52 protein-coding genes (2 of these 52 running past the window's edge) are annotated in these 56,024 nt (G+C 74.3%); 21 read left to right on the top strand and 31 right to left on the bottom strand.

The genetic code is table 11. The features are described 5' to 3' along the window. A protein-coding gene (locus tag STTU_RS20225; RefSeq protein WP_007826264.1) for a beta-N-acetylhexosaminidase crosses the window boundary here: on the bottom strand, window positions 1-431 show its 5' portion. It extends 1,237 nt beyond the left edge of the window; only the first 431 of its 1,668 coding nucleotides appear in the window; its start codon is at window positions 429-431; its stop codon lies beyond the left edge, outside the window. Window positions 432-963: 532 nt separating this feature from the next. Between STTU_RS20225 and sdhC the strand changes: the two genes are divergently transcribed. From sdhC to STTU_RS20200, 5 genes are all read left to right on the top strand, one after another. Beyond that, on the top strand, window positions 964-1,344 hold the full coding sequence (gene sdhC / locus STTU_RS20220) for a succinate dehydrogenase, cytochrome b556 subunit (protein ID WP_009066034.1): 381 nt from the start codon (window positions 964-966) through the stop codon (window positions 1,342-1,344). A 4-nt stretch (window positions 1,345-1,348) separates the two neighbouring features. Next, the gene (locus STTU_RS20215) at window positions 1,349-1,837 is read left to right on the top strand and encodes a succinate dehydrogenase hydrophobic membrane anchor subunit (RefSeq protein WP_007826255.1); all 489 of its coding nucleotides are present in this window, start codon (window positions 1,349-1,351) and stop codon (window positions 1,835-1,837) included. 25 nt (window positions 1,838-1,862) lie between these two features. Then, a complete protein-coding gene (gene sdhA / locus STTU_RS20210) occupies window positions 1,863-3,617 on the top strand; it encodes a succinate dehydrogenase flavoprotein subunit (protein WP_029397360.1) in 1,755 nt (584 codons plus the stop codon). Beyond that, window positions 3,617-4,378: a succinate dehydrogenase iron-sulfur subunit gene (locus STTU_RS20205; RefSeq protein ID WP_007826249.1), complete on the top strand. Its 762-nt coding sequence runs from the start codon at window positions 3,617-3,619 to the stop codon at window positions 4,376-4,378. The genes sdhA and STTU_RS20205 overlap by 1 nt, the downstream gene beginning before the upstream one ends. A gap of 185 nt (window positions 4,379-4,563) precedes the next feature. Next, entirely contained in the window at window positions 4,564-5,202 is a 639-nt protein-coding gene (locus tag STTU_RS20200) for a hypothetical protein (protein ID WP_007826245.1), read from the top strand. Window positions 5,203-5,237: 35 nt separating this feature from the next. Here the strand turns inward: STTU_RS20200 and STTU_RS20195 are convergent, their stop codons facing one another. The 5 genes from STTU_RS20195 to STTU_RS20175 form a co-directional block, all read right to left on the bottom strand. Then, window positions 5,238-5,903 (bottom strand): response regulator, encoded by a 666-nt coding sequence (locus STTU_RS20195; protein ID WP_010276555.1) that lies wholly within the window; start codon window positions 5,901-5,903, stop codon window positions 5,238-5,240. Beyond that, window positions 5,900-7,006: a sensor histidine kinase gene (locus tag STTU_RS20190; RefSeq protein ID WP_007826242.1), complete on the bottom strand. Its 1,107-nt coding sequence runs from the start codon at window positions 7,004-7,006 to the stop codon at window positions 5,900-5,902. The genes STTU_RS20195 and STTU_RS20190 overlap by 4 nt, the downstream gene beginning before the upstream one ends. A 101-nt stretch (window positions 7,007-7,107) precedes the next feature. After that, on the bottom strand, window positions 7,108-7,638 hold the full coding sequence (locus STTU_RS20185) for a hypothetical protein (protein ID WP_007826240.1): 531 nt from the start codon (window positions 7,636-7,638) through the stop codon (window positions 7,108-7,110). Between the two features lie 144 nt (window positions 7,639-7,782). Further along, the gene (locus STTU_RS20180) at window positions 7,783-8,097 is read right to left on the bottom strand and encodes a DUF4190 domain-containing protein (RefSeq protein ID WP_007826238.1); all 315 of its coding nucleotides are present in this window, start codon (window positions 8,095-8,097) and stop codon (window positions 7,783-7,785) included. Window positions 8,098-8,323: 226 nt separating this feature from the next. Next, window positions 8,324-8,548, bottom strand: coding sequence for a DUF4287 domain-containing protein (locus STTU_RS20175; RefSeq protein WP_043255795.1), 225 nt, complete (start codon window positions 8,546-8,548; stop codon window positions 8,324-8,326). A 333-nt stretch (window positions 8,549-8,881) separates the two neighbouring features. Here STTU_RS20175 and STTU_RS20170 point away from each other — a divergent pair, with 333 nt between their 5' ends. Further along, window positions 8,882-10,102: a S8 family peptidase gene (locus STTU_RS20170; RefSeq protein WP_010276540.1), complete on the top strand. Its 1,221-nt coding sequence runs from the start codon at window positions 8,882-8,884 to the stop codon at window positions 10,100-10,102. A gap of 55 nt (window positions 10,103-10,157) precedes the next feature. Here STTU_RS20170 and STTU_RS20165 read toward each other — a convergent pair whose 3' ends face one another. Both STTU_RS20165 and STTU_RS20160 read right to left on the bottom strand, forming a co-directional pair. Next, a complete protein-coding gene (locus tag STTU_RS20165; protein WP_007826233.1) occupies window positions 10,158-11,510 on the bottom strand; it encodes a metallophosphoesterase in 1,353 nt (450 codons plus the stop codon). A gap of 51 nt (window positions 11,511-11,561) precedes the next feature. After that, window positions 11,562-11,813: an SCO4848 family membrane protein gene (locus tag STTU_RS20160; RefSeq protein ID WP_007826232.1), complete on the bottom strand. Its 252-nt coding sequence runs from the start codon at window positions 11,811-11,813 to the stop codon at window positions 11,562-11,564. A gap of 259 nt (window positions 11,814-12,072) precedes the next feature. Here STTU_RS20160 and STTU_RS20155 point away from each other — a divergent pair, with 259 nt between their 5' ends. Then, complete coding sequence (locus STTU_RS20155; RefSeq protein ID WP_007826231.1) at window positions 12,073-13,563, top strand: D-alanyl-D-alanine carboxypeptidase family protein; 1,491 nt, start codon at window positions 12,073-12,075, stop codon at window positions 13,561-13,563. 95 nt (window positions 13,564-13,658) lie between these two features. Here the strand turns inward: STTU_RS20155 and STTU_RS20150 are convergent, their stop codons facing one another. Continuing rightward, complete coding sequence (locus STTU_RS20150; RefSeq protein WP_007826229.1) at window positions 13,659-14,657, bottom strand: YihY/virulence factor BrkB family protein; 999 nt, start codon at window positions 14,655-14,657, stop codon at window positions 13,659-13,661. A 262-nt stretch (window positions 14,658-14,919) separates the two neighbouring features. Between STTU_RS20150 and STTU_RS20145 the strand changes: the two genes are divergently transcribed. Further along, window positions 14,920-15,708 (top strand): SDR family NAD(P)-dependent oxidoreductase, encoded by a 789-nt coding sequence (locus STTU_RS20145; RefSeq protein WP_007826227.1) that lies wholly within the window; start codon window positions 14,920-14,922, stop codon window positions 15,706-15,708. A 59-nt stretch (window positions 15,709-15,767) separates the two neighbouring features. Here STTU_RS20145 and STTU_RS20140 read toward each other — a convergent pair whose 3' ends face one another. Together STTU_RS20140 and trpS are read right to left on the bottom strand one after the other, a co-directional pair. Next, window positions 15,768-16,352 (bottom strand): 2'-5' RNA ligase family protein, encoded by a 585-nt coding sequence (locus tag STTU_RS20140; RefSeq protein WP_007826226.1) that lies wholly within the window; start codon window positions 16,350-16,352, stop codon window positions 15,768-15,770. Between the two features lie 319 nt (window positions 16,353-16,671). Then, window positions 16,672-17,685, bottom strand: a complete 1,014-nt coding sequence (gene trpS, locus STTU_RS20135) for a tryptophan--tRNA ligase (RefSeq protein ID WP_043255793.1) — start codon at window positions 17,683-17,685, stop codon at window positions 16,672-16,674. Window positions 17,686-17,779: 94 nt separating this feature from the next. Here trpS and STTU_RS20130 point away from each other — a divergent pair, with 94 nt between their 5' ends. The 3 genes from STTU_RS20130 to STTU_RS20120 all read left to right on the top strand — a co-directional run bounded on the left by STTU_RS20130 (window position 17,780) and on the right by STTU_RS20120 (window position 20,293). Beyond that, window positions 17,780-18,175, top strand: a complete 396-nt coding sequence (locus STTU_RS20130) for a hypothetical protein (protein WP_007826222.1) — start codon at window positions 17,780-17,782, stop codon at window positions 18,173-18,175. 85 nt (window positions 18,176-18,260) lie between these two features. After that, entirely contained in the window at window positions 18,261-19,469 is a 1,209-nt protein-coding gene (rocD, locus tag STTU_RS20125; RefSeq protein ID WP_007826220.1) for an ornithine--oxo-acid transaminase, read from the top strand. Window positions 19,470-19,531: 62 nt separating this feature from the next. Beyond that, window positions 19,532-20,293 (top strand): DUF899 family protein, encoded by a 762-nt coding sequence (locus STTU_RS20120; protein ID WP_007826219.1) that lies wholly within the window; start codon window positions 19,532-19,534, stop codon window positions 20,291-20,293. A gap of 4 nt (window positions 20,294-20,297) precedes the next feature. Here the strand turns inward: STTU_RS20120 and STTU_RS20115 are convergent, their stop codons facing one another. The 3 genes from STTU_RS20115 to STTU_RS20105 form a co-directional block, all read right to left on the bottom strand. Then, on the bottom strand, window positions 20,298-21,488 hold the full coding sequence (locus STTU_RS20115) for a glutathionylspermidine synthase family protein (protein ID WP_007826218.1): 1,191 nt from the start codon (window positions 21,486-21,488) through the stop codon (window positions 20,298-20,300). Between the two features lie 50 nt (window positions 21,489-21,538). Then, window positions 21,539-21,937, bottom strand: a complete 399-nt coding sequence (locus STTU_RS20110; RefSeq protein WP_007826217.1) for a hypothetical protein — start codon at window positions 21,935-21,937, stop codon at window positions 21,539-21,541. A 132-nt stretch (window positions 21,938-22,069) separates the two neighbouring features. Next, window positions 22,070-23,476, bottom strand: coding sequence for a PLP-dependent aminotransferase family protein (locus STTU_RS20105; protein ID WP_007826216.1), 1,407 nt, complete (start codon window positions 23,474-23,476; stop codon window positions 22,070-22,072). Window positions 23,477-23,522: 46 nt separating this feature from the next. On the opposite strand from STTU_RS20105, the gene STTU_RS20100 reads away from it, so the two are divergent. Next, window positions 23,523-24,032 carry a carboxymuconolactone decarboxylase family protein gene (locus STTU_RS20100; protein WP_007826214.1) on the top strand — a complete coding sequence of 170 codons (510 nt, stop codon included), beginning with the start codon at window positions 23,523-23,525 and terminating at the stop codon, window positions 24,030-24,032. 193 nt (window positions 24,033-24,225) lie between these two features. Further along, a complete protein-coding gene (locus tag STTU_RS20095; RefSeq protein WP_234019275.1) occupies window positions 24,226-24,852 on the top strand; it encodes a hypothetical protein in 627 nt (208 codons plus the stop codon). Here STTU_RS20095 and STTU_RS20090 read toward each other — a convergent pair. The 8 genes from STTU_RS20090 to STTU_RS20055 form a co-directional block, all read right to left on the bottom strand. Next, window positions 24,791-25,186, bottom strand: coding sequence for a VOC family protein (locus STTU_RS20090; protein ID WP_007826206.1), 396 nt, complete (start codon window positions 25,184-25,186; stop codon window positions 24,791-24,793). The two genes, STTU_RS20095 and STTU_RS20090, sit on opposite strands and share 62 nt — an antisense overlap. A gap of 27 nt (window positions 25,187-25,213) precedes the next feature. Further along, window positions 25,214-26,131, bottom strand: coding sequence for a hypothetical protein (locus STTU_RS20085; RefSeq protein ID WP_007826205.1), 918 nt, complete (start codon window positions 26,129-26,131; stop codon window positions 25,214-25,216). 3 nt (window positions 26,132-26,134) lie between these two features. Continuing rightward, window positions 26,135-26,518 carry a hypothetical protein gene (locus STTU_RS20080; protein ID WP_043255791.1) on the bottom strand — a complete coding sequence of 128 codons (384 nt, stop codon included), beginning with the start codon at window positions 26,516-26,518 and terminating at the stop codon, window positions 26,135-26,137. Continuing rightward, complete coding sequence (locus tag STTU_RS20075) at window positions 26,515-28,293, bottom strand: hypothetical protein (RefSeq protein WP_043255789.1); 1,779 nt, start codon at window positions 28,291-28,293, stop codon at window positions 26,515-26,517. The genes STTU_RS20080 and STTU_RS20075 overlap by 4 nt, the downstream gene beginning before the upstream one ends. 211 nt (window positions 28,294-28,504) lie before the next feature. Then, window positions 28,505-29,494, bottom strand: coding sequence for a malate dehydrogenase (locus STTU_RS20070; RefSeq protein WP_043257564.1), 990 nt, complete (start codon window positions 29,492-29,494; stop codon window positions 28,505-28,507). 318 nt (window positions 29,495-29,812) lie between these two features. After that, on the bottom strand, window positions 29,813-30,886 hold the full coding sequence (locus STTU_RS20065; protein WP_007826202.1) for a helix-turn-helix domain-containing protein: 1,074 nt from the start codon (window positions 30,884-30,886) through the stop codon (window positions 29,813-29,815). A 354-nt stretch (window positions 30,887-31,240) separates the two neighbouring features. Next, entirely contained in the window at window positions 31,241-31,867 is a 627-nt protein-coding gene (locus STTU_RS20060; protein ID WP_007826201.1) for a DUF3017 domain-containing protein, read from the bottom strand. 187 nt (window positions 31,868-32,054) lie between these two features. Then, on the bottom strand, window positions 32,055-32,909 hold the full coding sequence (locus tag STTU_RS20055) for a bifunctional methylenetetrahydrofolate dehydrogenase/methenyltetrahydrofolate cyclohydrolase (protein ID WP_007826200.1): 855 nt from the start codon (window positions 32,907-32,909) through the stop codon (window positions 32,055-32,057). Between the two features lie 794 nt (window positions 32,910-33,703). Here STTU_RS20055 and STTU_RS20050 point away from each other — a divergent pair. Together STTU_RS20050 and STTU_RS20045 are read left to right on the top strand one after the other, a co-directional pair. After that, a complete protein-coding gene (locus tag STTU_RS20050; protein WP_007826197.1) occupies window positions 33,704-34,093 on the top strand; it encodes a hypothetical protein in 390 nt (129 codons plus the stop codon). Window positions 34,094-34,276: 183 nt separating this feature from the next. Next, a complete protein-coding gene (locus STTU_RS20045) occupies window positions 34,277-34,864 on the top strand; it encodes a hypothetical protein (RefSeq protein WP_043255787.1) in 588 nt (195 codons plus the stop codon). 361 nt (window positions 34,865-35,225) lie between these two features. Here the strand turns inward: STTU_RS20045 and purH are convergent, their stop codons facing one another. After that, entirely contained in the window at window positions 35,226-36,818 is a 1,593-nt protein-coding gene (gene purH / locus STTU_RS20040; protein WP_052862391.1) for a bifunctional phosphoribosylaminoimidazolecarboxamide formyltransferase/IMP cyclohydrolase, read from the bottom strand. Continuing rightward, window positions 36,815-37,471: a phosphoribosylglycinamide formyltransferase gene (gene purN / locus STTU_RS20035; RefSeq protein ID WP_009066100.1), complete on the bottom strand. Its 657-nt coding sequence runs from the start codon at window positions 37,469-37,471 to the stop codon at window positions 36,815-36,817. The genes purH and purN overlap by 4 nt, the downstream gene beginning before the upstream one ends. 416 nt (window positions 37,472-37,887) lie before the next feature. Here purN and STTU_RS20030 point away from each other — a divergent pair, with 416 nt between their 5' ends. Next, a complete protein-coding gene (locus STTU_RS20030; protein WP_007826185.1) occupies window positions 37,888-39,144 on the top strand; it encodes a hypothetical protein in 1,257 nt (418 codons plus the stop codon). A gap of 117 nt (window positions 39,145-39,261) precedes the next feature. On the opposite strand, the gene STTU_RS20025 is transcribed toward STTU_RS20030, so the two are convergent. Beyond that, complete coding sequence (locus STTU_RS20025) at window positions 39,262-41,025, bottom strand: DUF6350 family protein (RefSeq protein WP_234019408.1); 1,764 nt, start codon at window positions 41,023-41,025, stop codon at window positions 39,262-39,264. Between the two features lie 209 nt (window positions 41,026-41,234). Between STTU_RS20025 and STTU_RS20020 the strand changes: the two genes are divergently transcribed. Next, a complete protein-coding gene (locus STTU_RS20020) occupies window positions 41,235-42,476 on the top strand; it encodes a helix-turn-helix domain-containing protein (RefSeq protein WP_234019274.1) in 1,242 nt (413 codons plus the stop codon). A 15-nt stretch (window positions 42,477-42,491) separates the two neighbouring features. On the opposite strand, the gene STTU_RS20015 is transcribed toward STTU_RS20020, so the two are convergent. Further along, the gene (locus STTU_RS20015) at window positions 42,492-43,106 is read right to left on the bottom strand and encodes an ABATE domain-containing protein (RefSeq protein WP_043255784.1); all 615 of its coding nucleotides are present in this window, start codon (window positions 43,104-43,106) and stop codon (window positions 42,492-42,494) included. Window positions 43,107-43,246: 140 nt separating this feature from the next. On the opposite strand from STTU_RS20015, the gene STTU_RS20010 reads away from it, so the two are divergent. Continuing rightward, the gene (locus tag STTU_RS20010; RefSeq protein WP_007826181.1) at window positions 43,247-44,005 is read left to right on the top strand and encodes a metallophosphoesterase; all 759 of its coding nucleotides are present in this window, start codon (window positions 43,247-43,249) and stop codon (window positions 44,003-44,005) included. After that, a complete protein-coding gene (locus STTU_RS20005; protein ID WP_043255783.1) occupies window positions 44,002-44,847 on the top strand; it encodes a LysE family translocator in 846 nt (281 codons plus the stop codon). The genes STTU_RS20010 and STTU_RS20005 overlap by 4 nt, the downstream gene beginning before the upstream one ends. A gap of 546 nt (window positions 44,848-45,393) precedes the next feature. Here STTU_RS20005 and sucD read toward each other — a convergent pair. The 5 genes from sucD to STTU_RS19980 all read right to left on the bottom strand — a co-directional run bounded on the left by sucD (window position 45,394) and on the right by STTU_RS19980 (window position 52,859). Further along, window positions 45,394-46,278 carry a succinate--CoA ligase subunit alpha gene (gene sucD, locus STTU_RS20000; protein WP_007826174.1) on the bottom strand — a complete coding sequence of 295 codons (885 nt, stop codon included), beginning with the start codon at window positions 46,276-46,278 and terminating at the stop codon, window positions 45,394-45,396. Window positions 46,279-46,297: 19 nt separating this feature from the next. After that, on the bottom strand, window positions 46,298-47,473 hold the full coding sequence (sucC, locus tag STTU_RS19995; protein ID WP_007826173.1) for an ADP-forming succinate--CoA ligase subunit beta: 1,176 nt from the start codon (window positions 47,471-47,473) through the stop codon (window positions 46,298-46,300). A gap of 298 nt (window positions 47,474-47,771) precedes the next feature. Beyond that, the gene (locus STTU_RS19990; RefSeq protein WP_007826172.1) at window positions 47,772-48,983 is read right to left on the bottom strand and encodes a VWA domain-containing protein; all 1,212 of its coding nucleotides are present in this window, start codon (window positions 48,981-48,983) and stop codon (window positions 47,772-47,774) included. A gap of 67 nt (window positions 48,984-49,050) precedes the next feature. Further along, the gene (locus STTU_RS19985; protein ID WP_043255781.1) at window positions 49,051-51,678 is read right to left on the bottom strand and encodes a DUF5682 family protein; all 2,628 of its coding nucleotides are present in this window, start codon (window positions 51,676-51,678) and stop codon (window positions 49,051-49,053) included. After that, the gene (locus STTU_RS19980) at window positions 51,675-52,859 is read right to left on the bottom strand and encodes an ATP-binding protein (RefSeq protein WP_007826170.1); all 1,185 of its coding nucleotides are present in this window, start codon (window positions 52,857-52,859) and stop codon (window positions 51,675-51,677) included. Before STTU_RS19980 ends, STTU_RS19985 begins: the two co-directional genes overlap by 4 nt. A gap of 115 nt (window positions 52,860-52,974) precedes the next feature. On the opposite strand from STTU_RS19980, the gene STTU_RS19975 reads away from it, so the two are divergent. Both STTU_RS19975 and STTU_RS19970 read left to right on the top strand, forming a co-directional pair. Continuing rightward, a complete protein-coding gene (locus STTU_RS19975; RefSeq protein WP_007826168.1) occupies window positions 52,975-54,411 on the top strand; it encodes an SWIM zinc finger family protein in 1,437 nt (478 codons plus the stop codon). 22 nt (window positions 54,412-54,433) lie between these two features. Continuing rightward, window positions 54,434-56,024: the 5' portion of a DUF5691 domain-containing protein gene (locus STTU_RS19970; protein WP_007826167.1), read on the top strand. The gene runs 53 nt beyond the window's last position; the window shows 1,591 of its 1,644 coding nt (coding positions 1-1,591); the start codon lies at window positions 54,434-54,436; its stop codon lies beyond the right edge, outside the window.

Here is a 56,024-nt window from a genome sequence, read left to right as displayed (position 1 = left end):
TTCGCGTCCTTGTCGAGCCCGAGCCACACGTCCCCGCGCCTCGGGTCCGCGTCGCCCCCGTACCTCATGCCGAGTTCGCCCGCCAGCAGCTTCGCCTCGTCCGCCAGCGCGTCGTCACCGGCGAGGACACGCCCGGACTTCGCGGGTTTCCAGCCGGGGCCGCGCGCGGCCTCGAAGTCGCGCACGGAGGGGATCGTGCGCGGGGGCTTCGCGACGGGGTACGAGGCGGCGGGGGTCGGCGAGACGGTGAGCGCGTCGGCGCTGCTCGCCGCGCCCGAGCCGCCCTTGTCCTTGCCGTGGTCGCCGCCGGGCCAGACCGTGAGGCCGAGCGCTACGGCCGCGGCGACGACGAGGGCCGCGATCGAGGCCCACGCGGCGCGGCGGCGCCGCCCGCCCGTGTCGGGGAAGTCCTGACGGCGGTGGTCGGCCACGGGTCACGTCCTCGGTGCTCGGGTGCGGGTGCTGAGCGGGTGCGGGCCGCCGGGTGCGCGCGCCGCCGTACGGCATCCCTTCCCGCGACGGCGGACGTGGTGTCACTCCGGGCGCCCGGCCCCTCGTTCGGATGACTTCCCGGCCCCACCGGGACGGAGCGACGCGCCGCGCGGGGCCCGGACCCGCCGGTCCCGGGCCGCGTCTGCCCCGTACGGCCGTGTCCGACACGCGCGGCACAGCGCGCGCACAGCCGCTTCCAGGGAGCCGAACGGGCGTCACGAGCGGGTGGAGAGCAGGCATAACGGCAGGCATCCGCCCTGATCGGACGCCTGGTGGGCGGGCCGAACACACCCTTTCGGCCGACTGCTTCGCCCGTACGTGCCAGTTTGATCACACCGCATGCCCCCGTGCGGGGCGGACCCCCGCCCGTGACTACGATGGCCGGGGCCGGTGGACCGTACCCGGCCGGGCCGACCGTCGACAGGAATGGATCGCGGCAGGCTCCCAATCCTTTCCCCGGAGGGTTCTTCCGTGCCGGCTGGAACGCTGTACCGCGGCCGGGAAGGAATGTGGTCCTGGGTGGCTCATCGAGTCACCGGCGTCCTCATTTTCTTCTTCCTGTTCGTACACGTCCTGGACACCGCGCTCGTGCGTGTCTCCCCCGAGGCGTACGACGACGTCGTCGCCACTTACAAGAATCCGATCGTCGCGCTGCTGGAGTACGGCCTCGTCGCCGCGATCCTCTTCCACGCGCTCAACGGTCTGCGCATCATCGCCGTCGACTTCTGGTCGCAGGGCCCCCGCCACCAGAAGAAGATGCTGTGGACGGTCCTCGTGGTGTGGGTCGTGCTGATGCTCGGCTCGCTCTACTCCGTCCTCGGCCACGCCGCACGTCAACTGTTCGGGAGCTGACGCGATGTCCACCGAGACCTCCTCCGCGGCCTCTTCCGCGATCGGCCCCGTCGAGGGCGCCTCGCTCTACGACGTCGACAACCCGGCGCCGGTCATCGAGCCGCCCCGGCAGCGCACCAAGAAGACGAAGAAGAACCCGCAGCGCAACTTCGAACTGGCCGCCTGGCTGTTCATGCGCCTGTCGGGCGTCGTCCTGGTCGTCCTCGTCCTCGGGCACCTGCTCATCCAGCTCTTCCTGGACGGCGGGGTGCAGAAGATCGGCTTCGCGTTCGTCGCGGGCCGCTGGGCCTCGCCCTTCTGGCAGGGCTGGGACCTGCTGATGCTGTGGCTCGCGATGCTGCACGGCGGCAACGGCCTGCGCACGGTCATCAACGACTACGCCGAGCGCCCCGCGACCCGCATGTGGCTCAAGGGCCTGCTGTGGGCGGCGACCATCTTCACCGTCCTGCTGGGCACGCTGGTGATCTTCACCTTCGACCCGAACATCCGTTAGAGCCGGGGCCACGAGAATCATGAAGCTGAAGATCCACAAGTACGACACCGTCATCGTCGGCGCCGGTGGCGCGGGCATGCGCGCCGCCATCGAGGCGACCAAGCGCAGCCGCACCGCCGTGCTGACCAAGCTCTACCCCACGCGCTCCCACACCGGCGCGGCGCAGGGCGGCATGGCCGCGGCCCTCGCCAACGTCGAGGAGGACAACTGGGAGTGGCACACCTTCGACACGATCAAGGGTGGTGACTACCTGGTCGACCAGGACGCCGCCGAGATCCTCGCGAAGGAGGCCATCGACTCGGTCCTCGACCTGGAGAAGATGGGCCTGCCGTTCAACCGCACCCCGGACGGCACGATCGACCAGCGCCGCTTCGGCGGCCACACCCGCAACCACGGCGAGGCGCCCGTGCGCCGCTCGTGCTACGCGGCGGACCGCACCGGTCACATGATCCTCCAGACGCTCTACCAGAACTGCGTCAAGGAGGGCGTGGAGTTCTTCAACGAGTTCTACGTCCTCGACCAGCTCCTCGTGGAGGTCGACGGCGTCAAGCGCTCGGCCGGCGTCGTCGCGTACGAGCTGGCGACCGGCGAGATCCACGTCTTCCAGGCGAAGTCGGTCATCTACGCCTCCGGCGGGACCGGCAAGTTCTTCAAGGTGACGTCGAACGCGCACACCCTGACCGGTGACGGGCAGGCCGCCGTGTGGCGGCGCGGGCTGCCGCTGGAGGACATGGAGTTCTTCCAGTTCCACCCGACGGGCATCTGGCGCATGGGCATCCTCCTCACCGAGGGCGCGCGCGGCGAGGGCGGCATCCTGCGCAACAAGGACGGTGAGCGCTTCATGGAGAAGTACGCGCCCGTCATGAAGGACCTCGCCTCGCGCGACGTCGTCTCGCGCTCGATCTACACCGAGATCCGCGAGGGCCGCGGCTGCGGTCCCGAGGGCGACCACGTGTACCTGGACCTCACGCACCTGCCGCCCGAGCAGCTCGACGCGAAGCTCCCGGACATCACCGAGTTCGCCCGTACGTACCTCGGCATCGAGCCCTACACGGACCCGATCCCGATCCAGCCGACCGCGCACTACGCGATGGGCGGAATCCCGACCAACGTCGAGGGCGAGGTCCTCGCCGACAACACGACGGTCGTGCCCGGTCTGTACGCGGCCGGCGAGGTCGCCTGCGTGTCCGTGCACGGCGCCAACCGGCTCGGCACCAACTCGCTGCTCGACATCAACGTCTTCGGGCGCCGGGCGGGCATCGCGGCGGCCGAGTACGCGCACGCCAACGAGTTCGTGCCGCTCCCGGAGGACCCGGAGACGCAGGTCGTCGCACAGGTCGAGCGGCTGCGGAACTCGACGGGCACCGAGAAGGTCGCGGTGCTGCGCAACGAGCTGCAGGAGTGCATGGACGCCAACGTGATGGTGTTCCGCACCGAGCAGACCATCAAGACGGCGGTCGAGAAGATCGCCGAGCTGCGCGCCCGGTACAAGAACGTCGCGATCCAGGACAAGGGCCGCCGCTTCAACACCGACCTCCTCGAAGCGATCGAGCTGGGCAACCTGCTCGACCTCGCCGAGGTCATGGCGACCTCCGCGCTCGCCCGCAAGGAGTCGCGCGGCGGTCACTACCGCGAGGACTTCCCCACGCGCGACGACGTCAACTTCATGCGTCACACGATGGCGTACCGCGAGGTCTCGGCGGACGGCACCGAGGCGATCCGCCTCGACTACAAGCCGGTCGTGCAGACCCGCTACCAGCCGATGGAGCGTAAGTACTGATGACTACCGCGATCATGGACAAGGTGGAGGAGGCCGGGGCCGCCTCGGACCACCTCATCACGGTCACCGTGCGCGTCCGCCGGTTCAACCCGGAGGTCTCCGCCGACGTCGTCTGGCAGGACTTCCAGCTCCCGATGGACCCCAAGGAGCGCGTTCTCGACGCCCTCCACAAGATCAAGTGGGAGCAGGACGGCACCCTGACGTTCCGCCGTTCCTGCGCGCACGGGATCTGCGGCTCGGACGCGATGCGGATCAACGGCAAGAACCGCCTCGCGTGCAAGACGCTCATCAAGGACCTGAACCCCGCCAAGCCCATCACGGTCGAGCCCATCAAGGGCCTCACGGTCCTCAAGGACCTCGTGGTGGACATGGACCCGTTCTTCCAGGCGTACCGCGACGTCATGCCGTTCCTCGTCACGACGGGCAACGAGCCGACCCGCGAGCGGCTCCAGAGCGCCGAGGACCGCGAGCGCTTCGACGACACCACCAAGTGCATCCTGTGCGCCGCGTGCACGTCCTCGTGCCCGGTGTTCTGGAACGACGGCCAGTACTTCGGCCCGGCGGCGATCGTCAACGCGCACCGCTTCATCTTCGACTCGCGCGACGAGGCGGGCAGCCAGCGCCTCGAAATCCTCAACGACCGTGATGGCGTGTGGCGTTGCCGCACCACCTTCAACTGCACCGATGCCTGCCCGCGGGGCATCGAGGTGACGAAGGCGATCCAGGAGGTCAAGCGGGCGCTCATCACGCGCCGCTACTGAGCTCCGGACGGGCCCCGGCGGGCTCGTCGTGGGGCTCTCACCGGGCTCTCGCTGGGCCCTCGCAGCTCTCGTTGGGCTCTCACCGGGCTCTCGTTGGGACGAGGCCGTCACCCCGCGCCGGGGTGGCGGCCTCGTCGTATGTCACCATGCTCGTCTCCGACTCACCCGCATGGGGGACAGCAGCGATGACGACACCGCCGACCGGGCCCGACAGCAGCGACCCGTTCGCGAAGGGGCCCGCGGCCCCGCAGGGGGTGCCGCCGCAGGGCGGGGCACCGGGGCCGGGCGGTCCGCAGTGGGGGCCGCCGCCCGGGTACGGCTACCCGCAGCAGCCCCCGGCCGGGTACGGCCACCCCCAGCAGCCGCCCGCCGGGTACGGCTACCCGCAGCAGCCCCCGGCCGGGTACGGCTACCCGCAGCAGCAGGCGGGGTACGGCTTCCCGCCGCCCGGTCCCGGCGTCCCGCACCACGGCGGGCCCGCGCCGCTGCTCGCGATCGGCGACATCATCGTGACGCAGGGGGAGATCACCACGCCCGCCGGGACGATGCCGCTGCGGGGCTCGGTGTGGAACGCGAGCGACCTGTCCCGCACCGAGGAGAAGATCAGCCAGACCGGCATCATCCTCGCGATCATCTTCGGCATCCTGCTCTGCGGCCTCGGCCTCCTCTTCCTGCTCATGAAGGAGCGGAAGACGAGCGGCTTCATCCAGGTGACCGTGACGAGCGCGGGACACCACCACTCCACGATGGTCCCGGCGCTCGGGCCGTGGAGCTTCCATCAGGTCATGCAGCAGGTGAACTACGCGCGCTCGCTGAGCGTGTAGCGGCGGGGCGGGAGCCGGGCCGGGGCGCCGGGAGGTCAGGCGAGGCCGGCGGTGAGGGCGCGGCGCACGGCCTCGGCGCGGTCCCGGATACCGGCCTTGGCGAAGAGGTTGTTGATGTGCGTCTTGACGGTCGCCTCGCTCACGAAGAGCTTCTCGGCGATCGCGCGGTTGGGCAGCCCCTGGCCGATCAGGGTGAGCACTTCGCGTTCGCGGGGCGTGAGATCCGCGGGCAGTCCCTGTCCGGACGCCGTCGGCCTGGCACGGACGGTGGCCAGCAGCCGGTCCTGGACCTCGCGGTCCAGGACGGACTGGCCCGCCGCGGCGGCACGGATCGCGCGGACGATGTCCTGGCGTCCGGCGTTCTTCGTCAGGTAGCCGCGGGCGCCCGCGCCGAGGGCGGCCAGGATCGAGTCGTCGTCGGCGAACGTGGTGAGCACGACGACGGCCACCCCGGGGTGCTCCTCGCTCAGCCGACGGGTGGTCTCGATCCCGTCGAGCACGGGCATGCGCAGGTCCATCAGCACGACGTCCACCGGACCGGCGGCGACCGCCTCCAGTACGCCGTTGCCGTCCGCCGCCGCCGCCACGACGTCGATGTCCTCGGCCAGGCCCAGCACGGCGGCCAGCGGTTCGCGGACGGCGGCCTGGTCGTCGGCGACGACCACGCGCAACGGCCGGGAGCTCTCGGTGGGTTCACTCATCGCGGGATCACTGCCTCCACGTGCCAGCCGCCTTGGTCCGGTCCCTCGCCGACCGGTCCCGCGGTGAGGGTGCCGCCCAGCAGGGCGACGCGTTCGCGCATGCCGATCAGCCCCATTCCGCTGCCGGTCCCCGCGTTCACCCTACGGGTGGCGGGGCCGTTGCGGACCCTCAGCACCGTCGAGGACGCCGCGAAGGCCAGCTCCACCCGTACCGCGCCGCCCGGGGCGTGCCGCGCGGCGTTGGTCAGGGATTCCTGAGCGATCCGCAGCAGGTTCTGGGCCGTCCGGGCCGGTACCTCCACGGGGGTGCCGGAGACGGTCAGGGCGTCGCGGTGGCCGGAGGACTCCAGCATCGAGGCAAGGGTCTCCACCAGCGGCAGCGCGTCCTCGCGGAGGGCGTGGACGGTCCACTGCGCCTGCTTCAGGCTCTCCTTGACGAGGCTGTGGGCCTTGTCGTTGGCCGCTCTGACCTTCTCCAGGTCGCCGGTTTCGAGCAGCGCGTCGGCCAGTTCCAGTTGCATGTTGATCCCGGCCAGCGAGTGCGCCAGGACGTCGTGCACGTCCCGGGCGATACGGCCGCGTTCGGCGAGCACGGCGGTCCGCGCCTCGGCCCGCGCGGCGCGCTCCGCGCTCTCGGCCGCCGAGAGCACGGCGTCCACGGCCTGGTGCTGGACGCGGTTGAGCATCCCCACCACGACCGGTGCGGCGGTGGTGAGACCGACGGCCCAGGGCAGCAGCTCGTGACCCGGTCCGATCGCGAAGTACAGGACGCCGCCGCAGAGCAGGCCGCAGGAGAGCGCCAGGACGAGGGCCGGTCGGGTCGGCAGCCGGTATCCGATGTGGCCGCAGAGGAAGTAGGCGAAGAGGTAGCCCGTTCCCTCGCGGCTGACGCCGATGAGCGCCGCCGCCGCGAGGACGCCCAGCGACAGCCAGACGACGGCGGCCCGCTGCGGGACCTTGCCCGGGGGAAGGCCCCGGGCCAGCAGCGCCGCGCAGTTGAGCACGAACAGGACCGCGACGAGGAGCCCCCGCCCGCTGACGCCCATCGGCCGGATCGTCAGGGCCCCGCTGACGATGACCGCCGCGGTCAGTGCCCACTGCACCCAGGGCTCACGCCCCGGGAGCCGCCGGGGGGCGGCCGAGGGGGGCGGGGCCTGTCCGGGGGATGCGTCCGTCTCGGGGGTGGGCACGGCCAGACCATAGCTCACGGCCGGGCCCCGACCCGGTGCGTGGCGGCGGTGGCCGGCCCGGTGGTCAGCATCCGGCCGCGGACGAAGATCGTGGCCAGCCGGGTGACGACCTCGGTGAGCGCCATCAGGACGAAGGCCGCCACCCACGCCTGCGTGCTGGTGATGTCGTGCGCGAGGCTGAAGCGGGCGACGTCGTCGGCGCCGCCGTGCCCGGTCCACAGCTGGAAGCCCATCCGGGCGCCCATGCCGAGCACCCACAGGATCGCGGAGACCGCGCCGGCCTTGATCAGGACGTGCTCGCCCGCGCGCCTGACCCGGGTGTAGACGCCTCCGGCGATGCCGAGCGCGGCACCCACGCCCACGAGCGTTCCGATGAGCACCAGGTCGTTGCCCCCGGTGGGGACGGAGTGCAGGTACGAGTGAGCGACGAAGGCCACGATCCCCAGCGGGATCAGGAAGGTCTTGAGGTCCAGCCGGTCTTCCCGCAGCTGCCGGAAGACGACGAGGAGGAGAGCGATGTCGGTGATCCACTCGGTCGTTGTCATGCCCTCAAGACTGCTGGCGCGGGGCCCGCGACGCCTGGACCCACGGGTGGAACCCCGGGTGGAGAAAGCGGCGGGGCGGGCTCGCGTCCTCTCCACCCGACCGGCCTCCGCGTGCCGGTCGGGCAGGGGCCGAGGAGGCGGGGCCTAGACGCCGCGCGGGCCGGTGAACTGGATGAAGGCCACGACGATCCCGAGCACCGCGCACACGCAGCCGACGATCCCGAGCACGATCGCCGCCGTGGCCATCCCGCGCCCGCCGGCCTCCCCCCGGTCCGCCTTGCGCCCGCCCGCGACGCCGAAGCACAGCGCGAGCACCGGGCCGAGCACGGGCAGGGGGAGCAGCCCGAGCAAGCCGAAGACGAGCCCGGCGACGGCGAGCCGGTTGGGCCCTGCCGCTGCTTCGGCGGGCGCGGCCTTGGGCCGTGCCCCGTAGTCCACCGTCATGAAACCCTGCTCCACGCTCTCCCACTCCCTGCCGTACGGCTCTCTGCCGTGCGACCCGCGTCGGCACAGGTCAGCGCGGTCAGCGTAGGCGCGCGGGATGGACTTTACCGGCGGTAACGGTGGAGGAGTGGGTGCGGGCGTGTGAGCGCTTCGTGACCGCCCCCGCACGCTCAGCCTCGCGGGCCGCCCCGGCCCGCCGCCCCGCGCCGGCGCACCCCACCGCTCCCGCGCCGTGCCGCCCTCACGCCGCCCCGCTCTCCCTGCGCACGTACGCCACCACCGCGTTCGCGTGCCCGTGCCCCATTCCGTGAGCGGTCTTGAGCCACGTGACGAGTTCGCCGTGCCGGGTGAGGGGCGAGGCGCGGACGAGGTCGAGCCACTCGCCGACGGGGCGGCCGTAGGCGCGCTCGATGGAGGGGAAGTAGGAGGCGGGGCCCTTGGCGGGCGGGACGGATGCGGTGCTCATGACGTGCGTCCTTTCGCGACGGTGTGCCGTACGGAAGGGGTGACCGCGCCCGGGGGCGAAGCTCATCGGCGGACCCGCGACGAGCGAGGTCGCACCCTTCAACTCCCTTTGCGTGGACGTGTGTTGCCGCAAAATGGCTGTCGCATGACATCCGGCCAAGCAGGGCGGGACGGCCTTGTGCGGAGGTGGTGACGGTCGGGAGTATTCCGTTCGGCGGGTCCCGGTACGACACGTACCGGACCACCCGGACGCTGGTTTGTCATGCGCACAACAGGGACTGCTCGCGTTCGCGCCCGTACCCCCACACCACCATCCACGAGGAGAACCCTTCCGATGGCACCTCAGACAGACCACCGCCCCCGCGCCACCCGCCGCACCCTGGCCGGGCTGAGTGCGGCGGCCGTCGCCGCGCTCGCGCTCAGCACCGTCGTCGCGCTGCCCGCCTCGGCGGCCCCCGTAGGCGTGATCGAGAACGCCGGAGTGGCGGGCTCGGTCTCCGGCAGCTATGTCGTGACGCTCAAGTCCGGAGCGCCGAAGGCAGGTTCGGCGGCGGGCAAGGCGCTCGCGAAGAAGTACGGCGCCACCATCGACCGTACGTACTCGGCCGCGCTCAACGGCTACGCGCTGCGCCTCGACGAGGGCGCGGCGAAGAGACTCGCGGCGGACCCCGCGGTGGCGAAGGTCGCCCAGGACCGGGTGTTCACGGCCGACGCGACGCAGTCCAACCCGCCGTCCTGGGGCCTGGACCGCATCGACCAGAAGAACCTGCCCCTGAGCCGGAGTTACACCTACCCGGACTCGGCCGGGCAGGGCGTGACGGCGTACGTCATCGACACCGGCGTGCGCATCACGCACCAGGACTTCGGCGGGCGGGCCTCGTACGGCTACGACGCCGTCGACAACGACAACACGGCGCAGGACGGCAACGGGCACGGCACGCACGTGGCCGCGACGATCGCCGGGACGTCGTACGGCGTCGCGAAGAAGGCGAAGGTCGTGGGCGTCCGCGTGCTCAACAACGCGGGCTCCGGGACGACGGCACAGGTCGTGGCCGGGATCGACTGGGTCACGGCGCACGCCGTGAAGCCGGCCGTCGCCAACATGAGCCTCGGCGGCGGCGCCGACTCGACGATCGACGCGGCCGTGCGCCGCTCCATCGCCTCCGGCGTCACGTACGCGGTCGCGGCGGGCAACGAGTCCACGAACGCCTCGACCAAGTCCCCGGCGCGCGTCGGCGAGGCCATCACGGTCGGCGCGACGACGAGCACCGACGCGAAGGCCAGCTACTCCAACTACGGCTCCGTGGTGGACCTGTTCGCGCCCGGTTCGTCGATCACCTCGGCGTGGGGCACGGGCGACACCGCGACCAACACCATCAACGGCACCTCGATGGCGACCCCGCACGTGACGGGCGCGGCGGCCGTCTACCTCGCGGGCCACACCTCGGCGACCCCGGCCCAGGTCTCCTCGGCCCTCGTCGCGGGCGCCTCGACGGGCGTCGTCACCAGCCCCGGCTCCGGCAGCCCGAACCGCCTGCTGAACATCGTCCCGTGACGCCTCGCGCGACACGATGACACGTGAGGGCCCCCGGGGAGACGCCCGGGGGCCCTCACGCCCTCCCCGCCGCCAGCGTCACCACCGTGATGTCCGAGGGGGCCCCGACCCGTACCGGGGGGCCCCAGGCGCCCGCGCCGCGCGTCACGTACAGCGTCGTGTCGCCGTAGTGGTCGAGGCCCGCGACCGTGGGGTTGGCGGCGCGGGCGAGGAGGTTGCCGGGGAAGAGCTGGCCGCCGTGGGTGTGGCCGGAGAGCTGGAGGTCGACGTGGTGCTCGACCGCCTCGTGGATCATCACCGGCTGGTGCGCCATGAGCACGGAGGCGCGGGCCGGGTCGCGGTCGCCGAGGGCCTTGTCGTAGTCCGGGGCGGCGTGGTGGTCCTCGCCGGAGATGTCGTTGACGCCCGCCAGGTCGAAGCCGGGCAGCTCCACGCGCGCGTTCTCCAGCGGGCGCAGACCCAGCTCGCGGACCTCGTCGATCCACTCGTCCGCGCCCGAGTAGTACTCGTGGTTCCCCGTGACGAAGTACGCGCCGTGCCGCGCGCGCAGGTCGCTCAGCGGCTGCGCCGCGTGCCCCAGCTCCGCCACCGAGCCGTCCACGAGGTCGCCCACCACCGCCACGGCGTCCGGCTGCGCCCCGTTGATCGTGTCCACGATCCGCCGCGTGTGCGCGTGGCCCAGGATCGGGCCGAGATGGATGTCGCTCACCACCGCGATCCGGAAGCCGTGCGCCGAGCGCGGCAGCTTCGCGAGCGGGATCGTCACGTGCTTGAGGCGCGGACCGCGCAGCACGCCGTACGCGCCGCGGCCGACCGTCCCGAGCGCCGCCGCGCCCGCCGCGCCGCCCACGATCCGCGAGACGAAGAGCCGGCGGGAGGGCGCGGGCGCGGGACGCGGCGCCTGGTCCCGTACGGGCTCCGGAGCGGGCGTGGCACCGGGCACCGGGACGGGATCGGGGGCTCGTACGGGAGCCGGGGCCGCCGGTACGGGACCCGGGGCCGGTACCGGCCCCGACGCCGCGCGCTCCGCCTCCTCCGGCGCCCCCACGGCAGCCGCCACCGGTACGGTCTCCTCACCCTCCCGGCCGTACCGCCCGCGCATCACCCGAAAGAGCAAGGGGCGGAGCAGCTCGCCGAGCGCCACCGCGAGGAGCAGGTACAGCGCGAGCGCCGCCCACAGGTACCCCGGCCACGCCACGACGCGCAGCACCCCGAAGGGGAACGCGCGCGAGCCCGCGAAGGCGGCCAGCATGAGGACGGGGGCCGCGACGAAGAAGACCGTGCCCAGGGTGCGGGCCGGTCCGGGGCCGCGCGTCGTGTCGCGGACGAGGCGGCGCCACAGGTACCAGTGGGCCAGGCCGAGCAGCGCGAGTACGAGCAGCAGGGCCGCGCCGATGAGGATCACCATGCCGCGTCAACGGCCCGTCACCCGCGCCGGGTTCCCGTATCGCGCGCGGAATCACACGGGAAGATCACGTTTCCGCAGCGCCCGCAGCCCCCGGAACCCGATGCCGCCTACAACCGTCCCCAGAAGGAAGGAGGCGATCGCCAGCAGCAGGTGGACCCAGAAGTAGGTGGTGGGGTCGCCGGCGTCGTCGAAAGCGAGACCGCTGCCGTCTTTCCAGAGATTCTTGGCGAAAGTGATCCAGATGATCCAGCTCCACACCCCGAACGCGAGCAGGAACCAGGAGACCGGGCGGCTGAGCTTCATGGGCCCAGTATCGCGCCGCGCCCTCGCTGTCCTGCGCCGGGGTGCGGACAAGACGCCCGGGAGAGGACGAAACGAGCGCGCGGAGCCCGGCGGCGCAAGTCCCCGCGCCGCCGTCCCCGCCGCGTACCGCCCGAACGGCCGACGTCCCGCCGCTCCCCGCCTCCCCCGATCGGCCGCCCCTTCCGTCCCCTCCCCGCTTGCCGCAGATGACAGCACAGGTACGTTCCTGAACGTGTCCGCTACGAAAAAGCGCGTACCGGTGCTTTCTCTGACCGCCTGCGCTGCCGCCGCCGCCCTGTCCCTCTCCGTGGCCGCGAGCCCCGCCCTGGCCGACTCGGGCGACGGCTCCGCGAGCCCCCGTCCCCCGGCCCACTCCTCCGCGACCGGCGGGGCGCGGCTCGCGCTGCCCGGCACGCAGGTCGCGCCGGGCGCCGGGGCGCCCAAGCTGCCGAAGAAGCTCACCGCGCGCTCCTGGGTCGTCGCCGACGCCGAGTCCGGCGAGATCCTCGCGGCGCGCAACCCGCACTGGAAGCTCGCGCCCGCGAGCACCCTGAAGATGCTCTTCGCGGACACGCTGCTGCCGAAGTTCTCGAAGGACAAGGTGCACCAGGTCACGCTCAAGGACCTCGACGGGATCGGCGAGGGCTCCAGTCTCGTCGGCATCAAGGAGGACCTGCCCTACTCGGTGCACGACCTGTGGCTCGGCGTCTTCCTGCGCTCGGGCAACGACGCGGTCCACGTCCTGTCCTCGATGAACAACGGCGTCGCGCAGACCGTGCGGGACATGCAGGCGCGGGCGCACGAGCTCCAGGCGAACGACACGCACGTCGTCACGCCCGACGGCTACGACGCGAAGGGCCAGGTGTCGAGCGCGTACGACCTCACGCTCTTCGCCCGCGACGGCCTCAAGAACCCCGACTTCCGCGAGTACTGCTCCACTGCGGAGGCGCAGTTCCCCGGCGAGTTCGCCAAGAAGAAGAAGGACAAGGACAAGAAGAAGGCGACGGACGGGCAGGCCGGGCCCGAGCAGCGACCGCGCGAGCACTTCGGCATCCAGAACACGAACCGCCTCCTCACCGGCACCTACGACCTCAAGCCCTACCAGGGCATCGCGGGCGTCAAGAACGGCAACACGACCAACGCGGGCGCGACCTACACGGCGTACGCGCAGCGCGGTGACCGCAAGCTGCTCGTGACCGTCATGCACCCCGACTACGACGAGAGCCAGGCCGTCTACCGCGAGGCCGCCCGCCTGCTCGACTGGGGCTTCGCCGCCGACGGCAAGGTCACCCCGGTGGGCGAGCTGGTCCCGCCGCGCGGCGTCGTCGCCGAACGGGCGAAGGCGAGCAAGGAGGCCGCGGCGCCGGAGCACGCGGCGGGGGGCAGGGGCAGCGGCGGCGCGGCGAGCGCGGCGGGCGCCGGCTCCGGCTCGGGCGGCCTCGGCACCGCGCTCGCGGTCACGGGCGGCGTCCTCGTCGTCCTCGCGGGCGTCGTCTTCGTCGTCCGCCGCCGACGCCCCCTCCCGGCGACCCCGGGGCTGAGCGGCGGCATCGGTACGGGCACGGGCGGGGCGAGCGGAACGGGTGCGGGCGGTACGGGTACGGGCGGTACGGCGCGCACGGGCGAGGCGGCCGGTGGGGGCTCGGCCACCGACGTCACCGGCCCGGACGCCACCGGTACGAGCCCGGACGCCACCCGCCCCGGCCCCGACGCCACCGGTCCCGGCCCGGACGCCGCGCACCGCGGCTGACCGCCGGGCGTCCGCGCGGCGAACGGGGCGGGGCCCGAGGACCGACCGTACGCGTCCTCGGGCCCCGCCCCGTTCGCCCGGTCCCCCTCCCGCGCTCACCCCCCGGCGCCTCCCGGGGCCCGCGTCGCCCCCGGCCGTCCCCGCTTGCGGAACCTGCCGCCCCCGGCGTCCGCCGCCGGGTCCTCCGTCGCCGTCGTGAGCCGCGCCGCCTCGGCCTCCTCGGCGCGCTCGCTCTCCGCCGTCTCCGCGCGCCCCTCCACGGCCGTCCACGCCGCGCAGTACAGGAGCAGCTTCGCGGTGAAGTTGATCCACAGGAGCAGTGCGATCGGGACGCCGAAGACGCCGTACATGTTCTTCGAGGCGACGCCCGAGATGTAGCCCCCGATCAGCAGCTTCAGCAGTTCGAAACCGATCGCGCCGATCAGCGCGGCGAAGACGAGGCGGCGGCGCCGGGGGTGGACGCGGGGCAGCAGGCTCAGGACGTAGAGCAGGAGCAGGAAGTCGGTGCCGACCGCGACGGCGAAGGAGAGGACGCGCAGCAGGACGCCGCCCACGCCGTCCTCGGCGATGCCGAGGTGCCGGGCCGTCCAGCCGATCGCCGTCGTGGAGGCCGCCGAGGCGACGACGGTGACGAGGCCCGCGGCGCCGAGGCCGATCAGGACCCCCGCGTCACGCACCTTGGCGAGGAGGAAGTTCCCCGGGTCCTCGGGCAGCCGCCACACCGCGCGCAGCGATTCCCGCATCGAGCCGACCCAGTTGATGCCCGTGAAGAGCAGCGCCGCGCCCGCGACGAGCCCGACCGTGCCCGCGTTGTCGACGAGTCCTTGCAGGTCGAGCTGGTTCGCGATGCCCGGGACCTGCTCCTTGACGCGGGATTCGAGGTCGTGGACGCGGTCCTGGCCGAAGGCGCCCGCGACGACGGCGACGGCGACGGTGAGGAGCGGGAAGAGCGCGAGGAAGCTCGTGAAGGTCATCGCGGCGGCGAGCCGCGCCCACCGCACGTCGTCGAGCCGTTCGTAGCAGCGCCAGGCGCGGGTGCGCATGAGCCGCGCGCACCACGGCCCGAGCACCGGGAGTCTCGTCAGCCAGTCCATGGGTGTTCCTGCCCCTCCCGAGCGCCGTGCCGTTCGCCTACCCCGTGGCGGGCCCGGTCAGCGGGTCCCGGAACGCGGGTGTGGCCACCATCTGCCCCGGTACCGGCCCGCGCAGTCCGGCGGGGCGGGAAGGGGCCCCGACGGTAGCCCGATACGGTGAGTTTTCGGTCGGTTTGGGCGTATTTCTCACGCGGAGGGCGATACGGTCACCGCGCGCCCGCCGCACACCCCTGGGCGGGCACCCCACCCCGAGGAGTACGCCATGCAGGACCCGATCGGACCGCCCCGTTCACTGCTGCTGCTCGGCGGCACCTCGGAGCTGGGTCTCGCCACCGCGCGCCGCATGATCGGCCGCCGCACCCGCACCGTGTGGCTCGCGGGCCGCGCGGGCCCCGCGCTCGACGCGGCAGCCGCCGAACTGCGCGCCCTCGGCGCCACGACGCACACGGTCGACTTCGACGCGCTCGACCCCGCCTCGCACGCCGAGGCTCTCGGCAAGGTCTTCGCCGAGGGCCCCGTCGACCTCGTCCTCCTCTCCTTCGGCCTCGCGGGCGACCAGCTCAACGACGAGGCCGACCCGGCCGCCGCCGCGCGCGTCGCCGCGACGAACTACACGGGCGCCGTCTCGGCGGGGCTCGTGTGCGGGATGGGGCTCCAGGCGCAGGGGCACGGGGCGCTCGTCGTGCTCTCCTCGGTCGCGGGCGAGCGCGTGCGGCGCGGGGACTTCATCTTCGGCTCGTCGAAGGCCGGGCTCGACGCCTTCGCGCAGGGTCTCGGCGACGCGCTGTACGGGACGGGCGTGCGCGTCCTCGTCGTACGCCCCGGGGTGGTGCGCAGCCGCCGCCCGGACCAGGCCGTCCCCGAGGAGTACGCGACCGGGGTGCTCGGCCTCGACGGCCCCTTCTCGACGACGCCGGAGGCGGTCGCCGAGGCGGTGGAACGCGGACTGCGGCGCGGCAGCGAGACGGTGTGGGTCCCGGCGACCCTGCGCCCGGTCATGGCGGGGCTGCGGCATCTCCCGCGCCCGCTCTTCCGGCGACTGCCCGTCTGAGGCCGTACGCACGAGGCCGAGCCCCCCGCGTACGAGCGCCGAGGCCCCGGCGCGGCGGCTCAGCCGATCGGGTGCGGGGCCTCGTCCGGGCTCAGCGGCTGGCTCGGGACCGCGCCCGCGCCGAAGGAGAAGGTGCGCAGGCGGCGCCAGACGCCGTCGCGGCCCTGCTCGTAGAGGCTGAAGCCCGTGCAGTCCCAGGAGGCCGCATAGTCGGCCAGCTCGGTCTGCGCGCGGTCCATCGCCTCCTCGGCGATGCCGTGCGCGACCGTCACGTGCGGGTGGTACGGGAACTGGAGCTCGCGGGCGACCGGGCCCGAGGCGTCCCGCACCTGCTTCTGGAGCCACGCGCACGCGTCCGCGCCCTCGACGACCCGCACGTACACGACGGGCGAGACGGGGCGGAAGGTCCCGGTGCCTTCGAGGCGCAGCGGGAAGGCCCGGCCGTTCGCGGCGACCTCCGCGAGGTGCCGCTCGACGGCGGGCAGCGCGTCGGCGGGCGCCTCGGTGGGCGGAAGCAGCGTGATGTGGGTGGGGATACCGTGCGCGGCCGGGTCCCCGAAGTCCGCGCGCAGTCGCTGGAGGCGACTGCCATGAGGCTCCGGGACCGCGATCGAAACGCCGAGCGTGACCGAGCCCACGTCCACTCCCATCTCCTCGTGTCAGTCTCCACCGCCGGTCCGCACCCGCCGCGCGCGCGGCGTGTCCGCTGTGCGCGGTCTGTACGGTCCCGGTCCGGTACGGCAAGTGTCGCGCCCGTACCCGGCACGGCCAAGGCCCCCGGTGTGTGCCTGGTGTCACGCGCCGCCCGTGCGCCGCACGCGCTCCGCGCGCGAGCCCTCGCGCCGCGCTCCCCCGCCGCCCGCGTGCGCGTCCCCGCGCACGGCCGTCCCCGGCCCCGCGCGGCGGCGGGGACCGGGGGGTGAAATGGGGGCGGGCGTCCGGAAAGCGCCGGAAAAACGCAGTTCAGCGCAGCGGGCGCAGGAAGCCGACCTTGTCGTAGGCGGCGGCCAGCGTCGGCGCGGCGACCTCGCGGGCCTTCTCGGCCCCCGAGGCGAGGATCTTGTCGAGCGTGGCCGGGTCGTCGAGGTATTCCAGCGTCCGGTCGCGGAAGGGCGTGACGAAGTCCACGACGACCTCGGCGAGGTCGGTCTTGAGCGCCCCGTACCCCTTGCCCGCGTACTTCTCCTCCAGCGCCTGCACCGTGACCCCGGTGAGGTTGGAGTAGATGCCGAGGAGGTTGCTCACGCCGGGCTTGTTCTCGCGGTCGAAGCGGATCTCGGTCTCCGTGTCGGTCACGGCGCTCTTGATCTTCTTCGCGGTCGCCTTGGGCTCGTCCATGAGGTTGACGAGGCCCTTCGGCGACGCGGCCGACTTGCTCATCTTCGCGGACGGTTCCTGGAGGTCGTAGATCTTCGCCGTCTCCTTGAGGATGTACGCCTCGGGGACGACGAAGGTCTCTCCGTAGCGCGCGTTGAAGCGCTCGGCGAGGTCGCGGGTCAGCTCGACGTGCTGGCGCTGGTCCTCGCCGACCGGGACCTGGTGGGCCTGGTAGAGGAGGATGTCGGCGACCTGGAGGACGGGGTACGTGAAGAGGCCGACCGTCGTGCCCTCGGCGCCCTGCTTCGCGGCCTTGTCCTTGAACTGCGTCATGCGCGACGCCTCGCCGAAGCCGGTGAGGCAGTTCATGATCCAGGCCAGCTCGGCGTGCTCGCGCACATGGCTCTGCACGAACAGCGCGCTGCGCTCGGGGTCGATGCCGGCGGCGAGGAGCTGGGCGGCGGAGAGCCGGGTGTTGGCGCGGAGCGTGTCCGGGTCCTGCGGGACCGTGATGGCGTGCATGTCCACGACCATGTAGAAGGCGTCGTGCGACTCCTGGAGGGCCACCCACTGGCGGACCGCGCCCAGGTAGTTGCCGAGGTGGAACGAGCCCGCGCTGGGCTGGATTCCGGAGAGCACACGAGAACGTTCAGAGGCCATGCGGCCCATTGTCTCAGGTACGGCACGGGAAACGGGAGCAGGTTACGGGGAGCGGGCGCGGGTGGCGGCGGGGCCGCCGGTAACCTCCCGGCCCATGAACGACGAGAACGTCCCCGTGACCGACGACAGCGTCTACGTGGGCAAGGCGGGCAAGGACGCGGCGCTGGACCGCGGCTGGCTCCTGGGCCACTTCAAGCCGGAGGGCGACCCGCGGCACAGCGAGGCCGTGGAGATCAAGTGGGGCGTGCACCCGCCGGGCGACACGCGCGCCACGTGGGTACGGGGCGAGGTCCGCGAGGCGCTGCTCGTCCTGATCAGCGGCCGGTTCAGGGTCGAACTGCCGGGGCGCAGCGTGCTGTTGGAGGAGCAGGGCGACTACGTGGTGTGGGGCAGGGGCGTGGACCACTCGTGGATCGCCGAGGAGGAGTCGGTGGTCCTGACGGTGCGGTGGCCGTCGGTGCCGGGGTACCGGGTCGACCGGGTGGAGTGAATTCCGGCGAAGTTGCGGCGCTCCGCCCCTCCGCGGCGGTACAGAGAGGCGTACCCCGTATCGCCGGACGGACGGAGCCGCACCCATGGCCACCCAGACCGAGCAGCAGATCGCCACCGCCGAGGAACACGGCGCGCACAACTACCACCCGCTCACCGTCGTCGTCTCCTCCGCCGAGGGCGCCTGGATGACCGACATCGAGGGCGTCCGCTATCTCGACATGCTCGCCGGCTACTCGGCGCTCAACTTCGGCCACGGCAACACCCGTCTGCTCGCCGCGGCGAAGGCTCAGCTCGACCGGGTCACGCTCACGTCCCGCGCCTTCCACCACGACCGCTTCGGCGAGTTCTGCACGCGGCTCGCGGCGCTGTGCGGCAAGGAGGCCGTGCTGCCGATGAACACGGGCGCGGAGGCGGTCGAGACGGCGGTGAAGACGGCACGGAAGTGGGGGTACGAGGTCAAGGGCGTCCCCGAGGGCACGGCGAAGATCGTCGTGGCGCGGAACAACTTCCACGGCCGCACGACGACGGTCGTCAGCTTCTCCAGCGACCACGAGGCCCGCCACCACTTCGGCCCGTACACGCCGGGCTTCGACCTCGTCCCGTACGGGGACCTCACCGCGCTGCGCGAGGCGATCACGGACAACACGGTCGCGGTGCTCATCGAGCCCATCCAGGGCGAGGCGGGGGTGCTGGTGCCGCCGGAGGGCTACCTCCCGGCGGTGCGGGAGCTGACGCGGGAGCGCGGGGTGCTGTTCATGGCGGACGAGATCCAGTCGGGCCTCGGGCGCACGGGCCGTACCTTCGCGTGCGAGCACGAGGAGGTCGTCCCGGACGTGTACATCCTCGGCAAGGCGCTCGGCGGCGGGGTCGTGCCGGTCTCGGCCGTCGTCGCCGACTGGGACGTGCTCGGCGTCCTCCGGCCGGGCGAGCACGGCTCGACGTTCGGCGGGAACCCGCTCGCGTGCGCGGTCGCGATCGAGGTGATCGCGCTCCTGGAGAGCGGCGAGTTCCAGGCGCGCGCGGCGCGGCTCGGGGAGCGGATGCACGCGCGGCTCGCGGAACTCGTCGCTGGCGGCGGGGCGGTCAGGGAGGTGCGCGGGCGCGGGCTGTGGGCGGGCGTGGACGTGGACCCGGCGTTCGGCACGGGCCGCGAGCTGTCCGAGAGGCTCATGGACCGCAGGGTCCTCGTGAAGGACACGCACGGCTCGACGATCCGGCTCGCGCCGCCGCTCGTGATCGGCGAGGAGGATCTCGACTGGGGGCTCGACCAGCTCGCGGCGGTGGTCGGCTGAGGGCCGATGAGTTCCGCGCGCCCCGCCGGTCCACCCCTCAGGAACCCCTACGGAGGACACCCATGACGACACCCCCCGCCCGGCCACCGCTCGTGGACATGGAGACGTGGCAGCAGGCCCGCGACGCGCTGCTCGCGCGCGAGAAGGCGTACACCCACGAGGGCGACGCGCTCGCGGCGGAGCGGCGCGGGCTCCCGATGGTCGAGGTCGACGGGAAGGCCGAAGTGGTCGGCGCCGAGGGCCCCGTGCCCTTCGTCGACCTCTTCGCGGGCCGGAACGAACTGCTCACCTACCAGCACATGTGGTACGACGGGGCGCCGCCGCAGGGGCAGTGCGAGGGCTGTACGAACGCGGCCTGGCACCTCCAGGTCGCGACGCCCTACCTGGAGGCGCGCGGCGTCTCCTTCGCGTTCCTCGCCTCCGGGGGCTGGGACGAACTCGGCCCGTTCGCGGACTTCATGGGGTACCGGCAGCCGTGGTACTCGCTGCGCGACTCGGGCGTGCCGCTCGGGGGCGGGATGGGGAACCTGTCGGCGTTCCTGCGCGACGGCGACCGCGTCTTCCTCACGTACACGACGACGGGGCGCGGCAACGAGGCGTTCAGCGGGACGTTCGCGCTGCTCGACCGGACGCCGTACGGGCGCGGCGAGGCGTGGGAGGAGACGCCGGAGGGGTGGCCCGAGGGCCGGGAGCCGTGCTGGTACTGGCGCACGGACGCCGAGGGGACGGCCGGGTGGGGCGAGAGCAGCCGCCCCGTGCCGCAGTGGACGCGGCCCGGGGCGGGGCCGGTGACGACGCTGGGGCGGCAGGGCCACTGCCACTGACCGCCTACAGGATCACGTGCGGCAGGAAGCGCGCGTACTCGTCGGTGACGAGGCCCGAGGACTCGCGGATGCCGAGTCCGGCGGCCTCGTCCCCGACGACCCACGCCCCGAGCACGACCTTGTTCCCGTCGAAGTCGGGGAGCGGGGCGAGAGCCTGGTAGCAGAGCGGGTCCTCGCCCTCGGCACGGGTGCGGGGCGGGGCGCCCGGCTCGTGGAGCGTGACGCCCGCGCCCTCGCGGCCGAAGAGCGGCTTCGCCGCGTACCCGCCCGCCGTGGCGAGTTCGCGCGGCCCGTCGAGGTAGGCGGGGAGCAGGTTCGGGTGGCCGGGGAAGAGCTCCCAGAGGATCGCGAGGAGCGCCTTGTTGGACAGGAGCATCTTCCAGGCGGGCTCGATCCACATCGTGGAGCCCGTGCCGCCGCCGTTGTCCAGCGTCTCCTGGACGTGCGGCGCGAAGCGGTCCCGCGCGAGCCACTCCCAGGGGTAGAGCTTGAAGCAGCTCCGCACGAAGCGGAGTCCGAGGTCGACGAAGCGGCGGGAGAGCGGGTCCCAGCCGATGTCCTCGACGGCGATCGCCTCGGTGTCGAGCCCGGCCTGCGCGGCGGTCTCGCGCAGGTAGGCGACGGTCATGAGGTCCTCGCCGAGGATGTCCGAGACCGAGTGCGCGAAGTGCACGGGTCCGGGCGGGAGGAGCTTCGCCTGGCGGCGCCAGGCGTCGACCAGGCGTTCGTGGAGCGAGTTCCACTGGTCGGCGCCGGGGAAGCGCTCCTCCATCCAGAACCACTGCGGGCTCGCCGCCTCGACGAGCGAGGTCGGCGTGTCCGCGTTGTACTCCAGGAGCTTCGCGGGGCCCGCGCCGTCGTAGCGCAGGTCGAAGCGGCCGTAGAGGGAGGGGAGTTCGGCGCGGCGACGCCAGGACTCGGCGATCAGCTCCGTCTGGCGCGCGTCGGTGAGGCCGAGGTCGGCGAAGCGGTCGTGGGCGACGATGTGCTCCGCCGCCGCGAGGCACAGCTCGTGCAGCTCCTCGACGGTCTCCTCCAGCGCCTCGACCTCGGGCAGCGTGAAGACGTAGTACGCGCTCTCGTCCCAGTAGGGGCGGAACGTGCCGTCGGGGTGCCGGGTCAGCGGGTAGACGAGGCCCTGTTCCTCGACCGTCTCCTGCCAGTTCGGGCGGGGCTCGATGGTGCGGCGTTCCATGGTCAGTACGCGTCCGGTGCTCGTCGGGCTGCGGTGCTCGTCCGGTCCCCTCAGCCCCCGTACCCGCCGCCGTCGTTGTCGTCGTCGTCGCAGCCGAGGCCGCCGCGCTGGATCGCGCTGTCCTGCGAGAAGGTGCCGTAGTCGGCGCGCCCGCGCTCGGCCTCGGAGTCGTAGTACCAGGCGGGGCGGGCGGCCGTGGCGCTCTTCGCGCCCGTCTTGTTCTTCGCCGCCGAACCGCCGCTCGTCGTACGGCAGTTCTTGTCGGCCAGGACCTTGTAGCCGTCGACGGTGTAGCTGTCGCGGTCGACGCAGCGGCGGTCGGGCTCGGAGCCGCAGGCGGAGAGGGCGACGGCGAGCAGGCCCATGCCGCCGAGCACGACGGTGCTGGAGCGCAGCCTGCGGGGCCGCAGGGCCTCGGCGGGCGCGGCTGTCGGGTCGGTCGTGGTCATGGTCTTCCCCCGTGTGTTGCGTGGCGTACGCGCACCTCTGCGGCACCCGTACGCGTGTACCCCGAAATCACCGCACAGCCTAGAAGCGGGGGCGGGTTGGCGCCAGCGTCGTCACGCGGGAGATTCCGCTCCTCAGGGCAGGACCCGGCACAGCGCCTCCAGCGCCGAGGGCCAGGAGTGTTCCGGCGGGGTCGCGTAGCCGACGACCAGGGCGTCCTCCGGGGGGAGTTCGGCGTCCGGGTGGCGGAACTGGCCGAGGCCGGTGAGGGCGAGGCGCTCCCAGGTGGCGGCGCGCAGGACGACGGGCTCGGTGCCGGGCGGCAGGCGCAGGACGGCGTGCAGCCCGGCCGCGATCCCGCTCACGCCGACCTCCGGGGCGCGCGCGGTGACGGCGGCGACGAGGGCGTCCCTGCGGCGCCGGTAGCGCAGCCTCATGGCGCGTACGTGCCGGTCGTAGGCGCCCGAGCGCAGGAACGCCGCGAAGGTGAGCTGGTCCACGACCCCCGGCCCCCACGTCGTGCCGCCCCACTCCGCGTGCGGTGCGAGGGAGCCGGTCGCGAGCGCGGCGGGCAGCACCGCCCACCCGAGCCGCAGCCCGGTCGCGAGGGACTTGCTCGTCGTGCCGAGGTGCACGACCCGCTCGGGGTCGAGCCCCTGCAGGGCCCCCACGGGCTGCCGGTCGTAGCGGAACTCGCCGTCGTAGTCGTCCTCAAGGATCAGCCCGTCGTGCGCCCGCGCCCAGTCCACGAGCGCGGCCCTGCGCTCCGGCAGCAGCGCGCCCCCGGTGGGGAACTGGTGGCTCGGCGTGAGGAGCACCGCGTGGGTGCCGGGCGGCGGGAGGGGGACGGTGCCGTCGGCGTCGAACGGGAGCACGACGACCCGCATCCCGGCCGCGCGCAGAATCCCCCAGTGCACCCACAGCCCGTACGACTCGACGGCGACGGTCCGCACCCCGCGCTCGCGCAGGCGCGGGAGAAGCTGCCGCAGGCCCTCGGTGAACCCGGCCGTGACAAGAATCCGCCCGGGGTCCGCGCGCACGCCCCGGACCCGCGCGAGGTACTCGGCGAGCGCCGTGCGCAGCTCCTCGCGGCCCGTGCCCGGCCAGCCGAACGCGCTCGCCGGGGCCTGCTCGACGGCCTGGCGGGCGGCCTTGAGCCACGCGGCGCGCGGGAAGGCCGTGAGGTCGGGGCTGCCCGAGCGCAGGTCGTGCAGGGGGAGCCCGGCGGCGCGCTCCGGGCGGCGCGCCTTCCGGGGGACGGGCGCGGTACGGGCGGCGACGCGGGTCCCGGAGCCCTGCCGGGCGGTGAGCCAGCCCTCGGCGGTCAGCTCGGCGTAGGCGTCGGCGACGGTGTTGCGCGCGAGCCCGAGGTCGGCGGCGAGCTGACGCGAGGAGGGCAGCCGGGTGCCGGGCGCGAGCCGCCCGCTCCCCACCGCCTCGCGCAGCGCGTCCATGAGCCGGGCCCGCACGGTGCCGCGCGGAGCGCCGGGGCCGGTGTCCAGATGCAGATCGAGGCCCTGATTGGCCCACTCGTTCGCCACGGGAATGGACCATACTCCTGGGCCGCCGTGCTCCTACGGTGGACGCATGACGACGAACGAGAACACCCCCGCCACCACCCGCCTCCCCGAGCACACCCCCCGCCTGAACTTCGCGAAGCTCGTGCCCGAGTTCTACCGCGCGATGATCCGCCTGGAGACCGCCTCGCACGACGGCGTCGAGCCCTCGCTCGCCGAGCTGGTCCGCATCCGCGCCTCGCAGCTCAACCACTGCGCGTACTGCCTCGACATGCACACGAAGGACGCGCTCGCCGCGGGCGAGTCGATCGAGCGGATCATCCAGCTGAGCGCGTGGGAGGAGTCGAAGCACTACTACACGGCGCGCGAGATCGCCGCGATCGAACTGACCGAGGCGGTCACGGTCCTCACCGACGGCTTCGTCCCCGACGAGGTCTGGGAGAAGGCGGCGGCGGTCTTCGACGAGCGCGAACTCGCCCAGCTCGTCGGCGCGATCACGGTCATCAACGCGTGGAACCGGCTGAGCGTGACGTGCCGCAACGTGCCGGGCCACTACACGCCGGGCGACCACGCGGGCTGACGACGGGGGCGGGGCGCGCGCCCCGGGAGCCACCACCGGGGGCCGGACGCGTGCCCCCGGGAGCGGTCCGCGCGGGCCCGGCGGCACGGGGGAGGGCCGGGCCCGCGCGCGGAACGCGGAAGGGGCCCACGCGCGGGACCGCTTGGGCCCCGGAGCTGCCCCGGGGACGGACGCGGGTGGTTCGCTGAGGCGGGTGGACGCTCTCGCGGCGAGTCTGGTGGCGGTCTTCGGCACGGCGCTGGGGGCCGCCCTGACCCACGTCTTCCAGCGCCGGAACGCCCTGCGCGCCGAATCGGTGGCGCGCGAGGAGCGGCTGCGCCAGGAGCGGGTCGCGGCGTTCAGCTCCTTCGCGGGCGCGCTCGCGGACTACCGCAGGGGGCAGCTCGACCACTGGTACGCACGGCGTCGTGAGGAGCCCGGCGCGGAGCAGCTCCGCCGCGAGGCGGCCCGCTTGCGCGCGGTCGCCCTGGAAGCGATGTTCCGCGCCGAACTCCTCACTGATTCCGCCGAGTTGGCCGCGACGGGACGGCGGGCGCTGAAGGAGTCGGACCGCATGGACCTGAGCCGTACCCGCGAGGAGCTGGAGGGCCCCCGCGCCCGCTCGCGGGAGGCGGTCTACGCGTACGTCGCGGCGGCGCGCGGCTGGGTGCCGGGGGCCCAGGGCCTGTCTGACAATTCCCGTCTGCCGCGCGACGCCATACACGCCCTCCCACCGCACGGCCGCCCTCCGGGCGACGACGGGAATTGTCAGACAGCCCCTAGCCCTGCGGGGCCAGGGTGCGGACGACGTCGAACTCGTTGCCCTCGGGGTCGGCCATGACGACCCAGCTCCGGTCCGGGCCCTGGCCCACGTCCGCCCGGGTGGCGCCGAGGGCGATCAGGCGGACCACCTCGTCCTCGGTGGCGCGGTCGACCGGGCTGACGTCCAGGTGGAGCCGGTTCTTGACCGCCTTGCCCTCGGGCACGCGGAGGAACACCAGCGTGGGCGGCATCTGGCGGGCCCGGATCGCCTCGGCGGTCGGCACCCAGGAGCCGATCTCGACCATCCCCTCGCGCCGGTCGATCACCTCGAAGTCCAGGACCGCGCACCAGAACTCCGCGAGCCTCTCCGGGTCGTGGCAGTCGACGGTCAATTCGGTGAACCTGCTGGTCATGCTTCTCCCCAGGGTGTGCGGACGGCGTCAGGCGCTCGGCGGCTCGAAGTGGGCCAAGGCCGTCTCCAGGACCTCGCGCTGCGTCTTCTCGGTCTCGTCGGGGGCCGCCGCGAGGACCGCGTAGCGCTTCCCATCGCTCGCGGTGAAGGCGCGCTCGATGCCGAGGCGGGTGCCGTCCGTCTTCTTGTTGTAGTACGAGTAGACGAGTTCGGCCTCGTCGCCCGCCGGGTTCTCGCGGCCCGGCCGCGTCGGGCCGAGCGTGATCTGCTCGTACCGCTCCGTGCGGGCGCGCAGGTCGTCCGAGGAGGCGGCGAGGGCGTCCTCGGGGGTGACGTCCTCGCCGGTGATCTCGAAGACCTGGAGCAGGCTCAGCTCGTCGGGCGAGGTGTAGTAGACGCTGCCGCTCTTCTCGCTGCGCTCCCAGTCCTCGGGGACGGCGAGCGCGTACCCGGCGGGGTCCTCGGCGGCGACGAAACCCTCGGGGAGCGCGGACGGGTCCCCGGAGGCGTCGTCGGAGGGGTCCGCGGACCCCTCCGAGGGTGCCTCTTCGTACGGGTACGAACGGTACGGGTCGCCCTCCTCGCCCGGGACGGGATCGTCCGTGACGTCCGAGGGCGAGACGGCGACCCCGGCGGGCTTGCGCGCCTCCGCCGCGTCGTCCCCCGTGCCGAGCAGGGACCAGGTGAGCGCCACCGCCCCGGCCGCGACCACGACGGCCGCCGCCAGCGTGAGCGCGCGCCGGTCGCGCCACCGGGGCGTGCCCCCCGCCGGTGACGGCGGCGGCGCGGGGTCCCAGGTGACGGACGGGAGCACGGTGTCGTACGGCGTCGGCCCGGCCCCCCGGCTCGGCGCGACCACGTACGGGGCCACCGCCTGGACCGGCGTGGGCCCGAGCGGGGACTCGCCGTGCTCCCAGCGCTGCGCGGACGCGTTCCAGCGCGGCATGGCTCAGCCCCCCAGGAGCGCGACGAGCGACTCGGCGACGGCGGTGCCCGAGGCGAGCGCGGCGACGAGCGGCCCGGCGACGTCGACGGCGTCGCGCAGCCGCGCGAGCCGGCCGCGCGAGGCGGCGCCCTCCGTGGTGATCTCGCCCTCGACGGCGGCGAGTTCGGTGTCGAGAGCCGCGTTGTCCGGGGTCGCGGTGAAGCGCGCGAGGTCGGCGCGCAGGGCCGTGACGGCAGCGAGGAGCGCGGCCTGCGCCTGGTCGGCGGGCGCGGTCCCGCCCCGTACGTACGAGACCTTGTTCCCGTCACCGATCGCGAAGGCGCTGCCCTCGACGGAACCGATGTGGACGGCGGGCTCGCCCCGGCCCCGGTCCGCTGCCTCTGTCATTTCTTCCTGCCCCCCTGGCCGCTCGTGGTGTGGCTGATCGTGTTGTCGTTACCGATGCCGATCGCGCTGTCCTTGGCGGAGTCGATGTAGACGCCGCCGTTCGCGACGTGGACGATCTTCTGGTCGAACTCGTCGGTGGCCCAGCCCGCTTCGCGCAGGGCCGTGCGCACCCCGCCCGCCACGCGGTCCTGGATCGTCTTGAGGTAGCGGGCGAGGTCCATCTCCTGGAAGAGCGAGAGGTCCTCGTCGGTGCCGAGTTCCCGCACCGCGACCGAGGGGCCCTCGGCGGGGGCACCCCCGTAACCGCCGAGAAGACGAAGGAGTTCGGCGCGGAGCCAGCCGCCGAGCGTGCGCACGGCGTGCCCGAAGGAGGCCGGGGTGTGCACGACCGCCCAGGCCACGTGCCCCACCCCGTTCAGCGCCCGGTGGCGGCGCGCGTCCCGCTCCGCGAGCCGGTAGGCGCGCCGCACGGGCTGGAGGACGTGGGGCGCGAACTCGGCCATGAGCATCCCGCCCTGCGTGTGCACGCGGACGAAGACGGTCACGACGAGTTCCTCGTCCCAGCCGCCGACGCGGATGCGCAGGAAGTGCCGGCGCGCCTCGCCGCCCTCTTCGAGCGCCGCCGCCCGGTGCGCCTCGTACGCCTCCGGCGTGTACGGTGCCGCGTCGCGGAACTCGATGCCGTCGGCGGGCAGGAACACGCACTCGTCCAGGCGCAGTTCGCGCAGCCGGTCGATGACGCTCCCGGCGACCGCCGGGTCCCGGCGCGGCGAGGGGACGCGCAGCGCCTCGACGAGCGGGACGATGCGGCGCAGGATCTCGCCGTTGTCGAGCGGCACGGGCGCGGCCTCGCCCCGCGGGCGCAGCTCGATGGCGAGCGACCAGGTGCGGAACGGGGTGCCGAAGCCGCGGAAGGGCCAGTCCTCCTCGTACATCACGAGCGGCTGGTGCTGTTCGGCGCGGAGCCTGGCCCGCAGGCGTACGAGGCGCTCGCCCGCGCCGGTCTCGGCGGGATCGCCGGAGACGTGGGGGAAGCGGGCCGGTGAGAGCTCCTCGCTCACCACGCGGTCGAACTGCCCGCGCCGCAGCGCGACGCAGGCGACGATGCCGCCGAGCACGAAGAGGGTGAGGACGGCGGAGAGGCGCGCGACGGTGAGGGTCCCGGAGAAGAGGGTGCCGCCGGAGAACGCCGTCCCGCCGAGGAAGGCGGTGAACAGCAGGACGATGACGAGGAGATAGACGAGGTAGAGGCGCGACATCCAGCGCACCCAGAAGGCCACGACCCGGCGGGCGAGGGCGACGCCGGAGTCGAGCGGGCCCGTCCCCCTGATCCACCGGGCGACGACGAGACCCACGCTGCCGAAGAGGGCGACGATGAGGAGTCCGCCGGTGACGACGAGCCCGAGGAGCCACAGGCCGAGGATTCCGGCCGCCCAGGCCACGTCCTGGTTGCGGGCACGGACGGCGTGCGAGAGGACCCGGCCCGCGTCGATGCCGGTCGAGGGCGCGGGGAACCGCTCCTCGTGCACGTACAGCTCGTCGATCACCGCCTCGCGGAAGGCCCGGTCGTGGTGCACGCCGACGCACAGGAGGCGGGTCGCCTCGCTGACGGCGGGCTGGACGGGACCGCGGACGCCGGAGGACGGAGGGGACGCGGGCGCGGGCGGCGGGGCGTCCGGGGGCGGCGGGGAGTCGCTTCCGCGCGGCGAGTCCTTCGCCTGCGGGGGGATCGGCTCGGGCCGCTGGCCCTCTCGCGGGGGTGGCTGCTCGGTCACCTCGGGCCTTCCGGGACGGACGCGGCGCACGCGGGCACAGGGGTGCGCCGGGACACCGTGCGCGACGGAGGCAACACTGTACGGCACACGTCCCCTGCTCGGCGCGGGAAAAAAACGGGCCCGAACCCCCCTGCGGGACAGGGGGGTTCGGGCCCGTTCACGGGAACGGCCGCGCGCGGCGCCCGTGCGTCCCGTGCGGGACCGGAAGGTCTCAGATGAGGCCGAGCGAGCGGACCGCGTCGCGCTCCTCGCCCAGCTCCTTGACCGAGGCGTCGATGCGGCTGCGGGAGAAGTCGTTGATCTCCAGGCCCTGGACGATGGAGTACACGCCGTCCTTCACCGTGACCGGGAAGGAGGAGATGAGACCCTCGGGGACGCCGTAGGAGCCGTCCGAGGGGATGCCCATGGAGGCCCAGTCGCCCTCGGCGGTGCCGTTGACCCACGTGTGCACGTGGTCGATGGCGGCGTTGGCGGCCGAGGCGGCGGAGGAGGCGCCGCGCGCCTCGATGATCGCCGCGCCGCGCTTGGCGACGGTCGGGATGAAGTCCTCGGCGAGCCACTTCTCGTCGGCCACGACCTCGGCGGCGTTCTTGCCGTTGATCTCCGCGTGGAAGATGTCGGGGTACTGCGTCGCGGAGTGGTTGCCCCAGATGGTCAGGCGCTTGATGGCGTCGACCGTGACACCGGCCTTCTTCGCGAGCTGCGTGAGCGCGCGGTTGTGGTCGAGGCGGGTCATCGCGGTGAAGCGCTCGGCCGGTACGTCCGGGGCGGCGGCCTGGGCGATGAGGGCGTTGGTGTTCGCCGGGTTGCCCACGACGAGGACCTTGATGTCGTCGGCGGCGTGGTCGTTGATCGCCTTGCCCTGGGGCTTGAAGATGCCGCCGTTGGCCTCCAGGAGGTCACCGCGCTCCATGCCCTTGGTGCGGGGGCGGGCGCCGACGAGGAGGGCGACGTTGGCGCCGTCGAAGGCGACGTTCGGGTCGTCGCTGATCTCGATGCCCTTGAGCAGCGGGAACGCGCTGTCGTCGAGCTCCATCGCGGTGCCCTCGGCGGCCTTGAGCGCCGGGGTGATCTCCAGAAGTCGCAGGTTCACCGGGACGTCCGGGCCCAGGAGCTGGCCGGAGGCGATGCGGAAGAGCAGCGCGTAGCCGATCTGGCCGGCCGCGCCGGTGACGGTGACATTCACGGGAGTGCGGGTCATGACGATCTCCATCAGACGACTGGCGGTGGGGTTCCCTGCCCCAAGGGGTGGATCTGGGCCCCGACGCCGGATGATCGATCTCTTGGCGTCAAGAGAGATCCGCCGCTCAGGCTATCGCGCCGGTGGGGGGCGCGACCGCAGGGCGGGTGTGGCGGGGCCCACAGGGGCGCGGGCCCGCTCACGGCGAAGGCCGCCGAGCGGTAAGGTGCTGCGGCGGCCTTCGCAGGGAGGGACTCTCCCGTGGGGGGTATGAGCGCGTGTTCCCCGGGTGACGCGGGGTATGCGCGGTCGGCGGGGAGAATTTCCGGGGTACGGGTGTCAGCCCGCGCCCGCCGACGCCCCGGCCGCCGCGTCCGTCCCCGTATCGGCCGCCGTGTCCGTCCCCGCCGCGTTCTCCCCCGAACTCCTCGCCGTGGCGGCGTCCTTGGCCCCCGCGCACCCCTTCGCCCCCGCGCCGACCTCGGCGCAGGCCCGGGTCCTGCCCGGCCCGGGGACGGGGAGCATCCGCGTGTAGGCGTCCCCCGTGTCCTCGACCGTGACCCGCTGGGTGCGCCCGCCCGCCCGTGCGGTCAGCGTGTCCCCCGGGCCCGCCCGCGTGATCCGCGCCCAGGCGGCGCCGCACACCTCGCTGTACCGCACCTCGACGAGCCGGGTGCCGACGGCGGCGCGGTCCGTCGTGCGGGCCAGCTCGCCGCCGCACCCCATCGCCTCCGGGTCCTTGCCCGCGCAGTCCGCCCCCGCGCAGCGCACCCCCTCGGGCAGCTCGGCGGCCCGTACCGAGGCCGAACTCCTGGGCGTCGCCCGCCGGTTCGTGTCGTTGTCGTCGAGCAGGCGCGGTACGAAGACGACAGCGCCGAGCACCAGGAGCGCGCCCGTCACCCCGGCGAGGAGCAGCGTCGCGCGCCGCCGCCCGCGCGAAGGCGGACTTCCCGGTGACCGCCCCGGCGGCCGGGCGCCGGGCGGCACGGTCCCGCCTCGTACCGGCGTTTCCCGCACGGGCTCCTCGCGGACCGGCTCCGCGTACGTGGCCGTCGCGGCGCGCGCCGGGGCGGGCCGCTCGTCGAGCGCCGCGCGCGCCTGCGAGACGCGCACCGCCTCCATCGTCAGGTCGTGGCGCGACTCGGCGCGGCTCCAGGCCCGTTCGGCCAGCTCCCACATCGTCGTCAGATGATGCGGATGGGCGCCCGTCACCTCGGCGAGCGCGAGGACCGCGCCCTTCGGTGCGAGCAGCCTGCCGCCGAGATATCGCTCCCAGGACGTCTTGCTGTAGCCCGTACGGTCCGCGAGCGCCGCGACGCTGAGCCCGGCGCGGTCCACGAGCCGGCGCAACTGGCCGGTGAACTCGCGGATCTGCGGATCGAGCCCTTCGGGCAGCGCCTTCCAACGCGGCATCGTCTCCCCCTCTTTCCCCCTGTGCCCTGCTCTGCCCGCAGGCCGGCCCCGCCCGGACCGGCCCTCGCGGGCCCCGTCCTGGCCTACCCATCAGAACGCCCCCGCCCAGGGGGACAGTTCCACCGAAGGGGGGCGCACGGGAGCATTCGGAACCGGAGGACGCACCGTCGCACGCCGGGCATCGACACGTCCACTCCATCAGGCAGGAACAGGACGCGAAGAAGGAAGAGACCCAAATGCACAGAAGACGCGAGGGAACGCAATATCCGGGCTTCATCCGCGCACAAGTGATCACAGGGGCCACGCGGTGCACGGCGGGGCGGGCGCCCCACGGCGGGGGCGCGCGAGGGCTCGTCAGTCGACGGTGAAGTGGAGGATCTCGTCCAGGAAGGGGATCACGAGCCAGGGGTCGGGCTGGACCATGAGCGCGAGGAAGAAGACGACGAGGCCGAGGACCCCGTACGTGAGCGTGTCCGTGAAGCGCGAGCGCACCGCGAGCATCCCCACCGCGCCCACGGTCCAGCGCAGCACCGCGCCGAGCAGCAGCGCGAGTCCCACGAGCAGCGTGCCGACGCGGAAGGCGCCGAGCCCGGTGACGAGGAGCCCGACGCCCGTGGTCGCGAGGACGCTGATGATCGGCCACTGCCGCGCGGGCGCGGGGGCGTCGGCCGGGGCGGCCCGCCCGCCGCCCTCGGGGCGCGCGGTGTCCCGCGTGATCCCGCTGACCTCGCGCGTCGCCCGCATCGGCTGCCCGTCGGGCCCCGGCGCGCTGACCACCTCGGTCACCACGGGGGTCTCCTCGTCGCCCGGCGCCTCGCCCGCCGCCTCCGGCGCCTCGGGCGCGGTCACGGCGGTCGCCCCGTGCGCCTCGCGCCTCGGCCGCCGCTCGGCGTCGGGCCGCGCGGACTCCGCGCGATCCGTGCGGTCCGGGTGGTCCGTGGCGGACGCGGGGGTGCGGCTCTCGTTCGGCTCTCCGGCCACGGGTGGTGCCTTTCGTCGGCGGGCGGCGATCAGGATGAGGCGGGGCGGCGCTCAGGGGCGGTCAGGGGCGGTACGGGACGGCCGGGCGGTATGCCGGGGCCCGCTCCGTCTCGTACCCGGTACGGAGCGGGCCCCCCGCGCGACGCGCCCCGTGGTGGGCCGGGCGCGGCGCGCGGGAGAACTCCGCTCAGACGACGGCGCGTTCGGCCGCCTCGACGACGTTGACGAGGAGCTGGGCGCGGGTCATCGGGCCGACGCCGCCCGGGTTGGGCGAGAGCCAGCCGGCGACCTCGGCGACGCCGGGGTGCACATCGCCGACGATCTTGCCGTTCTCGTCGCGCGAGACGCCGACGTCGAGCACGGCGGCGCCCGGCTTGACGTCCTCGGGCTTGATGAGGTGCGGGACCCCGGCGGCGGCCACGACGATGTCGGCGCGGCGCAGGTGGGCCGAGAGGTCGCGGGTGCCGGTGTGGCACTGGGTGACGGTCGCGTTCTCCGAGCGGCGCGTCAGGAGCAGCGGCATCGGGCGGCCGATCGTGACGCCGCGGCCCACGACGACGACCTCGGCGCCGTTCAGCTCCACGCCGTGCTGCCGCAGGAGGCGCACGATGCCGTACGGGGTGCAGGGCAGCGGGGCCGGCTCGTTGAGGACGAGGCGGCCGAGGTTCATCGGGTGGAGGCCGTCCGCGTCCTTGTCCGGGTCCATGAGTTCGAGGACGCGGTTCTCGTCGATGCCCTTGGGGAGCGGGAGTTGCACGATGTAGCCGGTGCACGCGGGGTCGGCGTTGAGTTCGCGGACGACGTCCTCGATCTCCTCCTGCGTGGCGCTCGCGGGCAGTTCGCGCTGGATCGACGCGATGCCGACCTGCGCGCAGTCGCGGTGCTTGCCCGCCACGTACTTCTGGCTCCCCGGGTCCTCGCCGACGAGGAGCGTGCCGAGACCGGGCACGATGCCGCGCTCGCGCAGAACCGCGACCCGCTCCTTCAGCTCGGACTTGATCTGTGCCGCGGTGGCCTTGCCGTCGAGAATCTGCGCGCTCATACCGCACATCTTCGCCGATGCGGGGGGCGCGGAACGAATCCGGGTGCCGCTAGGGCCTGTCTGACAATTCCCGTCGTCGCCGGAAGGGCGGCCGTGCGGCTCCTCCAGCCTTCGGCCGGGAGGTGCCCCGGGCGCGTGCTCCCGGTGTGCCGCCCGGGGGCCCTCGTGCCGGACGCGCTCGGGTCCGGGGGCGGGGCCCGAACCGGCTGGACAGCGGGGGCTTCCGTGGCCAGCATGGGGCGCCACGGCGCCGTCCGCCGTACGGGGGAGGGACGGACGGGCGCCGCGCGATGCCGCCTTCGCCTCCCCCGCCCCCCGTCGAGCCGCGCGACCGCGCCGGGCGGGCGGGCAGCGCGCACAGGACGGAGACCGCCGTGACCACGAGCGACGACACGACCCCGGCACCCCCGCACGGAGAGGACGGGGAAGCGAGACGGGCACAGGGCCCGGGGACGCGGAAGGAGCCCCGCCCGGGGGCGGGGCCGGAGCCCGAGGGGGGACCCGGGCAGGGAGCGGCGCGCGTACCCGGGCAGGGGTCGTCCGGACACGTACCCGGGCAGGGGCCCGCCGAGGGTGCCCCGTGGGGCCCGCCGCCCCCGGCACCGCCCCACGCCCCGCCGCCGTACGCCCCGCCCCCGTACGCCCCGCCGCCTCCCGCGTACGGTCACACTCCGCCGTACGGCCAGGCTCCCCCGTACGCCGCTCCCCCGCCCCCGCCCTACGGATACGCCCCCTACGGCTGGGAACCCGGGCGCCCGCCCGGTGCGGTGCCGGGGCGGACCAAGGCGGCCCGTGTGCTGCTCTTCGTGCACGCCGGGATCTACGCCGCGATCGGTCTCCTGGTGCTCGTGCTCGGCCCCACGATCGTCCGCGCGATCGTGCATCACGACGACACGATCTCGCCGCAGGACGGGCGGAACGCGATCTCGACCGTCACGTGGGTCTCGGTGCTCGCCGGGATCGGGCTGATCCTCTTCGCGGCCTGGGGCATCCTCCTGGCGGCCGGTTTCCCCAAGGGCGGTCCCCGCACCCGCGTCGCGGCGATCGTCTGGGCCTCCGTGGCGATCCCGCTGAGCCTCGTCGCCTACATCCTGTGGATGTTCGCGCTCGCCTCGGCGGTCATCATCATCGTCTTCCTCGCGCTCAACGAGTGCGCGGAGTGGTTCCGCAGACCGAGGGAGTGAGGGGCCGCGGGGGGCCGGGGCGCGTCTCACTTGAGCAACACCCTTCGTCAACACCTGGACACCGCATGTCCCCCGCACGAAGGATGGTCACCCTACGCGCGGGCTGTGCCGGGGGACCACGACGCGCTCGTTCCTCCGTCCACGGTGCGCACCGTCCCCGAACGGTCCCCACGGAGGAACCCGATGAGTTACGGCGACCCGAACAACCCCTACGGCCCGCCCGGCGGCCAGCAGCCCGGCAAGCAGCAGGGCAACCCGCCCGGTTACCCGCAGCAGCCCGGCTACGGCTACCCGCAGGCCCCGCCCGTCGACCCCAACGCGCCCTACGGATACGGCTACGGTTACGGCGAGCCGGGCTACCCGGCGGAGATGCCGGGCGGTGTGAAGACCGCGCGCGTGCTCCTCTGGGTCATCGTCGGGCTGTGCCTCATAGGCACCGTCATATACAGCCTCGGCGCCGTCGCCTCGAACGGCGACGACTTCAGCGAATTCGAGTCCTCGCTCAGCGACTCGCAGAACGCCGGCATCGCCTGGGGCATCGCCGTCTTCTCCCTCGCCTGGGCGATCGGCGCCGCCGTCCTGGCCCTCCAGGTGCGGAGCGGTGGCAACGGAGTCCGCGTCACCACGCTCGTCTTCGGCATCGTGACAGCGGTGCTGGGCCTCTTCCCGTTCGTGATCGTCGGCATCCCGCACCTGGTCATGGGTGTCCTGGTGGCCGTCTTCGTCGGCAAGTCCGACGGCGCCGCCTGGTTCAACAGGCCACGCGGCTGAACGGACCGCGGTACCCGCACCAGAGGCGGAATCCCCCCGACGGGTAACGGGGCGATTCCGCCTTTGACGTAGATGTCGCCCGTAGGGGGACAAGGAGGGCCACTCGCGCGAAGCATGACGTCCCCGACGGCAGCGAGGAGACGCGCTTCGAGTCCTCACGAGCCCGCCACGGAGCCCCCGGCGGTACCGGCGTCCACGCGCCACGCGAACGCGGCACCCCCGCGCCCGCCGCCTTCGTCCTCCTCGCGGCCGGCGAAGCCGGTGAGTGGTTCGACGGCCGCCCCCACTGAGCCCCCGGCAAGGCGAATGCCCCCGTTCGCCACGCTCGCGCGCGCGGACGGGGGCACTCGCCGGGCCGGACTCAGTGGAAGAAGTGCCGCGTCCCCGTGAAGTACATCGTCACGCCGGCCTTCTTCGCCGCCTCGACGACGAGTTCGTCCCGTACCGAACCGCCTGGCTGCACGACCGCGCGGACTCCGGCGGCCGTCAGGACCTCCAGACCGTCGGGGAAGGGGAAGAAGGCGTCGGAGGCCGCGTACGAGCCCGCCGCGCGCTCCGCGCCCGCGCGTTCGACGGCGAGCTTCGCCGAGTCGACGCGGTTGACCTGGCCCATGCCGACGCCGACCGAGGCGCCGTCCTTGGCGAGCAGGATCGCGTTGGACTTGACGGCCCGGCTCGCCTTCCACGCGAACTCCAGCTCGCGCAGCCCCGCCGCGTCGAGCGCCTCGCCCGTCGCGAGCGTCCAGTTAGCCGGGTCGTCGCCCTCGGCCTGGAGCCGGTCGGTGACCTGGACGAGCGCGCCGCCGTCGATCTGCTTCGTCTCGGTGCGGGACGCCGGGGCGCCGGGGGCGACGAGGATGCGGAGGTTCTTCTTCTTGGCGAGGAGTTCGACCGCGCCGTCCTCGTACGCCGGGGCGACGATGACCTCGGTGAAGATCTCGGCGACCTGCGCGGCCATCTCCTTCGAGACGGGCCGGTTGACGGCGATGACGCCGCCGAAGGCCGAGAGCGGGTCGCACGCGTGCGCCTTGCGGTGCGCCTCGGCGACGTCCCCGGCGATCGCGATGCCGCAGGGGTTCGCGTGCTTGATGATCGCGACGCAGGGCTCGGCGTGGTCGTACGCGGCACGGCGCGCGGCGTCCGTGTCCGTGTAGTTGTTGTACGACATCTCCTTGCCGTGCAGCTGCTCGGCCTGCGCGAGCCCGCCCGTGCCGTCCACGTAGAGCGCGGCGCCCTGGTGCGGGTTCTCGCCGTAGCGCAGCACGTGGGAGCGGGTGTAGGTGGCGCCGGTGAAGTCGGGGAAGCCGCTGTCGTCGGCCGCCGCGTAGTCGTCGGCGAACCACGAGGCGACGGCGACGTCGTAGGCGGCGGTGTGCTGGAACGCCTCGGCGGCCAGCCGCTTGCGGGTGCGCAGGTCGAAGCCGCCCTCGCGCGCGGCGGCGAGGACGTCCCCGTACCGCTCGGGGCTCGTGACGACGGCGACGGAGGGATGGTTCTTGGCGGCGGCGCGGACCATCGAGGGCCCGCCGATGTCGATCTGCTCGACGCACTCGTCCGCGGTGGCGCCCGAGGCGACCGTCTCGCGGAAGGGGTAGAGGTTGACGACGACGAGGTCGAAGGGCTCGACGCCCAGTTCGGCGAGCTGGGAGCGGTGGGTCTCCAGGCGCAGGTCGGCGAGGATGCCCGCGTGGACCTTGGGGTGGAGGGTCTTGACGCGGCCGTCGAGGCACTCGGGGAAGCCGGTCAGCTCCTCGACCTTGGTGACGGGGACCCCGGCGGCGGCGATCCTCCCCGCCGTGGAGCCGGTGGAGACGAGCTGGACGCCCGCCTCGTGGAGTCCGCGCGCGAGGTCTTCGAGCCCGGTCTTGTCGTAGACGCTGACGAGCGCGCGGCGCAGCGGCCTGCGGCCCGCCTCGTCGGTGTCGGTGGGGGTGGTCGTGGACTCGGTCGTCACGGAACCAGTACCTTTCGTCCCTCGATGCGGTAGCCGTGGCGGGCCAGGCGCCCCACGACCTCGACGAGCAGTGCGCGCTCGACGTCCTTGATACGTGCGTGGAGGGCGGCCTCGCCCTCCGGCGAATCGTCCTCGCGGATCTCGACCACGCCCTGGGCGATGATCGGTCCGGTGTCGACGCCGTCGTCGACGAAGTGGACGGTGCAGCCCGTGACCTTCGCCCCGTAGGCGAGGGCGTCCCTGACGCCGTGGGCGCCGGGGAAGCTGGGCAGCAGTGCGGGGTGGGTGTTGACGAAGCGCCCGCCGAAACGGTCCAGGAACTCCTTGCCGACGATCTTCATGAAACCGGCCGAGACCACGAGGTCCGGGGCGTGCGCGGCGGTGGCCCCGGCGAGCGCGAGGTCCCAGGCGGCGCGGTCCGGGTGGTCCTTGACCCGGCACACGAAGGTGGGGATTCCGGCGGCACGGGCCCGTTCCAGGCCCGTGATGCCCTCGCGGTCGGCACCGACGGCGACGACGCGTGCCCCGTAGCGCTCCGGGCCCTGCTCCTCGATGGTGTCGAGGAGGGCCTGGAGGTTGCTGCCGGTGCCGGAGACGAGGACGACGAGGCGCTTGACGCCGGGTGCGTGGTCGGGAGGTGGTGCGGAGGCCACGAGGGGGCCCTTTCTGGAAGGGGACGGTACGGCGCCGGGGCGCGGGACCGCGGTGTTTCGCGGGGCGGGCGGCAGGCGGCGGGGACCGGGACGTCACCACGGTGTGACGCGACTCACCCCCCGGCGGGCCGTACGCGTCCGCCCCTTTGTGGCTTCGCACGAAGGTGGCGCGTCACGCGATACGGGGAACTCTACGAAGCCGCCGACCGTCAGCAACGATACCGGCCCCCGTTCGGGCACTCGGACGGCCCCGAGGGCTCCCGGGGGCAGGGCCAGCCCCGAAGGGGTGGCGAGCGGCAGGTAGCGTCAAGGGTGTCCGCGCGGGCGCCCGCCGCCCGCCCACCGCCGCCTTTCGTCAGTCCAGGCCGCCCGCACCCGCCCGTGACGGCCGCACAGCAAGGGGAAGACGCCTCCTGATGCCGGACCGATCCGCCCGCCCCAGCCTCCGCACCGCCGCCCCCGCGGGCGCCGCCGCCGGAGCCCCGCTCGGCGTTCTCCCCACAGCCTTCCGCCCCGCCGCCGAGGACCGCGAGGCTGCGAGGCGCCCGGTGTTCGCGCTGCGGGAGGGGGGCGATTCCTCCGGCGCGGGGTCCGGTGGGACGGGGGCCTCCGGCGGTACCGGGGCCTCCGGGGCGGGGGCCGGTGGTACGGGCTCTTCCTCCGGTACGACGTCCGGCGGTGCGGGGCCCTCCGGGGCCGGCTCTTCCGGTACGGGGTCCTCAGGGACGGGGTCCTCCGGGGCGGGGGCCGACCCGGGCTCCGGGGGTACGGGCTCGACGCCCGGCTCCGGTGAGCGCGAGGAGCCCGGCACCCCGGGCGGGCCCGAGGCCCAGGGCGAGCCGGACAACCCCTTCGCCGCTCCGCCCGCCGACCGCCCGGACCAGCCTTGGCGCCCGCGCGCTCCCGAGGGCGGCGGCACACGCTGGAGCGGCCAGCAGCCCGAGCCGTGGCGCGGCGGCGGCTGGGGCAACCGCCCCGGCACCCCGCCGCAGGGACAGGACCAGGGGTCGCAGGGGCAGGGACCGCAGGGGCAGGGACAGGGCCAGGGACAGGGGCCGCAGGGGCCGTGGCAGGGGCCCGGTCAGGGTGGCCCGCAGCAGGGGCCCGGCCAGGGTCCGGGCAACGGGAACGGCAACGGCGGTCCGGGCGGTCCGTTCCCCCGTATCCCCCGCTGGGACCCCACCGACCCGGTGCAGCGGCACGCCCGTTACGCGCTGATGGCCGGGACCTGGGGCCTCGTCCTGGGCCTCTTCCTCGGCTGGACCTATCTCGCGCTGCTCCTCGGCGCCCTCGGCCTCTACTGGGGCATCTCGGCGCTGCGCGGCCGGGCCCGCACCCCGCAGGAGTCGGAGGCGGCGCTGCGCGCGGTCGCGAAGGGCAACGACCCGGAGGAGGCGGCCACGAGGGCACGCGAGGAGGCGGCGAAGCACCCGGCCCAGGCGCCCCCCACGCCCTACGTCCGCCCCGTCACCCGTACGCGCCCACAGGTCCCCTCGGCGGTCACGGGCATCGTGACCTCGGCCCTGAGCATCGCGGCGGTGGCCGCCGTCTTCCTCTTCCACGGCATCTACAGCGACTACTTCACGTGCGTGGACGACGCGGCCACCCACGCCTCCCGCGACGCCTGCGAAAACCACCTCCCGAAGGAACTCCGCCCCCTCCTCGCCGAATAACCCCCACCCCGGACCACCCCTCAGTCCTTTTCGAAGACGCTCCCGGCGCGCCACTCGGAGCAACCCGCCGAGCCACCGCCCGACCGCACCCCCGCCGCCCGGGGTTCCGACGCCCCCTCACCGCACCCCCTCCCCCGCACCCCGCTCCCCTTCGTCACCCTCGCCACGAGCCGCCCCCGGTCCGGGCTCCGGGGCCGCCTTCGGGTCCACCTCCGCCAGAAGGGCCTCGATCTCCTCGGTGATCCCTTCCTTCGAGCGGTCCCCGCCCTCGGCCACGTCCTTCGCGAGGTCCACCCCGGCCTCCCTCGCGTCCACCCCGACGTCCCCGCCCGTCTCGGCCGCCGCCGACTCAGCCACCTCGACGGCCTCGGCCGCCTCCGTCCCCTCGACCGGCTCCCGGCCCGGAGCCTCCGTCCCCTCCTCCACAGCCACCGCCCCCACCTCGCGGTCGCGCCGTGGCAGCCACCAGCGACCGGGCGGGACCGCCTCGCCGGACGGTGTCCGCGCGGGTGAGGACGGGCCCAGCAGTCCGGGACCCGGCAGGGGAATCGGTTCCGGCTCCGGTGCCGTTCCCCGTAGTCGCCACGCCCGCAGTCCCAGCGCCGTCGGGACGCCCAGGAAGGCCGTCCAGACGAACGCGGCCGCCCCCGTGAGCCAGCCCACCGGGCCGAAGTCCCGCAGGGGGCCCGAGCCGAGAGGGCCCGCCGAGGCCGTCGCGAGCGCTCCCACGGCGAGGCCCGCGAGGAGGGCCGCGCAGGCCGCCGTCAGGGCCGTCGTGCCCCGTGACCACACCGCCGACTCGTCCGCCTCCTCGGGCCGGACGGGCGCGGCGGCGCGGCCCACCAGGAGGCCCCCGAGGAACGCGGCCACCGGCGGCAGCGCGAGCACCGCCCACGTCGAGGGCGCCGGGTCGCCGTTCGCCGGGAGGGCGGCGAGGAGCGGGAAGGGCGGCAGCCCGCCGAGCGGCGCCGCTCCGGAGAGCGCCACGTCGTGCCCCGTACCCACGAGGAGACCGGGCCCGAGCGCGTAGGAGGCCGCCCACAGGACCGCGTTGGGGACGAGGGCAACGGCCAGGAGGAGTACGGCGGCGAGCCCCGACCAGTCGTCGGTGACGCGGTCGAAGGCGCCGCGCACGGCGTCGGAGTCGCCGCTCAGGGTCGTCACGAGGAGCAGCGCGCCGCCCGCGACGAGGCCGAGCACGGCGGCGCTCGCGGCCCGCAGAACCGTCGTCAGGACCTCCCGGCGGGCCCCGAGCCGTACCGAGAGCGCGGGCAGCGGGTCGGGCCGCCCGTGCGCCGCCCACACGCCCGACGCGACGGCGAGGCCGACGAGCGGCGGTACGTGGAGCAGCGCGCTCGGCGGCTCGGGCGCCGGGTCGCCGCCGCGCGCGTAGAGGAGCGCGGCGCCCGCGACGAGGAGGTAGCCGACGCACACCCCCGCCACAGCGGCCCCGCGTCCGCCGAGCCACCCCCTGTCCCGTACCGGCAGGAGGTCGCCGCGCTCCTCCGGTTCGGCGGCCTCGCGCGCCGCGCGGTGCAGGAGCCACAGCGGCAGCAGAGGCAGCAGGAGGGGGACGACGCCGAGCGGGACGGAGTCGCCGGTGACGAGGCTGGAGCGGGTGAGCGTCGTGCCGTGCCCGAGGAACCACAGCGAGGCGGCGAGCCGCAGCGCACCGCCGGGCCCGCTATCGGGGAACGGCGAACTGACCCACAGCACCACGACCAGGACCGCGAGCGCGCCGAGTCCGAGCCCGGCGGCGAAGGCCCCGCCGAGGAGCGAGGCGATGAAGGCGGGCAGTCGTCTGCCGAGGCGGGCGGCGACGGGCGGGGCGGCGGGGGTGCCCTGGGGCGTGGACGTGGCGGCCCCTGGCGGATCGGTCATCTCGGTCACCGGGCCATGCTCCCAATGACCCAGTCGATACCCGCGCAAGAAGCGCGTACCGGAGGTGTCGCCCAATATGCGATTATGCGATCTTACGTACGGAGCGATGCGCCGTGCCGTCGAGCGACCCCTCGCCACGGGGGTGAGCGATGACCCCCGGCACGCCCGCCCACCGACGCGAAGACGGTCCTGACGCGGCGTCGGAACCCGTGACCCACGCCCTGCCGTCCGCCGCCGACCGGCGCCTGCTGCGCGAGCGCGCGGGACTGACCCGCGCTCAGGCGGCGGCCCGGCTCGGCGTGAGCGCGCAGACGCTGCGCGCCTGGGAGCGGGGCCGCTCCCGCCCGCACGGCAGGCGGCTGGAGGCGTACGCGGGGCTGCTGACGGAGCTGACGAGGGAGGGCGCGGGGGCAGGCGCCGTCGACGTTCCCCGCCCCGTGACGGCGACACCTCCCGCCGACGCCCCCCCTCCCGTGACGGCGGCACCTCCCGCCGAGATCCCCCATCCCGTCGCTGCAACGCCTCCCGCCGACATCCCCCGCCCCGTGGCGGCGCCCCCCACGACCCCCGCCTCCGCGCACGCCACGACCACCGCGCAGGCCGCGCTCGCCCCGCTCACCGCGCTCGCCCCGCCCGCCGCCGAGCCGCTCCCGCTCCCCGGCCCCCCGGAGACCGCGTTCGCCACGCTCTACGCGCGGGCCGCGCCCGGCCTCCTCCGTCAGGCGTACCTCCTGACGAGCCGTCCGCGCGTCGCGCTCGCCGCCCTGCTGAGCGGTTTCCGGCAGGCGTGGGAGCGGTGGCCGGAGGTGGCGCGCGATCCGGACCCGGAGGGGTGGGTGCGGGCGGTGGTGCACGAATCGGCGCTCTCGCCGTGGCGCGGCTTCGGCGGCAGGGGACGCAGGGCGGCGCCCGCCGACGCGGGGCAGGCGGCGCTCGCGGGGGCACTGCTGCGCCTGCCACCCCCGCATCGCAGGGTGGTGCTGCTGTACGAGGGCGTGGGGCTCGACCTGCCCGAGACGGCGGCCGAGGTCGAGGCGAGCACCCCGGCGGCGGCGCACCGCCTGCTCCACGCCCGTGAGTCCCTGACCGCCGCCCTCCCCGAACTCGCCGACCTGCCAGACCAGTTGGCCGTCCGCCTTCGCGCGTTCCTCGCGGAGGGCGAGGTCCCGGGGCGTCCCGCACCCCTCTCCCCGGAGACGGCCCTCGCCGACGTCCGCCTCTCGGGCCGCGCCCGTACCGGCGCGGCGCTGACCGTCGCGGGCCTCCTCGCCGCCTCGACGCTCTACGCCGTCGCCACCACGGACAGCACCCCGCCCCCGCCCCCGGCCACCGAGGTGGACGGCACCCTCACCCCGGCGCCGGGGCCCCCGCACCCGGCCACCACGCGGGACCGCCCGCCCGCGGAGGGTCCGGGCACGGGCCCCGGGCGGCTCGTCCCCTTGGGCGGCTGAGCGGTACGACGCCCCTCAGCCCCCGCCCACCGCGGCATCGCCCTCACCCCGGTGCCTGCGGTAATGCCGGGCCGCGCGGGCCCTGTTGCCGCAGGAGGGCTTGCAGAACTCCTGCCTGCCGTGCCGCCGCACGAAGTACCGCACGCAACGGGGTGCCGTGCAGGCACGGAGGTGCGCGAAGTCCGGGGCCGCGAGGAAGTCGAGCGCGGCGCGGGCGAGGGCGGCGGGGAGCGTGTCCGTGCCGGGGGCCGGTTCCAGGCGTACGGCGGGCGCGGCGCCCTCCGGCCAGTCGAGCACCGGACGTACGGGCACCCGGGCGGCGGTGGCGTCGAGGAGGGCCAGCGCCTCGTCGGCGGGCTGGAGGCGATCGGCGTCGGCCGGGCTGACGGGGCCGGGGCGGACGCCCCGCGCGAACAGGGCCCGTACCGCGCCCCGCAGCGCCCGCACCTCGCTCCGCAGCGCTTCCGTCGCCTTCCACTCGCCCGGCAGGAGCGGTCGGGCGGCGTCGAGCCAGGCGCGGAAGCCGTCGAGGTCGTCCAGGTCGTCGGCGACCCCGCCCTCGCCGTCGTGGCGGATGGTGCTCGCGAGGGAGAGCGCGGCCCAGCGGGGCTCCTCCGATTGCTCGGTCATCTCCCCATCATGCGGGCGCTCTTGACCACTCATCCCGGGACCCCCTAGGTTCTCTAACGCCAAAGGAAAGATTAACCGTTAGAAGCCCGTGGAGCGAGAGGCCGCACAGCGCCGCCGTCCACGGGCCGGAGGGGGACCCCATGCTTCTCGCGCACCTGAGTGACCTGCACCTCGACGGAACGGAGCGGGCGGCGGCGCGGGCGCGCGCCGCCGTGGACCGGGTCCGCGCGGCGGGGGACGCCGTGGACGCGCTCCTCGTCACGGGCGACCTCGCGGACCACGGCGCCGAGAGCGAGTACGAGGAGGTGGCGGCGGTCCTCGCCGGGCTGCCCTTCCCCGTACTGACCTGCCCCGGCAACCACGACGAGCGCCGCGCCTACCGCAAGGTCCTGCGGGACGGGGCGCCGGGGGACGGCCCGATCGACGAGCTCCACGTCCTGCGACGGGACGGCGCCCCCGCGCTCGCCGTCCTCATGTGCGATTCCAGCATCCCCGGCGCGGGAGCGGGCGCGCTGAGCCCCGAGACCCTGGCGTGGATCGACACGAGCCTGACCGCGCTGCCGGACGAGGTCCCCGCCGTCCTCGCCTTCCACCACCCCCCGGCCCGCCTCCACCACCCGCTCCCGGACGGCCTCCGCCTCACGCGCCCCGACGACCTCGCGGACCTCCTCGCCCGCCACCCGCGCGTCCTTGCCCTCCTCACGGGCCACGCGCACACCGCCGCCGCGACGAGCTTCGCGGGCATCGCGCTCCGCTCGGCCCCGGCCGTCACGTACACCCTGCGCCTGACGTGGGAGGGCGAAGGTCACGCGGACGACACCCAGCCGCCCGGACTCGCCTACCACGTCCTCGCCCCGGGCGAGCGCCACGTGACGACCCACTTCCGCGTCGCGGCGTGAACGCACCACTGCCGCCCGCCGCGCTCGGCGGCTTCGCGCTCGCGGTCCTGCCCTTCGTCGTCACCCCCGGCGCGAGCCTGGCCCTCGTGACCCGCCACCCGGCCCGCGCGGCACCCGTCGTCCTCGGCACGGTGGGCGGCCTCTACGCACACGCCGCCCTCGTCACAGCGGGCCTCGCCGCCCTCCTGGCCAACCACCCGCACGTGCTCCTGGCGCTGCGGCTCGCGGGGGCGGGGTACCTCGTACTCCTGGGGGTGCGGTTGTGGCGGGCGGAGGGCGGAGGGGAGGGGGAGGAGAGAACGGGGGACGACGCGGACGGGGTGGGCGCGGCTGTGGACGACGCGGCGGGGGGCTGCGCGGCAGGGGGCGGCGCGGCTGCGGATGGCACGGCGGGGGGCAGCGCTACGGGGGGCTGCGCGGGTGCGGATGGCGCGGCAGGGGACAGCGCGGCGGGGGGCAGCGCGGCAGGGGGCGGCGCGGCTGCGGACGGCACGGCGGGGGACAGCGCTACGGGGAATGATCGGGCGTCAGGCCGCGCGGGGGACGCGGGCGAGGGGCGGGCCGGGTGGCGTATCGGCGTCGAGGCGCTGCTCGTCAACGTCCTGAACCCGAAGGCGCTCTCGCTCTACCTCGTCCTCCTCCCCCGCTTCCTCCACACGCACGGCCGGGTTTTCCCACAGGTACTGACCCTGACCACGGTGCACGCACTCCTCCACACGGCATGGCTCCTCGGCTGGGCCCACCTCGCGGGACGGGGACCGCACCGGGCGGCGGGACGGGGCGTACGACGCGGGCTGGCGGTGGTGCTGGTGGGGGCGGGGCTGTGGAACGTGGTGGCGTGAAGGGCGACGCGCGGCCCGTGGGCGCCGGTGGCATGGGGGGGAGCGCGGCCCTGGCCTGTCCGTCGTACGGGGTAGCACGCGGGCCGGGGCGCGGCCTCCCCCGCCACTCGGCACGCGCGACCATCACCCGCCCTGACCACGGTGCGCTTGCCGCCGCACACGACATGGCTGCTCGGCTGGCCCCCACTCGCCGGACGAGGACCGCGACCGGCGGCGCGGGACGCGGGCTACGGCGCGGGCTGGCAGTGGTGCTAGTGGGGGCGGGGGAAAACGTCATGACGTGAGAGGCGACGCCGGTCGTACGGGAAGCGCGCGGCCTGAGGGCGGCGCCCGGCGTACGGAGCAGCGCGCGGCGCGCGGCGTAGCGGCGACTCGCGGACGGCGCCGGGTCGTTCCCGTACCGCCGCGCCGCACCACGTACCGTCCCCCCCGCCGCGAAAACGCCCGCGCCCCGTCCCGTGCACGCGAGGCGGTCGCGGTGCGGGGACGGGGCGCGGGCGGAACGTGCGGGCGCTCCCTGGGGGCCTCGGGGGCCCTGCGGGGGTGTCAGCCGTTGAGGATGGCGCGGGCGAGCTTGGCGGTCTCTGTCGGGGTCTTGCCGACCTTGACACCGGCGGCCTCCAGGGCCTCCTTCTTCGCCTGGGCAGTGCCGGAGGACCCGGAGACGATGGCGCCGGCGTGGCCCATGGTCTTGCCCTCGGGCGCGGTGAAGCCCGCGACGTAGCCGACGACCGGCTTGGTGACGTTGGCCTTGATGTAGTCGGCCGCACGCTCCTCGGCGTCGCCGCCGATCTCGCCGATCATGACGATGAGGTCGGTCTCCGGGTCGGCCTCGAAGGCCGCCAGGGCGTCGATGTGCGTGGTGCCGATGACCGGGTCGCCACCGATACCGACGGCGGAGGTGAAGCCGATGTCGCGCAGCTCGTACATCATCTGGTACGTCAGCGTGCCGGACTTCGAGACCAGGCCGATGCGGCCCGGCTTCGTGATGTCGCCCGGGATGATGCCGGCGTTCGACTGGCCGGGCGTGATGAGGCCGGGGCAGTTCGGGCCGATGATGCGGGTCTTGTTGCCCTTGCTCTGCGCGTACGCCCAGAAGGCGGCCGAGTCGTGCACGGCGATGCCCTCGGTGATGACGACGGCGAGGCCGATCTCGGCGTCGATCGCCTCGATCACGGCGGCCTTCGCGAAGGCCGGCGGCACGAAGATGACGCTGACGTCGGCGCCGGTCTCCTTGATCGCCTCGGCGACGGAGCCGAAGACGGGGACCTCGGTGCCGTCGAAGTCGACGCTCGTGCCGGCCTTGCGGGGGTTCACGCCGCCGACGATGTTGGTGCCGTCGCCGAGCATGAGGCGGGTGTGCTTCATGCCGGTGGCGCCGGTCATCCCCTGGACGATGACCTTGCTTTCCTTGGTCAGGAAAATAGCCATGGTGTGGTGACCCGTTCCCTTACTTCGCAGCCGCGAGCTCGGCGGCCTTGTCGGCCGCGCCGTCCATGGTGTCCACGCGCTGCACGAGCGGGTGGTTGGCGTCCGACAGGATCTTGCGACCCAGCTCCGCGTTGTTGCCGTCGAGGCGGACGACCAGCGGCTTGCTGACGTTCTCGCCCTTCGACTTGAGCAGTTCGAGGGCCTGCACGATGCCGTTGGCGACCTCGTCGCAGGCGGTGATGCCGCCGAAGACGTTGACGAAGACCGACTTGACGTCGGGGTCGCCGAGGATGATCTCCAGGCCGTTCGCCATGACCTCGGCCGAGGCGCCGCCGCCGATGTCGAGGAAGTTGGCGGGCTTGACGCCGCCGTGGTTCTCACCGGCGTACGCGACGACGTCGAGGGTGCTCATGACGAGACCCGCGCCGTTGCCGATGATGCCGACCTCGCCGTCGAGCTTGACGTAGTTGAGGTTCTTCGCCTTGGCGGCGGCCTCCAGCGGGTTCGCGGCGGCCTTGTCCTCCAGGGCCTCGTGCTCCGGCTGGCGGAAGTCGGCGTTCTCGTCGAGCGAGACCTTGCCGTCGAGGGCGATGATCTTGCCGTCACCGGACTTGATCAGCGGGTTGACCTCGACGAGGAGGGCGTCCTCCTTGACGAAGACGGTCCACAGCTTCTGGAGCGCCTCGGCGATGCCGTCCTTGACGTCCTCGGGGAACTTCGCGGCGTCGACGATCTCGCGCGCCTTCTCGGGGGTCACACCCTCGTTGGCGTCGACGGCGATCTTCGCGAGCGCCTCGGGCTTCGTCGCGGCGACCTCCTCGATCTCCATGCCGCCCTCGACGGAGGCCATGGCGAGGAAGGTGCGGTTGGTGCGGTCCAGGAGGAAGGAGACGTAGTACTCCTCCACGATGTCCGCGGTCTGGGCCAGCATCACCTTGTGGACCGTGTGGCCCTTGATGTCCATGCCGAGGATCTGGCCGGCCTTCTCGACCGCGTCGGCCGGGTCGGAGGCGAGCTTCACGCCACCGGCCTTGCCACGGCCACCCACCTTGACCTGCGCCTTGACGACGGCCTTGCCGCCCAGTCGCTCGGTCGCCTCGCGCGCCGCCTCAGGCGTGTCGATGACTTCACCGGCCAGCACCGGTACACCGTGCTTGGCGAAGAGGTCCCTCGCCTGGTACTCGAACAGGTCCACGCGCGTCCGTCCCTACTCCGTGATCTTGCCGCTGTGCGGTCTGTCAATCCGTGGGCGTGCCGCGACAGGGCGGCGTGACAGCTGGCCTTCGTCACTGAGAGAAGCGCACACGTCGTTGTTCCGGGTACGCGGCATGTCCGCCTGCCAGGCTATCGCCGTCCCGCCGTGGTCTCTAAATCGCGAGGTACGGGCGCAGCGGTGATACCTGTCACAGCGTGCCCCTCCCCTTGGCACGGGGTGCCGCTCGCGCGGGGGCCCTGACCTGCGGTTTCAGTGCTCCCCCGCAGCTCCGCGCCGGTCACCGCGCGCCCTGTCCCGAGGGGGTCGTCTCCGGGTCCGGGACGGGGAGGGGGCGCTTCTCGATGGCGGCGGCCATGATCTCCGGGAAGAGGTCGGGGGTGCAGGCGAAGGCGGGGGCGCCGAGGGCCGCGAGGGCCGCCGCGTGCTCGTGGTCGTAGGCGGGGGCGCCCTCGTCGGAGAGCGCGAGCAGCGTCACGAACTGCACGCCGGCCGCCTTCATCGCGGCGACCCGCTTCAGCATCTCGTCCTTGATGCCGCCCTCGTAGAGGTCGCTGATGAGCACCACGACCGTCTCGCTCGGCCGGGTGATCTTCGACTGGCAGTACGCGAGCGCCCTGTTGATGTCCGTGCCGCCGCCGAGCCGGGTCCCGAAGAGGACGTCGACGGGGTCGTCGAGCTGGTCGGTGAGGTCGACGACGGAGGTGTCGAAGACGACGAGGCGGGTGTCGAGCGACCGCATCGAGGCGAGCACCGCGCCGAACACGGAGGCGTAGACGACGGAGGCCGCCATCGAGCCCGACTGGTCGATGCAGAGCACGACGTCCTTCTTGACGCCGCGTGCGGCCCGCCCGTAGCCGATGAGCTTCTCCGGGACGACGGTGCGGTACTCGGGGAGGTAGTTCTTCAGGTTCGCCGCGATAGTCCGGTTCCAGTCGATGTCCTGGTGCCGGGGGCGGTTGACGCGCGCGCTGCGGTCGAGCGCCCCCGTGACGGTCTGCCGGGTCTTCGCCGCGAGCTTCTTCTCCAGCTCCTCGACGACCTTGCGGACCACGGCCCGCGCGGTCTCCTTCGTCGTCTCGGGCATCGCCTTGTTGAGCGAGAGCAGGGTGCCGACGAGATGCACGTCCGCCTCGACCGCCTCCAGCATCTCCGGCTCCAGCAACAGCGCGGAGAGGCCCAGCCGTTCGATCGCGTCCCGCTGCATCACCTGCACGACGGACGTCGGGAAGTACGTACGGATGTCGCCCAGCCAGCGCGCCACGTCGGGGGCCGAGCCGCCGAGCCCGCCCTGCCGACGGCCGCCGCGCGCCTGCCCGTCCCCGCCGTCCCGTCCCCCGTAGAGCGCGGCGAGCGCCTTGTCCATCGCGAGGTCACGCCCGCTCAGCGAGGCCCCCGTGCCCTCCGCGCCCCGGTCCCCGCCGAGCACGAGGCGCCAGCGCCGCAGGCGCTCCCCCTCCGGAAGGACCTCCGCCACCTCATGGCCCGTCATGCGTTCCGCCCCTTCTCCGTCTCCGTGTCCCGCACCGTCACACCCGCCCCCGCACCCGCGCCGCTCCTCACGCCGCCCGCCCCAGGAGCCGCAGCACCACCGGCACGACCGCCGCGGCGCGCGCCTCGTCGAGCCCCGTCCCGAAGCCGGGCACCGTCCCGCTCACCCCGGGCCCGCCGCCGTCCCGTGTCCCGCCGCCGGGCCCGCGCCTCACCAGCTCGCCGAGCGAGCGGCGCACGGCCGGTTCGTACGCGGAGAAGGTGCGCCGCAGCAGCGGCAGCACATCCGTGAACGCGGCCGGGGGGACCCGTACGAGCCACTCGTCCACGAGCCCGAGCAGCCGCTCGTCGTGCACGAGCAGCAGACCGCCGCCCGGCGCCCCGCCGCCGACGAAACCGTCGATCCACGCCGCCGCCTCGGCCGGGGCCGTCCCCGGCGAGAGCGCGAGCCCCATGACCCGCGCCGCCTCCTCCTGCTCCCACTCGCCCACGTCGAGCAGCAGCCGCGCGCACCGGCCCCGCACCACCCCGGCCGCCGAGTCCCGCCCGGCGATCCGCCGGAGCACCCCGTACCAGCGCCGCCGCAGGCCGTCGTGCGGGAGGACCGGGGCGGGAGCGCCCGACCCCGAGCCCACCCCGGAGCCCGTCCCGGAGCCCTCGCCCGGCGCGTCACCGACCGCCGAACTCCCCGCCGCAGCACCGGACTTCGATGCCCCGGACTCCAGGGAGTCCGCGAGGAGACCGACCGCCCCGTGCACCGCGTCCAAGTGCTTGCGGACCGCCTCCGCGCCCTCCTCGTCCAGGCCCGCGCAGGCCGGAGGGAGGCCGACGAAGACGCGTTCGGCGAGCCCCGCGGCGACCTCGGTGAGGGCGCCGGTGTCGGTGCCGCGCACGTCGCCGTACCGCAGGGTGCGGACGAGGGCGGGCAGCGCCTCGGCGAGGCGAGCCACGTCCGTGTCGAGCGCGGCGAGGTCCGCGAGCGCGCGCATCACATGCGGGAGCGACTCGCTCAGCGCGGCGGGCAGGCACGCCTCGACGAGCGCGGTGATCTCGCCGAGCCGCTTCGCCTCCGCCGCCCGCGCGCTCGCGCGGGCCTCGGCGGCGCCCAGGACCGTCGTGCCCCAGATGCCCGCCTCGGCGACCCGGACCGCGAGTTCGGGGTCCCAGCGCAGCGTCCACGTCTCGCGGAACGTCCCCGTGCTGCCGGGCGAGGCGGCCGGGACGCCCCAGTCGACGCCGAGCAGCCGCAGCCGGTGCAGGAGGCCGCTGCGGGCGACGTCGTTGTCCTTGCGCAGGTCGAGTTCGAGGGTGCGCTCCAGGGCCTCCGGCTTGAGGCGCAGGGCGCGCTGGAGGCGGGTCAGGTCGCGCTGGAGCGGCATCGCGGGCGCGCTGTCGGGGACTTCGCCGAGCACGTCGCCGACGACGAGCCGGTCGTGCACGAGCGCGAGCGGCACGTCGGAGCCCTCGCACATGACGGAGCGCACCGCGTCCATCGTCTCGCCGAGCCCCGCGAGCGGGCGCCCGCGCATGACGGCGAGCGTCTCGGCGAGCCGTACCGCCTCGATGACGTGCGCCGAGGAGACGTGCTTGTCCTCCTCACGCAGGAGCCCGGCGACCTTCGTGAGCCACCGCTCGACGGGCCGGTCGGGGGCGGCGAAAAGGTGCCCGTACCAACCGGGCGACTCGATGCCCGCGCCGTAGCCGCTCGCCCGCGCGAGCCTGCGGTGCGTCCACGGCACCCACGTCAGCGCGGTCTTCGCCTTGGGCAGACCGCGCAGCGCCGCGCGGTCGGTGGCGAGCGGGACGCGCGTGGCCAGCGCCGGTACGTGCCAGGCACCGCACACGACGGCCACCGCCTCGGGCCCGAACTCCTTCTCGGCGGCGCGCAGGCACAGCCGCATGTGCGCCTCGCGCACCGCGTCCTGCGGGTGCCCGCCGTCCGCGTACCGCTCGCGCAGCGCCGTCATCGCCTCCGCGAGCGCGGCGAAGGCGCCGAAGGGGTACGGGGGTTCGGCATCGCCCTCAGCCTCCGCGCCCTCCCCCGCCGGGCCGCTCCGGTGCTCGACGACGTCCTCCCACCAGCGCTCCGGGTCGTCGTACCCGGCCGTCTCCGCGAGTACGGCGACGGGATCGATCCGCACGGCCGCCGGGGCCGCGTCGCCGTCCGCATGGCCCGAGCCCGCGTCACCGGAGCCCGCGTCACCGGAGCCCGCGTCGCCGGAGCCCGCGTCGCCGGAGCCCGCGTCGCCGGAGCCCGCGTCGCCGGGGCGGACCGCGTCCTGGGCCGGAGTGTCGTCCTCCCGTACCTCCTGCCCGTCCCCGTCCCCCTCGCCGTCCGCCGGCTCGCGCTCCTCCTCGTCCCGCATCGCGAGGCTGTTGGCCGCCGGAAGGTCGATGAAGCGGACGGGGACCTCGTGCGCGGCGGCCCAGCGCAGGGCCGTCCACTCGGGCGAGAAGGCGGCGAAGGGCCAGAAGGCGGAGCGCGCGGGCTCGTCGACGAGGTGGGCGAGGAGCGCGACGGGCGGGCGCAGGCCGGGGTCCGCGGCGAGCGGGGCGAGCGCGTCGGCCTCGGGCGGGCCCTCGATCAGGACGACGGCGGGACGCGCCGCGTCGAGCGCGGCCCGCACCGCGCGCGCCGAGCCGGGGCCGTGGTGGCGCACCCCGAGGAGCAGCGGCGCGGCCTTCGGGCGGCTCATGCGCTCACCTCGCGGCAGGCCCGGTAGAAGTCCTGCCACCCCTCGCGCTCGCGGACGACGGCCTCCAGGTACTCGCGCCACACGACGCGGTCGGCCGCCGGGTCCCGTACGACCGCGCCGAGAATCCCGGCGGCGACGTCCGAGGGGCGCAGCACCCCGTCCCCGAAGTGCGCGGCGAGGGCGAGGCCGCCGGTGACGACGGAGATCGCCTCGGCCGTGGAGAGCGTGCCGCTGGGCGTCTTGACCTTCGTGCGGCCGTCCGCCGTGATCCCGTCCCGCAGCTCGCGGAAGACCGTGACGACGCGGCGGATCTCCTCGGCGCCCGCCGGGACCTCGGGGAGTTCGAGGGAGCGGCCGAGCTGCTCGACGCGGCGCGAGACGATGTCGACCTCGGCCTCGACGCTCTCGGGGAGCGGCAGGACGACCGTGTTGAAGCGGCGGCGGAGCGCACTGGAGAGGTCGTTGACGCCCCGGTCGCGGTCGTTCGCGGTCGCGATGAGGTTGAACCCGCCCACGGCCTGCGTCTCGGTGCCCAACTCCGGGATGGGAAGGGTCTTTTCCGAGAGGATCGTAATAAGGGTGTCCTGGACGTCGGCCGGGATGCGGGTCAGCTCCTCGACCCGCGCGGTCATGCCCTCGGACATGGCGCGCATGACGGGGCTCGGCACGAGGGCGTCGCGGCTGGGGCCGTGCGCGAGGAGCTGGGCGTAGTTCCACCCGTACCGGATGGCCTCCTCCGAGGTGCCCGCCGTGCCCTGCACGAGGAGGGTCGAGTCGCCGCTGACGGCGGCGGCGAGGTGCTCGGAGACCCACGTCTTGGCGGTCCCCGGAACGCCGAGCAGGAGGAGGGCGCGGTCGGTCGCGAGGGTCGTGACGGCGACCTCGACGATGCGGCGCGGGCCCACGTACTTGGGGGTGATGACAGTGCCGTCGGGGAGCGTGCCGCCGAGCAGGTAGGTCGCGACGGCCCACGGCGAGAGGCGCCAGCGCGCCGGGCGCGGGCGGTCGTCCTGGGCCGCGAGGGCCGCGAGTTCGTCGGCGAAGGCGTCCTCGGCGTGCGGGCGCAGGGCCTCGGGCGCTTGGTCCGGCGCGTCCTGCGCGGGGCCGTTCGCGGGGCCCGTCGTGGTGCCGGTCGTGGTGCGCGGGCGCTCGTCGGCGCTTCGCTGTGCGGGCAGGGCCATGGAGCCGATTCCCCCTTCGGTTCGGATGCGTGTTCCACCCTGCACCACCCCACTGACAATCGCTCTGACCTGCGGTAATGACGGATTGTCAGTGGCGCGTCCTACGTTGGGCGGCATGACTTCGCAGGGGGTTCGCTGGACGGCGGAACAGGTGCTCTCGCTGGCACCGGACGCGCCGTCGCGCAAGGCGGGAAGCAAGCTCGGCACGGCGGGACCGTGGTCGGGGACGGGGACGACGGAGGAGGGGGTGGTGTGGGGGCTGTGCAAGGGCAGCGGCAGCAAGCCGTACCAGGCGCTGGCCGATGTCGCGGGCCCGGCGTACGCGTGCTCGTGCCCGAGCCGCAAGTTCCCGTGCAAGCACGTGCTCGGGCTGCTGCTGCTCTGGTCGGCCGGTCCCGGCGCGGTACCGGCCGGGGAGCCGCCGGAGTGGGCCGGGCAGTGGCTCGAGAAGCGGCGCGCGCGGGCTGAGAAGAGCGCGGGCAACACGGGTGCGGGTTCCGCGGAGAAGGCGGACCCGGAGGCCGCGCGGAAGCGCGCGGAACGGCGGGCCGAGCGGGTCACGGCGGGCGCGCGCGAGCTGGAGCAGCGCCTCGCCGACCTGCTGCGCGGCGGGCTCGCCTCCGCCGAGCGGGCGGGGTACGGGATGTGGGAGGAGACGGCGGCGCGGATGGTCGACGCGCAGGCCAAGGGCCTCGCCACACGCGTCCGCGAACTCGGCGCGATACCGGGCTCGGGCCCGGGCTGGCCGGTGCGGCTCCTGGAGGAGAGCGCCCTGCTCCACCTGCTTGTACGGGGCTGGGCGCAGCGCGAGTCGCTGCCCGCGCCGCTCGCCGCGACGGTCGCGCGCCGCCTCGGCCTGCCCGAGACCGCGCCCCCGCCCGAGGGCGAGCGCGATGTGTGGCTCGTGCTGGGCCAGTACGACACGCAGGAGGGCTCTCTGACGACGCGCCGCATCTGGCTCCACGGCACACGCACGGGGCGCACCGCGCTGCTCCTCTCCTACGGGGCCGCCGGTGCGGCGCCCGAGGTGAGCCTGCCCGTGGGCCTCGGCCTGGACGCGGAGTTGCGCTTCCACCCGGCACGGCCGCGCGCGACGCTGGGCGAGCGCTTCGGCCCCGTGGTGCCGGTCGCGGACCGGCCGCGCGGGCTGCCGCTCGCGGAGGCGGCGGAGCGGTACGGGGCGCTGCTCGCCGAGGACCCGTGGCTCGACTCCTGGCCCGTCACGCTCGACGGCGTCATACCGGTGCGCGGCCCGGACGGCTGGCAGCTCGCCGAGCCGTCGACGGGTACCGCACTCCCCCTCCCCCGCGCCTTCACCAGCACCTCGGGCCTGTGGCGCCTCCTGGCCACCTCGGGCGGACACCCCCTGCGTGTCTTCGGCGAGTGCGGCCACCGCGGCTTCCAGCCCCTGGCGGCCTGGGAGCCGGACGGAGCCGAGCACGCGGACGGCACGGACGGTACGGAGCACGCGGACCGTACGGAGCACACGGACCGTACGGAGCGAGCCACCGCCCACCCGCGGACACCCGCCCCGCTCCTCGCCCTGCGCTGAACTCCCCCGGATCGGAGACCTCATGAGCGTCACCCCCACCCCAGCCCCCCGCACGCCGCCCCGGTCCCCGGAATCCGGCCCGGACTGGGAGGACCTGGTCACGACGGCCCTCCTCGGCACCGACCGGCGGCCCTTCACCGGCGCGGACGGCGCGCACGGCCCCGGCGCGCTGCTCGACGAGGCGGCGCTGCGGACCGTACGGCGCCGGGCGGGCCTGCTGCCCGCAGCCGCCGCGCCCCTGCCCGCGGCCGTGGCGGCCGAGGCCAGGCCGCCGCTCCCCGAGGCGGCGCGGCGACGGCTCGGGCAACTGCTCGGCGCGCGCGGGGACCAGCGCGGCAGCGCCCCCGACCTGACCGAACTGCTCCCGCAGTGGCTGGAGCGTGCCAACGCGCACGGCTACGCGCCCCCGCCCGAGCACCTCCCCGCGCTGCTCGACGCGGCCCGGGGCCGCACCGATCTGCGCCCCGCCGTGCTCGCTTTCGCCGGGGTACGGGGGCGGTGGCTCGCGGAGCAGAACCGCGAGTGGTCCTTCGTGCGCCGCACGATCGTGGCACCGCCCGCGCACGAGGCCGCGACGAGCGCCCCCGAGGACGACGAACGGCTGTGGGGCGAGGGGCTGTTCGCCGAGCGCGTCGCCCTGCTCGCCCGGGTGCGCGAGAGCGAGCCCGAGCGGGCGCGGGCGCTGCTCGGCCCGACGTGGGCCAAGGAGCGGGCCGAGGACCGGCTCCTCTTCCTCGACTGCCTGCGGCCGGGGCTCTCGGAAGCCGACGAGCCCTTCCTCGAAGCGGCGCTCGACGACCGCGGCCGCAATGTCCGTGCGCTCGCGGCCGAACTCCTCTCCTCTCTCACCGGCTCGGCGCTCGCCGCGCGCATGGCGGAGCGGGCCCGCGCGTGCGTCGGCCCGGACGGGGCGGAGTCGACAGCGGCGGAGGCGGGCGCGATAGCCGTGGAGGCGCCGCGCGCGTGCGATGCCGCTATGGAGCACGACGGCGTCGTGGCGAAGCCACCGGCCGGGCGCGGGGAGCGCGCGTGGTGGTTCGGGCAGGTCGTCGAGGCGGCGCCGCTCGCGGTGTGGCCGGAGCACTTCGGCGGTGCCTCACCGGCGCAGCTCGTCGCGCGGCCTGTCGCGGAGGGCTGGCGCGAGGAGTTGCACGCCGCGTGGTGCAGGGCGGCCGTGCGGCAGGGGGACGCGGAGTGGTCGCGGGCACTGCTCGGTTCGCCGGTCGGCGCGGAGCAGGGCGCGACGGCGCTCGCGGAGCGGGCCAGGCTGCTCGCCGCGCTGCCCGCCGGGGAACGGGCCGCGTGGGTGGCCGGTTTCCTCGCAGCGAACGGGCTGTCGGAGGCGTTCCAGTTGCTCAGCGGCTGCGCCACCCCGTGGCCGGCCGAGCTGGGCCGGGCGGTCGTGGACGCGCTCAACATCGCCCGCGACGCGGGCAGTTATCCGTGGAGCTTCAGCGGCGTCATGGGACTGGCCGAGCGCTGTCTCGACCCGGCGGAGGCCCCTCACCTGGAGAAACTCATCGGCTCCTTCGAGGAGAACGAGGACAGCAAACCCGCCGCGGGCCTCTACTGGACCGACGTCTTCCACCGGCTCCTCGCCACACTGCGCCTGC

The organism is Streptomyces sp. Tu6071 (assembly GCF_000213055.1).
Classification (GTDB): domain Bacteria; phylum Actinomycetota; class Actinomycetes; order Streptomycetales; family Streptomycetaceae; genus Streptomyces; species Streptomyces evansiae.
The sequence above is the reverse complement of the archived record's forward strand: the minus strand, read 5'-3'. Positions and strand labels throughout refer to the sequence as shown.

What these genes read in the sequence shown, in the direction of transcription:
- STTU_RS20100 (WP_007826214.1), top strand. Translation starts at nt 23,523, where the DNA reads ATGACGACGAACGAGAACACCCCCGCCACCACCCGCCTCCCCGAGCAC.
- STTU_RS20055 (WP_007826200.1), bottom strand. Translation starts at nt 32,909, where the DNA reads ATGAGCGCGCAGATTCTCGACGGCAAGGCCACCGCGGCACAGATCAAG.
- STTU_RS20115 (WP_007826218.1), bottom strand. Translation starts at nt 21,488, where the DNA reads ATGGAACGCCGCACCATCGAGCCCCGCCCGAACTGGCAGGAGACGGTC.
- STTU_RS20175 (WP_043255795.1), bottom strand. Translation starts at nt 8,548, where the DNA reads ATGAGCACCGCATCCGTCCCGCCCGCCAAGGGCCCCGCCTCCTACTTC.
- trpS (WP_043255793.1), bottom strand. Translation starts at nt 17,685, where the DNA reads ATGGCCTCTGAACGTTCTCGTGTGCTCTCCGGAATCCAGCCCAGCGCG.
- STTU_RS20065 (WP_007826202.1), bottom strand. Translation starts at nt 30,886, where the DNA reads ATGCCGCGTTGGAAGGCGCTGCCCGAAGGGCTCGATCCGCAGATCCGC.
- STTU_RS19985 (WP_043255781.1), bottom strand. Translation starts at nt 51,678, where the DNA reads ATGAGCCGCCCGAAGGCCGCGCCGCTGCTCCTCGGGGTGCGCCACCAC.
- STTU_RS20070 (WP_043257564.1), bottom strand. Translation starts at nt 29,494, where the DNA reads ATGACCCGCACTCCCGTGAATGTCACCGTCACCGGCGCGGCCGGCCAG.
- STTU_RS19990 (WP_007826172.1), bottom strand. Translation starts at nt 48,983, where the DNA reads ATGACGGGCCATGAGGTGGCGGAGGTCCTTCCGGAGGGGGAGCGCCTG.
- STTU_RS20165 (WP_007826233.1), bottom strand. Translation starts at nt 11,510, where the DNA reads ATGGTGATCCTCATCGGCGCGGCCCTGCTGCTCGTACTCGCGCTGCTC.
- STTU_RS20160 (WP_007826232.1), bottom strand. Translation starts at nt 11,813, where the DNA reads ATGAAGCTCAGCCGCCCGGTCTCCTGGTTCCTGCTCGCGTTCGGGGTG.
- STTU_RS20090 (WP_007826206.1), bottom strand. Translation starts at nt 25,186, where the DNA reads ATGACCAGCAGGTTCACCGAATTGACCGTCGACTGCCACGACCCGGAG.
- STTU_RS19980 (WP_007826170.1), bottom strand. Translation starts at nt 52,859, where the DNA reads ATGGCCCTGCCCGCACAGCGAAGCGCCGACGAGCGCCCGCGCACCACG.
- STTU_RS20080 (WP_043255791.1), bottom strand. Translation starts at nt 26,518, where the DNA reads ATGACAGAGGCAGCGGACCGGGGCCGGGGCGAGCCCGCCGTCCACATC.
- STTU_RS20120 (WP_007826219.1), top strand. Translation starts at nt 19,532, where the DNA reads ATGACGACACCCCCCGCCCGGCCACCGCTCGTGGACATGGAGACGTGG.
- STTU_RS20025 (WP_234019408.1), bottom strand. Translation starts at nt 41,025, where the DNA reads ATGACCGATCCGCCAGGGGCCGCCACGTCCACGCCCCAGGGCACCCCC.
- STTU_RS20170 (WP_010276540.1), top strand. Translation starts at nt 8,882, where the DNA reads ATGGCACCTCAGACAGACCACCGCCCCCGCGCCACCCGCCGCACCCTG.
- STTU_RS20145 (WP_007826227.1), top strand. Translation starts at nt 14,920, where the DNA reads ATGCAGGACCCGATCGGACCGCCCCGTTCACTGCTGCTGCTCGGCGGC.
- STTU_RS20085 (WP_007826205.1), bottom strand. Translation starts at nt 26,131, where the DNA reads ATGCCGCGCTGGAACGCGTCCGCGCAGCGCTGGGAGCACGGCGAGTCC.
- STTU_RS20010 (WP_007826181.1), top strand. Translation starts at nt 43,247, where the DNA reads ATGCTTCTCGCGCACCTGAGTGACCTGCACCTCGACGGAACGGAGCGG.
- STTU_RS20110 (WP_007826217.1), bottom strand. Translation starts at nt 21,937, where the DNA reads ATGACCACGACCGACCCGACAGCCGCGCCCGCCGAGGCCCTGCGGCCC.
- STTU_RS20195 (WP_010276555.1), bottom strand. Translation starts at nt 5,903, where the DNA reads ATGAGTGAACCCACCGAGAGCTCCCGGCCGTTGCGCGTGGTCGTCGCC.
- STTU_RS20015 (WP_043255784.1), bottom strand. Translation starts at nt 43,106, where the DNA reads ATGACCGAGCAATCGGAGGAGCCCCGCTGGGCCGCGCTCTCCCTCGCG.
- STTU_RS20200 (WP_007826245.1), top strand. Translation starts at nt 4,564, where the DNA reads ATGACGACACCGCCGACCGGGCCCGACAGCAGCGACCCGTTCGCGAAG.
- STTU_RS20215 (WP_007826255.1), top strand. Translation starts at nt 1,349, where the DNA reads ATGTCCACCGAGACCTCCTCCGCGGCCTCTTCCGCGATCGGCCCCGTC.
- STTU_RS20045 (WP_043255787.1), top strand. Translation starts at nt 34,277, where the DNA reads ATGAGTTACGGCGACCCGAACAACCCCTACGGCCCGCCCGGCGGCCAG.
- STTU_RS19975 (WP_007826168.1), top strand. Translation starts at nt 52,975, where the DNA reads ATGACTTCGCAGGGGGTTCGCTGGACGGCGGAACAGGTGCTCTCGCTG.
- STTU_RS20205 (WP_007826249.1), top strand. Translation starts at nt 3,617, where the DNA reads ATGACTACCGCGATCATGGACAAGGTGGAGGAGGCCGGGGCCGCCTCG.
- STTU_RS20185 (WP_007826240.1), bottom strand. Translation starts at nt 7,638, where the DNA reads ATGACAACGACCGAGTGGATCACCGACATCGCTCTCCTCCTCGTCGTC.
- sucD (WP_007826174.1), bottom strand. Translation starts at nt 46,278, where the DNA reads ATGGCTATTTTCCTGACCAAGGAAAGCAAGGTCATCGTCCAGGGGATG.
- rocD (WP_007826220.1), top strand. Translation starts at nt 18,261, where the DNA reads ATGGCCACCCAGACCGAGCAGCAGATCGCCACCGCCGAGGAACACGGC.
- STTU_RS20130 (WP_007826222.1), top strand. Translation starts at nt 17,780, where the DNA reads ATGAACGACGAGAACGTCCCCGTGACCGACGACAGCGTCTACGTGGGC.
- STTU_RS20150 (WP_007826229.1), bottom strand. Translation starts at nt 14,657, where the DNA reads ATGGACTGGCTGACGAGACTCCCGGTGCTCGGGCCGTGGTGCGCGCGG.
- STTU_RS20030 (WP_007826185.1), top strand. Translation starts at nt 37,888, where the DNA reads ATGCCGGACCGATCCGCCCGCCCCAGCCTCCGCACCGCCGCCCCCGCG.